We start from the raw sequence: 54,239 nt of genomic DNA on the forward strand, positions 1-54,239 counted from the left end.
GACGATCTCGGCGTAAAGCTCCAGACCGCCGAGATTTGCCAGCCGGATCGCCTCCCCCACGGACCCGCCCGACAAGGCTGCAAGGGCGGCGGCGTCTTTGCCGGGCGCCGTGCCCGCCTGTTCCAGCGCCAGCGCCATGGCGTCGGGGGGCAGCGCAGGCAGGCGCAATTCCCGACAGCGGGAGCGGATGGTCGGCAGCAACCGTGCGGGCTGGTGGCTGATCAAAAGCAAGGTGGCCTTGGCCGGGGGCTCCTCCAGCAGCTTCAGCAATGCGTTGGCGGCGTTTGGGTTCATCTCGTCGACGCAGTCCACAAGAACCACGCGCGGCCCGCCATCGGTGGCCGCAAGGGCGAAGAATTCTTTCAGTTTGCGCACCTCGTCCACGGTGATGACAGCCTTGAGACGCTGCGGGCGGGCCTTCTCATCCCAGGTCCGGCGCAAAAGGAACAGGCCGGGCTCCGACAGGGCGGCCACGCGGCGCGCCACGGGGTGGTCCGGGGGCAGGGCGAGTGTCTGCGGAATACCTTCGGGTTGTGCCAGAAGAAACCGTGCGATTCGCCATGCCAGCGTTGCCTTGCCCACGCCGCGCGGGCCGGTCAGCAGCCAGGCATGATGTATCCGGCCGGTGGTGAAGGCGTCGAGAAAGGCGGCTTCCGCCGTGTCCTGGCCAAACAGGCGTGCGGTTTCGCGCGGATGGGGGGCCCCTTCGATACGGTCCGGTTCTTCGATCCGGTCGGTCATGGCAGTGCCCGGCGGACAAGGCGAAAAATGTCGGCCGCGATGATGTCGGGGGCGCGGTTCGCATCGATCACACGGCAGCGATGGGGCAGGGTCTGCGCAAGTTCCAGGAACCCGGTGCGCATCCTTTCCTGCATCCCGAGTCCGAAATCCTCGAAACGTTCCTCCCCGTTGTTGCGGGCCCGTGCGCGGGCCAGCCCCTTGTCCGGCGGCATGTCGAGCACGAAGGTCAGGTCGGGGTCCCGCCCGATCATAAGGTCGTGCAAGGCATCGACCTTGCCGCGAAGATCCCCCCGCGTGATGCCCTGATAGACGCGGGTGGAATCGGCGAAGCGGTCACATACCACAATCCGGCCGGCTTCAAGCGCGGGTTGGATGGTTTTTTCCATGTGGTCGCGCCGGGCAGCGGTGAAAAGCAAGATCTCCGTTTCCGCGGACCATCGGTCGGGGGGGCCTTCCAGCAGCAGGCGCCGGATTTCCTCCGCGCCCGTGCTGCCGCCGGGCTCGCGGGTCAGGAGAACCTCGCGCCCCATCTCGCGCAGGGCCCGAGCCAGTGCCATGGATTGCGTGGATTTGCCGGTGCCGTCGATGCCTTCGAGCGTGACGAACAGCCCCCGTTCCGCCCCCCTCACAGGCCTTGCACCGCCATGGCGGCCCGCCCAAGAAGAGCTTCGGCCGCTGTGCGCAGATGCGGGATGACCCCCCCCCGCGGCACGTCTTTCGCGGCGATCAGCGGTACGGATTTTTCCGCGATTCCCGGAAGGTCGAAGACCAGCGCGCCCAATTCATCGCCTGCCTTGATCGGGGCGCGCAGCGGGGTCTGAAAGACGGCCTCGGCGGCGATTTCCCCGCGCAGCAGGGCAGGAACGAGAATTTCCACATCCTCCGCCACGGTCAGGCCGACCCGGCGGGATGCACCCATCCAGACCTTGGCCTCGGCAAGCTGTGTCCCTTTCAGGGCAACGGTTTTCCGCGCAAACTGACGGAAGGCCCAGTTGACGATACGTTCGGCTTCCTCCGCGCGCTCGGTCGGGCTGCTGAGGCCGGTCAGCACGAAAACGATCCGCCGGTTGCCCTGTATGGCGGAGCCGACCAGCCCGTAGCCGGCCTCCTGAGTATGGCCGGTTTTCAGGCCATCCGCGCCGATGTCAAGGGACAGAAGCGGGTTGCGGTTAAAGCGATTCTGAGGCGCGCGCCCGTCGTAGCCGAATTCTTTCAGGGCAAAATAGTCATAATATTCCGGGAACTCGGTTATCAGCCTGCTGGCCAGAGTCGCGAGATCCTTCATGCTCATGCGGTGGTTCGGATCCGGCCAGCCCGAGGCATTGGCGAAGGTGGAGTTCGTCATCCCCAGGGCCGCGGCGCGTTCATTCATCAACCGGGAGAAGGCATCTTCGGTCCCGGCCAGCCCTTCGGCCACGGCAACGCAGGCGTCATTGCCCGATTGCACGATAATACCCTTGATGAGGTCCTCCACCGTGGGGCGATCGGCTTCGGTGAGAAACATGGTCGAACCGCCCATTGCTTTTGCGCGCGACGACACCGAGAACCGGGTATCGAGCCGCACGCGTCCGTCGCGAAGGGCTTCGAACAACATGTTGAGGGTCATCAGTTTCGACATCGATGCCGGTGGCAAAGGTGTGTCTGCGTTCTTGACCAGGAGAGTGCTGTCAGTTGTCAGGTCCAGCACGTAGGCGGCACCGGCACGGGTTTCGAAAGCCGCGCGGGCGGGCGGGGCCGCAATGAGGCAGGCCATCAGCCCGGCCAGCAGGAAGGAGAAAAATCGGGAAGGGGCTATGAAGGTCATGGTTTTCCTTTTGCGGTGTGCGTGCCGCTCTGCTCGCCTGATTTTCGGGGATGATACCCTCACGATCAGGGCAAGAAAAGCAGGCCGGTTCCGATCGGCCCAAAATCGGCCGGAGGGCGCTTTCCGAATCGCGCCCGCTATCGTAACTCTTCCCGCTATCCGGAGGAGTGGCAGAGTGGTCGATTGCACCGGTCTTGAAAACCGGCGTGCGTGAAAGCGTACCGTGGGTTCGAATCCCACCTCCTCCGCCACTTGCCCTCGCGAAAGCTTTCTCTCGATCCGGCTGCGGCCGGGTTTTTCCGTTGTTTTCTAGGGTTATGCGGGTGAGGCTGAGCACTGGCGTCCTCAGCACAGCAGCCGGACACATTCTCTTGAGCCCGATATTCTCCGGACCTCTCGACTGCGCGCATTCGGTGTAGAGCCCGTAACCAGTTGAAAGCATAGGGACAGTTCCTCCCAACACCTGAACACTTCGATGCCAGAGGCGTTCGACGGGAAGGAACCGGGGGCGAACTACTGGTCGGGACTTGCAGATCGCAAGGGTCTCCTCGCTCAATGGATATTGCTAAGGCCTCAGGAAGCAAGCGGAGCCCACGCTCCTTGACGCAGGAATAGAACAGCATCACGGTGAAAACCGAAGTGAAGCGATCAACCAGAACATGAGCCGTATTCCTATGCCGAACGAAGAACTGCACATTGATGCGATGCCGACAAAGGCATTCTTTGTCGACATGCTGGTTCGGGATATCCCCTTGGAGCGTGCCGTACTTGACTTGGTCGACAATTGTATTGATGGCGCGAAACGCATGCGCCCCGGAGAAGAGCCCGATTTTCACGGGCTTAACGTTTCGGTCCACTTGGACGGGGACGGGTTTGAGATTGCAGACAATTGTGGCGGCTTCGATGTGGAAACCGCTCGGAATTATGCCTTCCGGTTCGGCAGGCCCGAAAAAGCAGCGTCCACCGACTATTCGATAGGCCAATTCGGCGTTGGAATGAAGCGCGCCCTGTTCAAATTCGGACGCTATTTCGAAGTGCATTCCACCACCACCAAACAAAGATGGTCGATGCATGTCGATGTAGACACCTGGGAACGGGACGAGGGAAACTGGTATTTTGACTTCGCGAATGTTGAAGAGGGTCAATTTGCAGACGCCGAAGTAGGGACAAGAATCATAGTTAAGCGCCTGCGGCCGGAGGTCTCGCGTCAGTTTGCATCTGAGCACTTCAAGCGCCAGCTCTCCGAGATGATCCGCTCACACCAGCGGCAGTTTCTGGCTTTTGGCCTGGCAATAGATTTCGGCGGTTTGCACTTGACTAACACGGACCTTCGCATTCGGTCAGGCGGTCAGTTTAATCCAGCAATCGAGGAGTTTGCCGTCGATGATGACACCGATGCACCCGTAAACGTCCGTATCGTCGCAGGTATCTCGGAGTCCTCTCCTACAGCCGCTGGCTGGTATGTAATCTGCAATGGCCGGGTGATCCTTTCAGCGGATAGATCCGAGTCAACCGGATGGAACTCCGTTGCCGAACAGAAGGACGGAATACCCAAATACCACAACCAATACGCCCGATTTCGTGGTGCTGTTTTCTTCAGTTGCCGCGATTCAAAAAAGCTCCCATGGAACACGACCAAAACCGGTCTCGATGCGTCCACTACGGTTTGGCAACTGACCTTCCCCAAGATGCTGGATCACACTCGAACGGTCATCAATTTCTTGAACGCTCTTGACAACAGCATTGAGGAATATGGCGCGAAAGCGTCGCCCTTGTTGGTCGCGCTCAACAAGGAGACGTTAGCGAAGGAAGTCGAGAAGTTTCGGGGCCCGGCGACGTTCTCTTGGAACCGAACTCCCCAAGTGCCTGGGCCCAAGACGATCAAAATACAGTACTCGAGAGAGGAGACAAAGATTCAGAGCCTTATGACCGCGTTGGGCGTCACTTCGGCGAAAGCGGTTGGAGAAAAGACTTTCGATATCATTTTCGAAGAGCAGGGTGGTGAAGATCAATGACCGCCAGCTATAGGATTATTGACTATTCGCTACGGCCAGCGAAATTCGCCGAGAGAAAAATGCTCAGCGAAATATTCTCAAGATTAAAAGTCTTCGCTTCACTTGAAAGCTATCGCTACATCGGTTTTGGCTCAATTTGGTTTTCGGATTGCATTCTATTCCACAAAGCCCTTGGCGTCGAAGATGTCATTTCCATCGAAAAAGAGCAGGCACATAAGGCCCGATTTGAATTCAACAAGCCGTATAAAGGCATTCGACTCATGATGGGGTCTGCGGCAGATGTCTTGCCAGGACTGGATTGGGCGCATCGTTCCATAGTGTGGCTCGACTACGATGACCCGCTCAACCCAGGGATTCTGGACGACGTCAGAACAGTTGCGACGCGTGCAACCAGCGGGACGGTTCTGGCCGTCTCTGTGCAGGCTGAAGGCCTTGTGGACAAGCGACCTCATTTGGAGGAACCGCTGGAGATTACATCCGCTCAGGGATTTCGCGATTGTTTCGGCGATGCTCGCACACCACAAGACCTTGAACCAGCGGGTCTGCGCGGATGGTCGCTTTCCAAAACATCTCGACGGATAATTCGCGACGAGATCGACGCAGGGCTTCATTCCGTTAACGCAGGGCGCAATCCCGGGCAAGTCCTGCGCTTTAATCAAATCAGCGCTTTCGAATACGCCGATGGTGCAAAGATGACGACTATTGTCGGGGTGTTTGTCGACCATGGCCAAAACGGTCATTTCGAGGCTGCTGGCTTTCGTACCCTACCTTTCTTTCGCGATGGTGACGAAGCCTTGCGGGTTAAGGTTCCGATGCTCACGCCCCGAGAAATGCGCCACCTGGACCGCAGCCTTCCCTGTCACGATTCTGGGCAACTGGACTTGGGCCCAATCCCAGAGGCGGACGGAAAACACTACGCGAAGCTCTACCGATACCTGCCGAATTTTGCCTCGTTCGAGCAGTAGCGGTTGGACAAGCAGCTCGGATCGAAGACTTCAGTGGAAGATCTAGCAGGGAATCGAAGTGCTTCGCAGTTTTCTTCTACGGATTGGGATTGATTGGATGCTTACGCTTGGGCGATAAGTGCTTGAGTTCCAAGTGGGAAGAGGTCGATTGGCACGCTCGCAGAAAACAAAGGTCGTGGAGCACCTGTTTGGCAAGTACTGGAACGCTTCGACGGGCGCTCTGGACAAGAGCCTTATGAGCTTGGACGACGTCGCGCAGGCCATTCGCGAGTGCAACGATCTTTACGGCTCGACGCTCAGCGACCGAAATCCTGCGAATTTCATGAAAGATCTGCTGCGCGGCGCAAATGCCTCCAGCAACTGGCCGACCTCGGTCGCGGCCAAACGCTTCGCCGCGGTCCAGCGGACCGGCGACGGAGAGTGCTTCGAGTTCATACCCTACCGACCAGGACAGACCGAGCCGTTCCCCGATGCGTTCGGAGTTCGCGAAGATGCGCCGCGGTATCCAGTCCAGTCGATTAGTATTCCGCTCGTTACCAAGTCGCTGGGGCGTTCCGACGAAACCTGGTTGGTTCAAACTGCGATCAACCTGCGTGTTGTGGAGACCCATTTCGCGGTGGCAGCCGCGTTTCCATTGCTCGAACTTGCCCATCTTCAAATGGGGATCAAGCTGCGCTCGACTGAAATCGACGCCCTCTTTCTTGGCAAGACCGGCGATCCGCAACGCCCGGAATCCGTTCTGGTCACCTGCGAAGCGAAGCAGGCCAAGGACCCGCTTATTCAGAGTCAGATTATCAACCAAGTCCGTGCCGCCTTCGCGGAAGCGGAGGTGGACACGGTCGTTCCCATCGGTTTGCGGACGATCAAAGGCGTCGGGTTCTACCTGACCGAGTTCACTGCCGTGAAGCGGTCGGAAGTGTCGGCGCTGGAGGAATTGACCCTAGCCAGCGACGCCATCTACGAGTTGCGCCCCCCTGTGAAGGGCATATGAAGCCTCGATCTCTTCCTGTTTCCGCTTTCGCGCACCGCTCTTCTTGTCGCGGCGTCCGATAGGGTTCTGGATATCGAAATACGCAGCGGCCTCGGTGTTCCCCATACTCAGGAGCTTTTCGTCGCCGAGATCCACAGCCTCGGTCGGTCGCGTGGGGCGGACCCCCAGCGCAGCGATAACGACGCTGGCTACCGCACGCGCCAGCGGGGGTGGCACTGAGTTTCCGATCTGGCGAGCACCATGCCATTTGGTAACGTTGAAGCGAAACCAGTCTGGAAAGCCGTGGAGGCGCGCCATTTCGCGCACAGTTACGCACCGGTCGAACGCGTAGTGAATCGGTCTCGGGCTAGTGAACGCGCCACGAGCAGAATCCGTCCCCGCTCTCAGCGTATTCGAAACGCCGTCGGCCGGCAGCTTGAACAAACGCGAGATCGGTTCCACGCGACCCTGTTCCGTTTCGCGAAAGCGCCGACGGGAAATCTCGGTGTGTTCAGTACGAGCGCTGGAGGTCAGTTTCTTCGGATCCCAATTCCGAGGGTGACCATACGCCCATGCGTCGTTGCCAAGGCCCCGCAGCGGCTCGGCGTAGGTGCTGGGCTTTCCGAAGGCCGCTGTCTTGATGGAGTCGGAATTTCGAAGGCGCTCGAACTCCTCTGCGTTTGGAAGATCGGCAAGAGCGTCCTGACAGGTCGGGCGTTCTGCGATTGCCTTGGGGTAGTCCGGAAGAGAGCGGCCCTTCTTTGCTCCCATCAAGATCAAGCGCTGACGATCCTGCGGCACGCCATAGTCAGCCGCGTTCAGAACCCGCCAGTCGCGTTGAACAGAGTAGCCGATTTCTTCGAATTCCTCGATCAGTTCGAAAAGAAACTTACGGTGCTTGCCTACAGTTAGCCCCTTCACGTTCTCGAAAACGAAGTAGTTCGAATCCAGTTCGCGAACCAAACGTACGAAATCCTTCACCAGCGCGTTTCGCGGGTCGTCGAGAGCGCGCTGCCCGATCAATGAGAACCCCTGACATGGAGCTCCGCCGAACACGACATCGACCGTCCGATCGCCAATCCCGGCCTCGGCGCGGATATCCTCGCCGGAGACGTCCGTCACCGATCGAGGGATGACCGCGCAGTCCGGGAAATTGAACTTGTGGACCGCAGCATGAACGGGATCGATCTCGACAGCTGCAACGACATCGAAACCGGCCTGCTCGAAGCCAAGGCTCATACCGCCCGCGCCTGCGAACAAATCGATTCCAATAGGTCTTGCCATGCCGCCGCCTCCAACGTTTTCGCCCAACATATCGGTGTGCCGCTCGCTTGACCAGCGAAACCTAGCTTCTCAGGAAGGCTTCCACACGGCCGACGGCTCCTTCGAGGTCCCTCAGTTCGCACTGCCAGACAACGAGCGGCTCCCATCCAGCTTCCCGCAACTCAGTTAAGGCTCTCTTATCACGTTCTCTGTTTGTTTCAATCTTCGGCTTCCAGTACTCCGGCCTAGACTTCGGCAGTTGGCCCCACTTGCAGCCATGGCCATGCCAGAAGCAGCCATGCACGAACACGACCTTCTTCCGCGACGGGAACACGATGTCGGGGCTGCCCGGAAGATCGCGACGATGGAGCCTGAAGCGATATCCGAGCCGGTGAAGGGCGCGGCGCAGGGCGAGTTCAGGCTTTGTGTCCTTCTGGCGGACCATCGACATTATGTACGAGCGGCGGTCCGCAGTTACGTGGTCAGCCATCACGATGGACGCATGGGAATTGCCTGGAACGGATCGCCGGGTCTCTTCGGAACCGCGCGGATCCCACGGAAGCTCCCCCGTTGCGTCCGCGTTTCCACGACGACGTCGCCATTGTCGACATACGCCCGCCGGATGGGCGCCTTGGTCAGGGCGATCCCCAGCGGCCGGCCATCTTCCGTGAAGACGCGAACGCCCTTGCCTTCGACCAGGAGGACCATGCCTCCGCTGACGAGCAGATCGCATTTTGGCGAACAATCATGCAACGCGATCAGGCGGTCGCCGTCGAGCACATAGAGACGCGTCGTGGTCATCACATAGAGGAAGGATTCGGTCTCAACGATGCGGACAGGCACGGAGCCCACGTCGTAGATCGTGGTCGGCGAGCCGCTGCGGTCCACCCGCACCACCCGCCCGGCATAGGTGCCGAGCAGAGCGGTTTCTCCCGTCCCGGAGAAGGCTGCGGCATAGATCCAGTCAGCCTCGGCCGCGGGGCCAAAGCTGATCACGATTTCAAAACCGGCTTCACCTCCTCCACTTCCGTCCAGCTGCTCAGGATCGAGGCCGGTTAGCCGCTCAGATGCGACATTCACGGCCTTCATCCTCTCTTCGTTTCCGGGACTCACGTCAGGGTGCAGTTCACGCACGAGCTGCCGGTACCGCTTCCGGATCTCGTCGGGCGTGACCGGCATCTGAAGACCCATGACCTGTAGGGCTTGATCGATTTCCGCCGCGGTCCCGAAGCTGGAGCCGCCCACCCTGATGCGGGTCGGCTCTTTCGCCGGCATCCTGAGCCCCCATAGGCGCTCTCCTTCCCGGTTAAAGCACCACGCTTCGTCGACGTGAGTGAAGAGGTAGCGGTTTCGATCCGGTGTCAGTGCTATACAGCGCAGGGCGCGATGTGCCTCGCTTTCTGCTAAGCCGAGGCGTTCGCGGTTGGCGGCGACTTCTGGGGCGGCCTCTAGATCTGTCTCGAAATCGATGGCGAGGTCGCCACGATAGACGGTCATCACACCGCTCTTCGAGCGCAGCGCGAAGCCCTCGCCCTCTGGATGAACGGAGATGTGGTAGGCATCGCGGTGTAGGGGCACCGGTGTCCCAGGTCGTCCGCTCGCGTCGCTGAACATCACCGCTCCAGGAGCGCCCAGGCTGGCTTCTGACTTCGCAAGATCGTCGAACGACAGTGCGCCGCCACGCGTGCTGTAGTGCTTGCGAAAGGCCGGATCCGGTCGATCCGATTTTTCAATTGTCTTGACGACAATTTCGCTCCAGCCCCCCTGAGGGTCTGCAAAAGCTTCCTCGGTGGCAGGCAGCTCGACGGGTCGCTCCCACGCATTCGGCGAAGGCGGAAGCGGCACGATGTTCACACGCTTTGGGTCGAGTTCGTGCGGACGCCCGGCGCTTCGGTCGCGTCGGTGCGATCCCGGCCTTGCTGGTTCATTGTAGATCGTCGCGGCAGAGGCCTTGGGCATCTCGGCATCGGCGAGGTAGAGCTCATAGGTCTTTCCGCTCTTCGCGCGACGGACTTCTCCCGACTTCTCGAGGTAGGAGATGAGCCGACTGGCGCGGCGCCCGTCATCGACGCCCAGCACGGTTTTGATCCGGCTTTGCAGGATGCCCGGACTTGCGCGGATCGCTTCCCGGAGCCGGTCGAAAAGGTCGAGGTCGACGAAGTGTTCCTCCGCCTCGGTTCGGTAAGCTTGCAGATGGTCGAAACTCTGCACCAGGTCCCGCAACTCGCAGAGTCCGTCCCGATCTCCGACGATGGCCATCGTCGTTCCGCCGTGCGACAGGGCCGGAATCCGAATGTCGAGCCGCTTCCCGTCGCCTTGAGGATCTTTCAGCCAGTCGCGCAGCAGCGGTAGACTTGCGCGCGCGGCTGCGGCCGCGGTCACATAGTCCTTTGCGGAAACCGAGGAGGTGAAACGTTCGAGCTGCGCGAAATAGAGCTGCCCGGGCAGAGAAGGGTCCGCCATCCGGAGGATCTCAGGCTGCGGCTCGGCAGCGGCCCTACTGCAAGGCTCATCTCGCGCAGTATCCAGTGCCTTGGACTCGCGGGCAGAAGATCCGCCAAATAACCATCTGAAAATGCCCGACATGATACGCCCCAATATCCCCAATTTGTCTCAGGGTCATCTGAAACCCAAGCTGACGCAATCCCCGTATCGAGGGGAATTTCATTTGGCGGGCACTCAGGAAAGCAGCGCCATCTGTGATCGCCACTCCAACGGAAATGGCTCCATGAACCACTTCAACGTGACGTCCGAGCTCTGTTTCCCTTCGAGGATAGCTTCGACGATGTCGGGCGCAAGCAGCGTAAGGCGCAAGACACGGGCCATGTAGGTGAAGGCAATCGCCTCGCGCTCGGCCAATTCCGCGATGGTGGCGTATTCGCCCGACTCGAGCATCCGCTTCCATCGGAACGCACGGGCCAGCGCCTTGACCAGCGTGTTGTCAGTCCGCTGCGAGTGCGTGGCGCATTCGGGCATCTGCATCTCTTTCTTCCCGCCGCGTTTCACGATGCGGAACGGGACATGGAGCGTCACAGTCTCCGAGATCGGCGTGCTGCGGGTCATGCGGCCTCGATGCCGGCGGCCAGCATCTCGCGGGCCAGGCTGCCGAGCCCATCGACGCGGAGCCGGACGCTCAGCCCGTCCGTGCCTATCTCCACCCGTTCAACCAGCAGCGCCACGATGCGCGCCTGTTCGGCGGGGAATAGTTCATCCCAAAGTGGGTCGAGCTGCTGCAGGGCCGCGCGGGCGTCAGATTCGGTGATGTCTTCGTCGTGTGCTCGCGCCGCCTTCCACGTCCCAGCCACGATCTCGGGTTGGCGGAACACGGCGCGGAGTTGGCCGATGGCTGCGGCCTCGATATCGCCTGCGGGTACGCGACCGATGGGACACGCCCCCGCGCCGTGCTTGAGTACCGTCTGGCTGACGTAGTAGCGGTAGAGTTTGCCGCCCTTGCGGGTGTGTGTCGGCGAGAACGCGGCTCCATCGGGACCGAACAGCAGCCCCTTCAGCAGCGCGGGCGTCTCGGCACGGGTCCGAGCCGCCCGTTTGCGCGGACTCTCTTGCAAGATCAAATGGACCCGTTCCCATGTCTCACCGTCGATGATCGCATCGTGCTCGCCGGGGTAGCTGTCGCCCCTGTGGACCGCCTCGCCGATGTACGTACGGTTTGAGAGCATCCGGTAGAGATACTTCTTGTCGATCCGGTTGCCGCGTGGCGTGCGGATGCCGCATGTGCCGACCTCCCGCGCCAGTTCCGTGCAGGATCCGATCTCGATGAATCTGGCGAAGATCCAGCGCACATGCGCGGCGGTGTCCTCGTCGACGAGCAGCTTCCGGTTTTCCACCCGATAGCCGAAAGGCGGTACCCCGCCCATCCACATCCCCTTCTTGCGGCTGGCGGCGACCTTGTCGCGGATGCGCTCGGCCGTCACCTCGCGCTCGAACTGCGCGAAGGAGAGCAGGATGTTCAGCGTCAGTCGGCCCATGGAAGTCGTCGTGTTGAAGGACTGCGTGACCGAGACGAAGGTCACGCCGTTCCGGTCAAACACCTCGACCAGCTTGGCGAAATCCGCCAGCGACCGGCTGAGGCGGTCGATCTTGTAGACCACCACCACATCGACCAGCCCGTCCTCGATGTCGGCCATCAGTCGCTTCAGGCCGGGGCGTTCCAGCGTGCCGCCCGATATGCCGCCGTCGTCATACTGATCGCGGACCAGCACCCAGCCCTCGGAACGCTGGCTGGCGATGTACGCCTCGCAGGCTTCGCGTTGGGCATGAAGGCTGTTGAATTCCTGCTCCAGCCCTTCCTCGGAGGATTTACGGGTGTAGACGGCGCACCGCAGCTTGCGGACGACCTTCGATTTTTCGGGCGGCTTCGTCATGTCCGCCCCCTGTGGTTCTTGAGGCCGAAAAAGACCCAGCCGTTCCAGCGCGTGCCGGTGATCGCGCGGGCGATGGCGGACAGCGACTTGTAGGAGCGTCCCTGCCATTCGAAGCCATCGGCGGTGACCGTGACGACATACTCGACGCCCTGCCATTCACGCAGGAGGCGCGTGCCGGTGATGGGGCGGTCGCGGTCGAGGCGCAGTCCGCGCTTCTTCTTGTCGCCACCGTCAAGTTCCTCACCCAGCCGCTCCAAACGCCGGATGGTCTCCGGCTTCAGCCCGCCATAGGCGAGTTCCTGGATGCGGTAGGCCAGGCGGGATTCGAGGTAGCGTCGGTTGAACGGCGGCGGCTCGCTGTCGAACAACTCGCGCCACTGCTTCTTCAGGTCAGGCGTCGGGGTGGTCTTCAACGCGGCAAGGCGCGCGGGGATGGGGTCGTGAGTCGTCATGTTTTCTCCGTTGAGTTCGGGGTTGCATGACGGCACTGGTCGGCCTGATAGTGTAGGCGAATTTCTCCAGTATCGTCAGAAGGTTCGCCCCGATTTCGCCGCATCAGGCGGACCAGGCCGAGGGCGAGCAGGCCACACAGCTCAGTGCGGCGTTCGGCGGGCGTCATCTGAGCGGGCGGGAGCGGATTGGGGCGTTTCATGCGGGGATCGGCCGTGTTCGGTAGAGTTGCTACCGATCAAAAGCCATCCGGCTGATCGAGACGGGACATCACGGCGTCACGACATTCCTGGATGCGAACAGGTTGAGAACATCTGGGCTTGCAGGGCGAAGTTTTGTCCACGATTATCGGAAGTTGAATCAATCAAGAGAATGTATTCGTTGAGGTGGTTTCATGGCGCGAAAGGCATCCCCGGTTGGCCCGCACATCCATAGCCTGATCGAGGATGCCCGCATTGACCTCGTCCGGGCCGTCCTCGCGGTGCGAGAGGGCGACAACGAGCCCGATTTCGGCCTGCCCACAGATATTCCAGATCCCTCGGACGAGGAATTGGCTCACGGGTTTCGGCAGAGCCTGTTGCAGATCTTATCGAAATTCGATGCAGACGAATTGCGGCCCGCCGAGCAGAGATCACGCCGCGTCCTGGCGCTCTCCGAAGGCAAGGGTATCGATTCGCTCACGGCAATCACCGAACAACAACTCGACGATGAGCAAACGCTCGAGTTCGATCGGCAACCCGATCCGCTCTGCAAGAGCATCTGGGCATTTCTGAATGCCCGCCAGACATTCGAAGATGCCGAGAGTTTCCACTTCGCTCGAAAATTCAGGGACTATGGCAAGCTTTACGATGCCTTTGAGGTGGAACTGGAAAAGGCGGTCAACCTCAATTCAGGGTCGATCGACGAGAAAGCTCTGGCCGCGAAGATTACGGCGGTGCTGCAACTCAAGACCGCCTGCACGGTGAAAGCGCTGGATTTGCCCGCCACTGCCGCGCACCCAGCCTCGATCATGCTGATCGTTCGCCATGGCGGGCCGCTGTCGAGCGTCCATGACCATCGTGACGACGGACGCCGGGGCACGATCTATTATCGCCCGCCGAACGAGGCCACTCTCATCTACACGCCCGCCATCCGACAGATCGAGGTCTGCGCGGACAGCCCGGTGGTGCGGCAGGGCGTTGCAGGGTCATTCGCTGAGGAGGCCTTGGGGCACGACGTTTCACAGAAACCGCTGACCTGGAAGCGCTACAACCTTTCGCGATTCCGCAGTTCGCTGCGGCTCGATCTGCCGCGTATCTCTGGCTACGAGATCACGGACGCTCGTGTCCTCGAGGCTGAAATCCGCCTTGGCTCATGGAGCCGGAAGCTTCTTCTCAAAGTGGCGGCCGACGACGACATCGAGGAGGTCGCCGACCGCTATCTGAAGCCCAACAACATCTTCCGCCGCGCCGATGGCTTCAGCCGCGTGGGGATCGCCGTCAGCTACAATCGCATCGGTGACGACAAGGTGCGCACGCTCAACATTACCATTTCCGGCTCGAAGAGCTGCAACCTTCAGAGCAACAAGGATCCCGATGAACGCAATCTCGGGTTCGCGCTTCTCGACGCCTGGGGCATTCTCAGCGCCTTCAAGCAGATCGAGCCCACCGACCTTCGCGGGATCTTCCCGCAACTGGTCATGCTTCACGACCGGATCGAGGACGTTGTCAGCGGAGAGCATTTGCGCGAAATCGGTCTCGATCCGGATCGCATGATTCAGGGTGGTCTTCTCGACCGCCGGGGGCGCCAAGACATCGTGCTCATCGACGATGACGACATGGGCGGCGAAGCCGAGGTCAAGCCATCCGGCCTCGAGGGCATGTCGCGCGTCGTCGGAGCCTTCGGAAAGGATGGGGGCCTGAGGCCGACATCGGATCTCGAGATGTACGAGATCAACCGCGAGTGGTTGCACGAAACCGTGGTTGGGCTTTTGAAGCCGTTGCTGAACAAGCTCGCGGCGCAGGTGCTGGATCCGGACCTGTCGCTGCTCGGCTCCATGCGGATCGACGGTGCCGATGTTCCGATCTACTTCGCCCGCCGCCTTCACGACCTCAAGACGATTTCGCGCCTAGACCAGCTGATGCGCGCGCGCAACGCGGCAGGCGTCGGAATCGTGCTGTCGGCCAGCACTGAAGGTCCCGGATACCTGGGGCCGAACCTCGTCGTCCCCGTTTCTGGTTGCATCTCAACCGGCACAGACGATCTTCTTCTCTCCCGAGATGCGCTCGAACTCGCCTACCGAACCAATCGTTCTCTGGCGCGGGGTGGTGCGACACCGCAGGTCCTTCGATCGGGCACGCAATCGGCGACGTTGCACATTCCTGGCAAGACATCGCTCGCGCTGACGGGTGCGGATCAGATCACGATCTTCGAACGACTGGTCGCGGCCGAGAAGGCTGGCAGCCCCGATGTCCAGGTCAAGCAGCTGATGGAAGGACTTGGGTCGCGCAGTCCGCAGCAGGCCTTCCGGAAGGAAACCTGGGACAGCATCCGCGACGTCTACATCGGCGCGGGCGCGAAACGGGGATACTGGCGCCTTCTCGTTGAAGCACAGCCAGCCGAAGACGTAGCCGAAGCCCCGGTCGAGGAACCCGTCTAACAACGGTCTAACATGCGACGGAGGACGGTCTAACAAACCGCTGATTATTGGAAGGGCTCCACATAGAGGAGCTTTTTCATGCCGACTCCCTTCCCCCCGCGCCAGGCAGCCCCGACGAGCTGGTCCGGCGCCGCGAACACCAAGCCCACCACCCTCAACTCGGAATGGCGCTGCACGCGCTGTGACAAGCTGCTCGGCGTCTGCCGGGACGGCCGCATGCACCTGCGCTTCGCGCGGGGGCACGAGTATCTCGTGGGCTTTCCGGTTCAGGCCACCTGCCGCGGCTGCGGCACGCTGAACCACGCGACCGCGACCGCGCGCTGACGCGCGCATTCACCCAACCCCCTGAAATCGCAGAGACGCGCGACGTCCTGACCTGGCCACGAGAAGGCGCCGGACGCCTGGCCGCAAGGCAGGCGTCCGATGTCCTTCGCGTGGCACGAGATCCGTGATCACCTTATGCAATCTTCCTCCAACCTTCACTTCCAGCGCAGTTTCGACGCCGTCCGGCGTGAACAGGCCGCCCTTGCGGCGTTCCGGGATCCGGCGGCCCTGCTGGACGGGCTGCACCGCAGGACCGGCGATCCGGCCCGGAAGAACGTGATCCTCTCCTCGCTGGTCGGGGCGGCGCAGGGCGACGGGCCCGCGTCCGACTGCGCCCTGACGCTGCTGTTGCTGGCGCTCTGGCCCGGTCTCGACGCCATCCGCCGCCGGTCGATCTGGCGCAGGATCGGCACCGCAGACGAGGTCGCGTCCGATGTTCTGGCACGCACCACCGAGGCTCTCCGCGGCCTCGACCTCGGGCGCGTCAACTGGATCGCGGCCACGGTGCTGCGGAATGTCGAGCGCGACATGATCCGCGTGCGCCAGCGCGACCAGGCGCGCGAACATCTCGCCAGCGGCGCCGATCCCGACGAGGTGGCGGACAGCGGCGACAGCGGGATCGGCGCGACTGGATACGCACGACTGAACGGCGCCGTGCGGAAGCTGCTCGGCGATGACGCGCTGCTGGTGATCCGCGTGGCGATCGAGGGTTTCTCGCAAGCCGAGGTCGCCGTCGAACTGGGGCTGACCGAGGCCGCCGCCCGCAAGCGGTACCAGCGCGCCATGCGCCGGCTGCACGACGCCCTCCAGGAAATCCCCTGAACCGATGTCCCGATCCGGTCCCGCCGGTGGCTTTTTCCATTCGAGCGCCCCGAGCGCCTTCCCTCCAACCGAAAGCAGACACGTATGAACCGCACTGCCGATCTGTCGCTCGAGGATTTCAGGCGTCTTCCGGGGCTCTATCGCCGCTGGGAGCTGACCGAGGTCTGCGAGCCCAACCGCAACTATCAGATCGAGGACGCCGGCGCCCATGCCGACGGGACGCCGCTGCTGGCGATCTACGTCGCCGAGCCCGCGCCCAACGTCCGCGAGGCCGCGTGATGCGCCTCCTCGATCACCTCATCTCACGGAGAACCGCCATGCCGGACCAGCCGGACGACATCACCCGTCTTCGCAAGGCGAGCTACGCGCTCGAAGACCTCCCCGAAACCATCGCCCTCCCGCAGCGCGCCGGTGACGAGCCGCGGGAGCCGCTGCCGGTCGTCGAGGCGACCGTCGACGAGATCGCCTTCGCGATCGTGGAGGCGGAGCGCGAGAGCTCGGCCGCCTACCGCCGCGCCGATGCGCTGAAGCGGCTCTACAAGCTCGCCCGCGAGGCGGGGTGCATCGGCGCCGATCGCGCCGCCGCTGCAGTGATGAAAAAGGAGGGCCGGTGATGGCCCTTCTCATCATCGGCGCCGACGAACGGCTCGCGCAGCGCAAGGGGATCAAGGGCGTCATCTTTGGCCGGTCCGGCATCGGCAAGACCAGCCTGCTCTGGACGCTGAACGCCTCGACCACGCTCTTCCTCGACCTCGAGGCTGGCGACCTGGCGGTCGAGGGGCTGGAGATCGACACGCTCCGGCCCCGCACCTGGAAGGAATGCCGCGACTTCGCGGTGTTCATCGGCGGGCCGAACCCGGCGCTGCGCGAGGACCAGCCCTACAGCCAGGCGCATTTCGATGAGGTCTGCGGGCGCTACGGCGATCCCACGGTGATCGGGAAATACGAGACCGTCTTCATCGACTCGATCACCGTGGCCGGGCGGCTCTGCTTCCAGTGGTGCCGCGGGCAGCCCGAGGCGTTCTCGGAGAAGACCGGCAAGCCAGATATCCGCGGCGCCTACGGGCTGCACGGCCGCGAGATGATCGGCTGGCTGACCCACCTGCAACACACGCGCGGCAAGCATGTCTGGTTCGTCGGGATCCTCGACGAGCGGCTCGACGACTTCAATCGCAAGGTCTTCCAGCCGCAGATCGACGGCTCGAAGACCGGGCTCGAGCTGCCCGGCATCGTCGACCAGGTCATCACCATGGCCGACATCCCGGACCCCGGCGGCCAGCCGCAGCGCACTTTCGTCTGCCAGACACTGAACCCCTGGGGCTATCCGGCCAAGGATCGCTCCGGTCGCCTCGACAGGGTCGAGGCCCCGCATCTCGGACGGCTGATGGAGAAGATCCAGCGCCCCGCGGCGCCTGCCTCCGAACGTCTGACCTGGCCGCCGGTGACCCCGGCCGATCCCGCGCCCGCGCAGGAGCCCGACCATGGCTGAGCGCATCTCGCCATCCCCGATGTCCCGATCCGGGCGCCGGGGTGGCTTTTCCCTATCGACGCCGCTGCGCGTCCCATCCTCCAACTGAAAGGAGCCGCGCAATGTCCGGACCCTGGAACGACTTCAACTCCGCGCAATCCAACACCAACGTCATCCCGAAGGGCACGCTCGCCAAGGTGCGCCTGACGCTCCGCCCCGGCGGCTTCGACGACCCCTCGCAGGGCTGGACCGGCGGCTGGGCGCGCCGCGCCGCCACCGGCGCCGTCTATCTCGACGCCGAATACACGGTGCTCGAGGGTCCCTATGCCCGCCGCAAGGTCTGGTCGCTGATCGGCCTCTACAGCCCGAAGGGCCCTGACTGGGCCAACATGGGGCGCGGCCTGATCCGCGGCATCCTCAACTCGGCGCGCGGCGTGTCCGACAAGGACAATTCGCCCGAGGCGCAGGCCCGCCGCCGGATCAACGGCTTCGGCGATCTCGACGGCGTCGAATTCGTCGCCCGCATCGACATCGGCACCGACACCAACGGCGAGGACAAGAACGAGATCCGCGCCGCGGTCACGCCCGACCATCGCGACTACGCCGCGCTCATGGGCGCGGTCGCGCCGCAGGTGTCCGCCGCCCCGGCGCAGGGCCACGCCCCGCAGCAACCCACCACGGCCACCCAGCCCAGCCAGCCCGCGTCCGCCCCCGGCGCCGCCGGTCGGCCGAGCTGGGCGCAGTAAGGGGGAGACCGGCCATGCGCCTGCGCCCCCGCCAGAAGACCTTCGTCGAGCGCAGCGTGGCTGCGCTCGCCTCCCGCGGCAACACGCTGGGCGTGGCGCCCACCGGTGCGGGCAAGACCATCATGCTCTCGGCGGTCACAGGCGAGATGATCGCAGACGGCGCGAAGGCCTGCGTGCTGGCGCATCGCGACGAGCTGACCGCGCAGAACCGCTCCAAGTTCCAGCGCGTGGTGCCGGGCGTCGCCACATCGGTGATCGACGCCACGGAGAAGTCTTGGGGCGGCCAGGTCGCCTTCGCCATGGTGCCGACGTTGGCGCGGGCCTCGAACCTCGCCGACATGCCGCGCCTCGACCTGCTGGTTGTCGACGAGGCGCACCATGCCGTCGCCGACAGCTATCGCCGCATCATCGACCGGGTGCGCGAGGCCAATCCCGACGCCCGCATTTTCGGGGTCACGGCGACGCCGAACCGGGGCGACAGGAAGGGCCTGCGCGAGGTTTTCGATAATGTCGCCGACCAGGTGCGGCTGGGCGAGTTGATCGCCTCGGGCCACCTCGTGCCGCCGCGCACCTTCGTCATCGACGTGGGCGTGCAGGACGAGCTGCGTTCGGTCCGCAAGACCATGGCGGATTTCGACATGGCGGAGGTGGCGGGCATCTTGGACCGCGCCCCCGTCACCGACGAGGTGATCCGCCACTGGAAGGAAAAGGCGGGCGACAGGCAGACCGTGGTGTTCTGCTCCACCGTCGCGCACGCCGAACACGTCACCGAGGCGTTCAGGGCGGCGGGCGTGTCCGCCGCGCTGATCCACGGCGATCTGGCGGCAGAAACCCGCAAGGCGATCCTCGCAGACTACGCGGCGGGGGACATCCGCGTCGTGGTCAACGTGGCGGTGCTGACCGAGGGCTGGGACCATCCGCCCACCTCCTGCGTCGTGCTGCTGCGGCCCAGCTCCTACAAGTCCACCATGATCCAGATGGTCGGGCGCGGCCTGCGCACCGTCGACCCCGAGGAACATCCCGGCGTCGTCAAGACCGACTGCGTCGTGCTGGATTTCGGGACGTCGAGCCTGATCCACGGCACGCTGGAACAGGACGTCGATCTCGACGGCAAGACCGAGGCTGGTGACGCCCCGACGAAGACCTGTCCGGCCTGCGAGGCAGAGATCCCCCTGGCCGCCACCGAATGCCCGCTCTGCGGCGAGGTTTTCCGGCGGGAGGACGAAGAGGCCGGTGAAGGCGGAGGTGCCGCATCGCTCTCGGGTTTCATGATGACCGAGATCGACCTGCTGAAGCGGTCCAGCTTCGCGTGGGTCGACCTCTACGGCACGGACGACGCGCTGATGGCCACGGGCTTCGCGGCCTGGGGCGGCATCTTCTGGCTGGACGGGGTCTGGTACGCCATCGGCGGCGCGAAGGGCGAACGCCCGCATCTGCTGGGCGTGGGCGAGCGGACCGTCTGCCTCGCGCAGGCCGATGACTGGCTGAACACCCACGAGACCGACGAGAGCGCCTTCAAGACCCGCTCCTGGCTGCGCCAGCCGCCGACCGAGAAGCAGCTGCAGTACCTGCCGCCCGAGTGCCGCCATGACTTCGGCCTGACGCGCTACCGCGCCTCGGCGCTGATGACCTTCGGCTTCAACAAGCGCGCCATCCGCCAGCTGATCGACACGGCCGCCCGGCCCGAACGGAGGGCGGCATGACCGATGTCCACATCTACCCCCATCACGGCCGAGGACCGGCGGCGGCTCTGGCATCCGCGTGGAACGCTCTGTGCTGTCTGCCGGCAACCCACCCGTGGGTTTGGCTGGTTCGATCCGGTCCGGTCGAAGCGGCGCCGGCCCTCTGTCTGGTTCTGCTCGATGCCCTGCCAGTCCTTCTGGACGCGCTTGGCCAGGGAGCGTTTCGCCATGGTTGACCTGACCGAGGAAGAGCGCGCCGCGATCACCGCCACCATGAAGCGCGTGGCGCTGCTGATGGACGAGATCGGCTGGGCCACCCCGCTTGCGGATCTGACCGAGGCGCAGGTGCGCGCGCTGATCGAGGAAGCCGTCGAGGGCTTCCGCGAGGCCATGTCCGACATCGCCCGGGCGCAGACGCCGGAGGTGCCGTTTTGACCCTCGACTACAATCGCCGCCCCAGCTTCGCCGACCGGGTCAACGCCGCCGTCGATCGGGCGCTGACCGCCGATCAGGCGACGCGGCCGCCCCGCGACTACCTCGGCGGCTCGCGCCTCGGCCATGCCTGCGAGCGCGCCCTGCAATTCGAGTTCACGGCGACGTCGAAGGACGAAGGCCAGGACTTCAGCGGCCAGTTGCTGCGCATCTTCGCCATCGGCCACGCGCTCGAGGATCTGGCCGTCGCCTGGCTGCGTGGCGCGGGCTTCGACCTCTACACCCGCAAGGGCAACCGGCCCGATGGCGGCCAGTTCGGGTTCTCCGTCGCGGGCGGGCGCATCCGCGGTCATGTCGACGGCATCATCGCTGCTGGGCCGGAGGGGTTCGGTCTCGCCGTTCCCGCCCTCTGGGAATGCAAGACGATGAACGCGAAGAACTGGCGCGCCTGCGTCAAGGACGGCGTGACCAAGTCGAAGCCGGTCTACGCCGCCCAGATCGCAGTCTATCAGGCCTACATGGAAGCGACGGTCCCCGGCATCTCGACCGCGCCCGCGCTCTTCACCGCGATCAACAAGGACACGGCCGAGCTGCACCACGAGCAGGTCGCCTTCGATGCCGATCTCGCGCAGCGCATGTCCGACCGGGGCGTGCGGATCCTGCAGGCGACCGATGCGGGCGAGCTTCTGCCACGCGTCGCCACCACGCCCGACTTCTTCGAATGCCGCTTCTGCCCGTGGTCCGCGCGCTGCTGGGGGCTTCCCGCATGAGTGACGACGGCATCCTGCATTTCAACCCGTGGATGGACTTCAACGACGGGCCACCGTCCGAGAACCCCTTCGGCTGCGACCCCGACCCCGAGCAGATCGCCGTGTTCCTCGACACCGTGTTCAGCTGGTGCGAGGGGCTGATCCCGCTGCGCGGCTTCGTCGACAAGGGTCAGGGCCGGGACGGCAAGCCGCACAACATCTGGATCCCCGCCGACGACACCGCGCCGGGGAAACTCACGACCTTTGCCGCATGGGCGAACCGCGAGGGCGCGGCCGTTTATGTCATCCCCGGCACGGTCGAGCAACAGGGCCAGGCCCGCGCCGCCGACGTGCTGCAGATGCAGGCCATCGTGGTCGATCTCGACGCGGGCGACATCCCGGCGAAGCTGGGCCATGTCACCCGCCACCTCGGCGCGCCGACGCTCATCATCGAAAGCGGCGGGAGGACGCCCGAGGGCGCGGCGAAGCTGCACGTCTGGTGGAAACTGACCGAACCGGCCGAGGGTGAGGACCTGGTCACCCTCTGCCGCCTGCGCGGCGAGATCGCCGTGAAGGTCGGCGGCGACACGCATTTCCGCTCGGCGCACCAGCCGATCCGGGTGCCCGGCACGGTCTATCACAAGCACGGTCATCAACGCCTCGTGCAGATCCGCGAACATCGAGACGTCGAGGTGGACCTGGCGGATTTCGCCGAGAAGGTCGCCGAAATGCCGCCGCTGCCAGGCGTAGGCTTCGCCAGCGACGTTGCCGCGCCGACCACGAAGCCCGGCATCGATGCGGTGCTCACCACGCCGGTGCGCGAAGGCGCGGTCGACGACTGGTCGCGGTTCCAGGGGGCCAGCGCCGCCATCGGCCATTACGTACGCCTCGTCCACGAGGGCCGCCTCGATCCCTTCGCGGGCTGGGAGGCGATCTGCGGCTACAACGCCGCCATGCTGCGCCCATCCTGGCCGCTCGATCGGCTGATGGCCGAGTCAGAACGGCTCTGGGCGTTGCATGTGAAGCGCAACGGCCCGCCGCTCCTGCGTGCGGCCCATGTCGATGCCCCGGCCAGCCCGCTGCCGACCTTCAGCCTCGGCGCGCTGCTCGACGACACCAGTCCGATGCCCGAGGACATCATCGGGCCGCGCGTACTGACGCCGGGTGGGCTCCTGGTGCTGGGCGGCGCGCCGAAGGTCGGCAAGAGCGACTTCCTGATCTCCTGGCTCGTCCACATGGCGGCGGGCGTGCCGTTCCTCGGCTTCACCCCGCCCCGGCCGCTGCGCGTGTTCTACCTGCAGGCCGAGATCCAGTATCACTATCTGCGCGAGCGCATGCAGCAGATCGCGCTGCCCACCGCCGTCATTGCCGCCGCGCGCGACACCTTCATTGCCACGCCGAAGCTGAAGCTGCTGCTCGATGCCGAGGGCGTCGCTTGCGTGGCCGAGGCGATCCGGGCCGCATTCGCCGACGCGCCGCCCGACATCATCGTCATCGACCCGATCCGCAACCTCTTCGACGGCGGACCCGAGGGGGGCGGCGAGAACGACAACACCGCCATGATGTTCTTCCTGAAGGACCGGGTGGAGCTCTTGCGCGAGGCGGTCAATCCGGACGCGGGCGTCATCCTCGCCCACCACACCCGCAAGGTCACCAAGCACCAGGTCAAGGAAGATCCCTTCCTCGCGCTCTCCGGCGCCAGCGCGCTGCGTGGCTTCTACACCTCGGGGCTGCTCATGCACCGGCCCGACGAGGACAGCAGCGTTCGCAAACTGGAGATCGAACTGCGGAACGGTCCCGCGCTGCCCGGCAAGCTGATCGACAAGGTGAAGGGCGAGTGGGTCGAACTGAACCCGATGAACGAGCGCTTGGTGCGCAAGGAGGTCGGCGCCAAGCTCGACGCCGAGCGGCTGCGCAAGCACGATGTCATCCTCGGCATGCTGCTGGATGAGGCGGCGAGCGAGCGCCTCTACACCGCCATGCAGTTCGCCGAGACCTTCGAGAACCGGGGCGGTCTGGGCAGCAAGCACACGATCCGCGAGCGCCTCAGCGTGCTGGCGACCAAGGGCTTCGTGAAGTTCCTGCGCGACCCCTCGGGGTTCGGCTTCCCCGTCACCCGGTCGCGGTTCGGCTATCTCTGCGTCGAGGGCATGCAGTTCGGCGCACCCGCCGAGGAGGTCGATCCGGCCACCGGCGAGGTCACCACGGAGGTCCGTCCGGTCCTGCCCAGCCACTTCAAGTGCCCCCAATCCGGGCTCTGCCTGCAGGTCGAAAACCCCGCCGTCTGGGTCTACCCGGAGGGGCTGGAGGACGACCTAACTCATATGAGTGAGGCCTGACTCATATGACAGCGCCAACTGTGCACTCAATGAAATCAACGGGTTACGGGCAAATAAGAGTTAGGTCCCTGACTCATGCCCGAAGACTTCATGAAGTCTTATTCCGTAATGATTTCAGCCGCTTGCCTGCTCCGGAACAGTTAGGTGTCAAACACCCATACTACGTATGGGAGGGCCACCCCACAGGGTTGGCCACTCCTCCCATACGTCCGGGCCAGCCGCGCGCGCCGCCGTGACGGTCTGTTGTGCTTCCCGATCCGACGACGGCGGCCCCGTACCGCCAAGCACCAGACCGCCGTCGTCTTCCACCACCACAGGCCACCGGCAAAGGAGACCCATCATGGCTCAGCCGACTCTGATCCCGAATTGCGACGGCGCAAGGTTTGAATCGCTGCCGCTCGACACGCCCCGCAACCGCTGCATCCTCGCGCTCGACCTCGGCACCTCGACCGGCTGGGCGATCCGCGGACATGACGGCCTGATCACCAGCGGCACCGTCTCGCTGCGCCCCGGCCGCTTCGACGGCGGCGGCATGCGCTACCTGCGCTTCACCAACTGGCTGACCGAGATCGACCGCCTGTCCGGGCCCGTCGCCGCCATCTGGTTCGAGGAAGTCCGCCGCCACGCTGGCACCGACGCGAGCCACATCTACGGCGGGCTCATGGCCACGCTGACCGCATGGGCCGAACTGCGCGGCGTGCCCTACGAGGGCGTTCCGGTCGGCACGATCAAGCGCCACGCCGCTGGCAAGGGCAACGCCGACAAGGCCGCCATGGTCGCCGCCGTCTGCGCCCGCGGCTTCAACCCCGCCGATGACAACGAGGCCGATGCCATCGCCATCCTGCTCTGGGCGATCGAGACGAAGGGAGGTGTCGCATGAGATGGCATCCCCAAGGCTACGGCGGCCGACGCCGGGATCCCGAGCAGGTCAAGCGCGAGGGCTGGCAGGAACAGGGCGTCCTCGCGGTCTCCGCCGATGACGACCGCCTCACCTGGCCCGAGCGTGAACTGGTCCGCCAGCTCGGCGAAAAGCTCTACGGCCCGCGTCCCTCCGACAGGGAGGTGCGCCATGGCTGATCGCGAATGGACCGCCGACTGCGTCGCCGATCATTTCGAGGAGGCGTTCCGCACCCTGCGCAAGCTGCCGCCGGTGAAGGCGCAAGGCTACTTCAACACCTGGCCGGACATCGTGCGCACCAGCCGCGAGATCGCCGCGATGGAGCCGCAGCCGATGCGGGTCTGGCCCTCGGCCGCCGCGATCACCCGACTGGAGCAGACCTTCGACTGGGTGCTCTGGATCGAGGAAGGAGAGCGCAAGCTCGTGTGGTCGCGCGCGGCCCGCGTGCCGTGGAAGCAGATCAGCGGGGAGATGGGCTGCGACCGCACCACCGCGTGGCGTCGCTGGCAACTGGCGCTGACCAAGATCGCCGCGCGCCTGAATGCGCAGTGACTCCAATGTGTTGCAACACTTTTTCCTTCGACATCTGCAACAGATCCATGCTATTCCGAAGGCAAGATGGGGAGAGTGCGCTGGAAGGCTCGCTCTCCCTTTTGCGTTGACGGGGGCCTTCTGGACCCCGGTATCCAGCGAGGGTCCGGCCGGGGTCCAGCCCACGGCAGTTTCCGGTTCCTTCCTGGCGATATTCGTATGCTGGCGGGCTTGGCTCGGCATTTCGCTAGCGACAGGGCCGGATTTTTGGGAAGCCACCGGAGACCAGCGTCCAACCGCGACGCCTGAAACCCTCGCAAAATCAAATATCTGACGGGCCGCGCGGGGTGGATACCCCGCGGATACCGGAGTCCAGCCGGAAGCCGGTGGACCCCGCCGTGCCGGAGTCCACCCGGCGGATGCCGATCGACCATCGACAGGAACCTGCATGACCCTCGCCTTCGCCCCCGAGCGGATCGAGATGTGGCCGCTGTCGCGCCTCCAGCCCTACGCAAGGAACGCGAAGGTACATGGCGCGGACCAGGTCGCGAAGATCGCCGCCAGCATGGCCGAGTTCGGCTGGACCGTGCCCTGCCTCGTCGGCGAGGACGGCGAGTTGATCGCGGGGCATGGCCGGGTGCTGGCGGCAACGCAACTCGGTCTGACCGAAGCGCCGGTGATCGTACTCGGGCATCTGACCGAGGCGCAGCGCCGGGCATATCGCATTGCGGACAACAAGCTGACCGAACTCGGCAGCTGGGACGAGGCGCTGCTGTCGGCCGAACTGAACGATCTGCTGGCCGAAGATTTCGACCTGTCACTGGTCGGCTTTTCCGACGGCGAGTTGGACAAGCTGCTGGCCTTCGTGCCGGAGGGGGACGGAGAAGAAGATGGCACCGGGGGCTCCGTGCCGCCGGTGACCATCCCCGAACCGCCGCGCAATCCGGCGTCGCGCACCGGCGATCTGTGGATCCTCGGCGATCACCGGCTCCTTTGCGGTGACAGCACCAGCGCGGCCGATGTGCGCCGCCTGATGAATGGCGAACGGGCGATCCTGTTCGCGACCGATCCGCCGTATCTGGTGGATTATGACGGTTCCAACCATCCGACCCGCAACAAGGACTGGTCGGCGTCCTACGGCACGACCTGGGATGACAGTTCGCAGGGCGCGGAACTCTATGACGGGTTCATCGCTGCAGCCGTGGCGGAAGCCATCACCGAGGATGCCGCCTGGTACTGCTGGCACGCCTCGCGCCGCCAGGCGATGCTTGAGGCCTGCTGGGAGAAAGCGGGCGCCTTCGTCCATCAGCAGATCATTTGGGTGAAGGATCGCGGTGTCCTGACCCGGTCGCACTACCTCTGGAAGCACGAACCCTGCTTCATGGGCTGGCGCCGCCCGAACCGCCCGCCGAAGGTGGCCGAGGAAACGCTGCCATCGACATGGGCGCTGCCGAGTTTCGCCAAGGACGACCGGCCCGACCATCCGACGCCGAAACCGCTCGACGCCTTCGGAATTCCGATGCGCCAGCATGTGGCGCGGGGTGGTCTCTGCTATGAGCCGTTCTCAGGTTCGGGCTCGCAGATCATGGCAGGTGAAGCCAATGGCCGCCGCGTCTTTGCGATGGAAATCAGCCCGGCCTATGTCGACGTCGCCGTGGAACGCTGGCAGGCCGAAACCGGCCGCGACGCGATCCTTGATGGCGACGGCCGGACCTTCGCGCAGGTGAGGACGGAGCGGCTGGGCGCAACCCTGGCCGCACCCGCACCACATCCTGAACCCGCCGCGTGACATGCATGACCTGGCTTTACCTTCCTCCGGACGCGCTTCCGGAACCGGAGACGCATGCATGTTCGGCCTCTCTCTCTGCTCCGGCGCAGGCGGCCTTGACCTCGGGCTCACCATCGCCATCCCCGGATATCGTGCTGTGGGCCATGTCGAACGGGAAACCTACGCCGCAGCCACTCTCGTGGCGCGGATGGAAGACGCGTCCCTGGATCAGGCTGTTGTCTGGGACGACGTTGGAACCTTCGACGGCCGCCCGTGGCGCGGCGCGGTGGACATCGTCACTGCGGGCTATCCGTGCCAGCCGTTCTCCGTCGCGGGCAAGCGCCGGGGCGCGGACGACCCGCGCCACCTCTGGCCGCATGTCGCCCGCATCATCTGCGAGGTCGAACCGCCCTTCGTCTTCCTCGAGAATGTCGCCCATCATCTCCGCCTCGGCTTCCCCGAAGTCGCCAGCGGACTGGTCGGCATGGGGTACCGCCTTGCGGCGGGCCTCTTCACGGCGGCGGAAGTCGGTGCGCCGCATCGGCGCGAGCGGCTCTTCATCCTCGCCCACCGCGAGCGCGACCACCTGGCCGACCCCGCGCGCCTGCTCGGGGACGCGCTCGAGCGGCGGGAACCGGACGGAGATGATGCGGCTCTGGCCGACGCCACTCGCCGGCGACAGCAAGGGCACGCGGAACCGGACGAGCAATCGCAGCGAGACGGCGCGCCCGCGCAACGACGGGTCCACGCTCTGCGATGCGACGCGGATGTGGATGACGCCGACGGCGCGGGATCACAAGGACGGGGCGACGAGCCTCGCGAACACGCCGGTGAACGGGCTGCTTGGCCGCCAGGTCCTGGTGACGCCGACGGCTGGCGGGCGTTCCTGCGACACGCCCCGGACGTTGAACCCGCTGTTCGTCGAGGCGCTGATGGGCTGGCCCACCGGGTGGACCGGCTTCGGCTCTGTGGCAACGGAGTGGTCCCGCTGGTCGCGGCGCATGCGCTGCGAACTCTCGCGGCTGAACTGCTGGCCGATGGATGAGGCCGCGGCATGAAGCAGTCCCGCCTCATGTCGCTGGTGGAGGCTGTCGCCAACGTGTCGTTGGGCTACGGCGTCGCGGTGGTGACGCAGATCCTGATCTTCCCGGTCTTCGGGCTGCACACGACGCTGGCGCAGAACCTCAAGATGGGCGCGGTGTTCACGGTGGTGAGCATCGCGCGCTCCTTCGCCCTGCGGCGACTGTTCGAAACGATCCGGGTCAAGACGACAGGGGCGCCGCTCGATGCGAGCGGCAGCCCAGTTCGTCGTCGGTTGCCATATCGGCGCGATTTCGGTCCAGTCATAAAGCGAGGTCAGGCTTCCAAACGATAGACCCGTCCGCGCCGCTCGACCTTCTCGGAGATGATCGTCAGGGCGCGTTTCTTCTTCAACGAGCCGGGCATGGCGCCGGGAATGGCGCGCGGGGCACGATCAAAACGACCTGAAACCTAGATCAGGAGTGCTTGCGATGCCGATGCGTCCTCCGTTAATCGTTGCCTCCGGCAGGAACAACGAGTTGCGGAGGAAACGTGTATTTCGAGTATCCCGAAACGCTCGAAGGTTTGGAGCAGGCAAAGAAGCACCTCGAACGACTGGAGGAGCGAGATAGTATGGATACGTCCGGGAACCCGGATAAATACCATACCAGGATCAATAGCGCTCGAATGGAAGTCAGGCGGATAACGGAGAGCCTGAAAGCCCAAGGCTTGCTTCCCTACACGGAGCAAGAGCTTCTGAACCACCGTTTGGACGAAGCCTTCCCAAAGGCCAAGTCTAGGGAAATCGTCGAGTTCGAAGGTGCAAGGTACCAAAAGCGATTCAGCCCAGCGACCAAGAGTCGGTCGGGAAAGACGGTCACTTCTTGGAATCAATGGTGGCAAAAGCTGCCTGATGTAGACTGATGCCGCTGTAGGCGAATGCGCCGTCGGCGCGTCCCTGAAGTCTGAGGCGCGTCTCTGGCCGTCTTCGTTTGTCAGTCGCGCGGCAGGTTGTAGACCCTCCCGCGACCCTCGACCTTCTCCGAGGTGACTTCGAGCCCGAGCTTCTTCTTGAGCGCGCCAGCGAATGCCCCGCGCACGGTGTGAGCTTGCCAGCCCGTCGCTTCGACGATCTCGTCGATGGTCGCGCCTCCCGGCGCGCGGAGCATCGCGATCAGCGCGGCCTGCTTGGTTCCCGTGCGCGGCGTACGCGCCTTGGGCGCTGGGTCGGCCTCGGCGGAAGCTTCCTCTTCCACGGATGGCGCAGCGTCGGCGCCCGTGGACGCACTGGCGCCGCCTACCGGCTCGATGCCGATGGCGGCGAGGCCCGCGTCGGTGATGTGCAGGAGGATGGCGCGCCCGTCCTCGTCGTTGCGCCACATGCGGTTGAGCGCGGTGTCGGCCTTGGCCCGGCTGTCGGTCGCGGTCTCGACGATCAGCCCGCGGGAGAGGAGCGCACCGACCACCTTGGTGGCGGCTCCGCCGCGGAGCGAGCCGGGGAGCGGCAGGACGCTGCGATCCTCGCGCTGCGCGGCGGCGCTGAGGATCACGAGTTTTGCATCGGAAAGCTTGGTCATACGGGGTCTCCGTGTTCGAGGCCCGCGTCATGCGGCGCCTTCTACGACCCCGAGCCGCGCAGGGTGCGCGGCGGGAGTTCCGGCGGTGCCGGAGATCAGCGGGCGTGCTCGCCCTCACCGAAGGCGCTGTCGGTAATGCGCTTCAGGAGGCTGGCGTAGTGTTCGAGGGTGCCGACCATGGCCCAGCCCACCTCGTCGGGGTGGCAGTTGAAATGGTCGTCGCTGAGCGACTGCAGGCGGGCGAGCATCTCGTCAATCTCGGCTTTCTTGCCGATGAAGGCGTTCAGGGCTGCTTCCTTGTTCCGGCGCGCCTTCTCGGCGCGGAGTACGTGACGCGGGGTTGTGATCGGGTTCAGGCGGGTTGTCATCGTGGTGGCTCCGGGTGAGTTGCATCGTCCTTGTGGGATCTAAGTTCGCTCTGCCCGCGAGGCTTATCAACTCGATAAGCAACTGACTTTGAATGATAATCGGGGCTGGCGATGCAGGGCATGAGCGAGCGCCAGTACGCCGCCCATGTCGGGTTGTCGCGCGGCGCGATCCAGAAGGCGAAGGCCGCCGGCCGGCTCGTTCTGCACGAGGATGGCAGCATCGACGCCGCCGCTTCAGACGAGCGGCGGGCCGAGACGACGGACCCGTCGAAGACCCGCAAGCCGCCTGCGCCGAAGCTGAAGCCCGTGCCCGAGGCCGCCGTCGCCGCCGTCGGCGATACGCTACGGGAACAGGGGCTTTCAGCCCCGGCCCTCGGCGGCGGCACGACGTTCCTTCAGGCCAAGACCGCGAACGAGGTGCTGAAGGCGCAGGAGCGACGCATCCGGCTCCAGAAGCTGAAGGGGGAGCTGGTCGACCGTGCGCGGGCGGAGACGTTGATGTTTCGGCTCGCGCGCGACGAGCGCGACGCGTGGGTGACCTGGCCGGCGCGGGTTGCCGCGCTCATGGCCTCTGAACTCACCGCGGCGCTTGGGGACGGGTGCGAGGTGGAGGCGGCGCTGATGCAGAAAGTTCTGGAGGCCCATGTCCGCGCCCAGTTCGACAGCCTCGCAGAGATCCGACCCGGGCTTGGATGACGACCTCTTCGGGTTCGACGGCGCCGCCGCGCTGATCCGCGCCTGGTCGCGGGGTCTGCGTCCTGATCCTGACCTGACCGTCTCGAGCTGGGCCGACCGCCACCGGAAACTCGCCTCGCGGGCCTCGGCCGAGCCGGGGCAGTACCGGACCGCGCGCACGCCCTACATGCGCGAGATCATGGACCGGCTCTCGCCCGGCGATCCGACCCAGCGCATCGTGTTCATGAAGGCCGCGCAGGTTGGCGCGACCGAGGCCGGCAACAACTGGATCGGCTTCGTGATCCACCAGGCGCCGGGGCCGATGCTCGCGGTCCAGCCGACCGTGGAACTGGCCAAGCGCAACTCGCGCCAGCGGATCGACCCGCTGATCGACGAGAGCCCGGACCTGCGGGAGCGGGTGAAGCCCGCCCGCTCGCGGGATGCGGGCAACACGATGCTGTCGAAGGAGTTTGCCGGCGGCATCTTGATCATGACGGGCGCGAACTCGGCGGTCGGACTGCGGTCGACTCCGGCTCGGTACATCTTCCTCGACGAGGTCGACGCCTATCCGGCCTCGGCCGACGAGGAGGGCGATCCGGTCACGCTGGCCGAGGCGCGTTCTCTGACCTTCGCCCATCGGCGCAAGGTCTTCCTGGTCTCGACGCCTACGATCCGGGGGCTCTCCCGGATCGAGCGGGAGTTCGAGGCCTCCGACCAGCGCCGGTTCTTTGTGCCGTGCCCGCATTGCGCCGCGATGCAATGGCTGCGCTTCGAGCGGCTGCGCTGGGAGAAGGGGCGGCCCGAGACGGCCGAGTATCACTGCGAGGGCTGCGAACGGCCCATCGCCGAGCATCACAAGACCAGGATGCTCGAGCGCGGCGAGTGGCGTGCGACCGCCACGGCCGCCGATCCGGCGACGGTCGGCTACCACTTGTCGGCGCTCTACTCGCCGGTGGGTTGGCTCAGCTGGCAGCGGATCGCGCGGGCGCACGAGGCGGCACGGGGCAGCGACGAGGCGATGCGGGCGTTCCGGAACACCATCCTCGGCGAGACCTGGATGGAGACCGGCGAGGCCCCCGACTGGCAGCGGCTGGCGGACCGGCGCGAGGCATGGGCGCCGGGCACGGTGCCTGAGCGCGGCCTGTTCCTGACGGCCGGAGCGGACGTGCAGAAGGACCGGATCGAGGTCGATGTCTGGGCCTGGGGCCGTGGGCTGGAAAGCTGGCTGGTCGATCACCTCGTGTTCGAGGGCGGGCCCGGCGATCCGGGCTGCTGGCAGCAGTTGACCGACCTGCTGGGTCGGACATGGGCGCATGCCTCGGGCCAGACGATGACACTCGCGCGGCTCGCCATCGACACGGGGTATGAGACCAGCGCGGTCTATGCCTGGTCACGCCAGGTGGGTTTCGCGCAGGTGGCGCCGGTGAAGGGCGTCGAGGGGTTCACGCGAACGAGTCCGGTGACCGGGCCGACCTATGTCGACGCCACCGTCGCGGGCAAGCGACTGCGGCGCGGGGCCCGGCTCTGGACGGTGGCGACCTCGACCTTCAAGGCCGAGACCTATCGCTTCCTGCGGCAGGACCGGCCGACCAGAGAGGAACAGGCCGCCGGCGCGCTGTGCCCGCCCGGCACGATCCATCTGCCGGACTGGGCGGATGGCGAATGGCTCAAGCAGCTGACCGCCGAGCAGCTGGTGACGGTGAAGGGCAAGCGTGGCTTCGCGCGGCTCGAATGGCAGAAGCTGCGCGAGCGGAACGAGGCGCTGGACACACGCGTCTACGCCCGCTCGGCGGCGTGGATCGCGGGCGCTGATCGCTGGCCCGAAGCACGCTGGGCTGATCTGGAAGCTCAACTCGGTTTGGTGAAACAGGACGGGCCGGAGGCCGGTCCAGCGACGGCGCCGTCCGTCCTGACAAGAACGACCCCGCGCCGGCGCACGGTGCGGTCAAGCTACATGGGGTGAGTAGGAAGGGATCAGTTGAGCCGCGTGGCCCGGCTGCGCTGGAAGGCCTCGTAGGCGGTCTTGCGCCGCGCGGCGATCTTCCGGACGCGCTTAACGATCTCGGCCTCGCCGAAATCGGTCGGAAGAAACGGCCCGCCATCCCAGTGCAGCATCTCCTTGTGTCGTGGATGCTGGCGGTTAGAGACCGCCTCAAGGAAGTCCATGAAGCCGGGCAGGCCGCCGACGTCTTCGGGCGGGCAGCGGCGCTCGCCGCCGAGGAACACCGGGTAATCGACACCGGGGGCGGCTGGCTCCACCGCCTCGATCACGACGCGGTGCCGCCAGTCGTCCCCGAAATCATACGTATAGAGCAGCTCCGTGACGCCACTGTTGACCAGGGTCGAGAGGCGCAAGCCCTTGGCCTGGTAGACCTTGTGGCCCCAGTGCGCATCGTCGGGATCGGGCTCGCCGTAGACCCGGTCGCCCAGGGCAAACTGATAGAGGTGACAGTCCTCCCAGGGCATGACTGCCTGGATGAGCTCGTGGAGCGCGCGCAGGTTGGTCGAGAGGCTGACCTCGACGCGGCGCCATATGCGCGGTTCGAGACCTTCGAGGTCGATGCGGATCCGGGCGATCTGGTCGGTCATTGGTGCCTTTTGCCGAATGGGGCTGGCCTGACGATAGAAGGTGGACGGAATGGCGACAATCACAGATCTCCGCAGCCGCCGTGAGGCGCTGTCCGCGCAGCGGTCGTCGGGCGTGGCGCGGGTCAGCTACGACGGCAAGACCGTGGACTATCGCAGCGTGGCCGAAATCGATCGCGCCCTCGAGGCGCTTGACCGCGAGATCGCCGCGGCCGAGGGACGGCAGATCGTCCGTCAGGTCCGCGTGACGACGGCGAAGGGGCTCTGATCCCATGGGTCTCTTCGACCGCTTTCGCCGTCGGTCCGCTGGCGGCCCCGCTGCCGTGCGCGCCCGTCTCGAAGGCGCCATGGCGAAGCGTCGGCTGCGGGGCTGGAACCCGCCCTTGGAGAACATCAACGCGCTGGTCGCCTCGGGCGGTCCGCGTCTGCTGGCGCGGTCGCGCGAGCTGGTGGTCACGAACGGCTATGCCGCCAATGCCTGCGAGGCCTTCGCCGCGAACCTCGTCGGCGACGGGATCAAGCCCTCCTCGCTGATCGGTGACGCCGACCTCCGCGACCGAGTCCAGCGGCTCTGGCTCGCCTGGACCGACGAGGCCGATGCGGATGGGCTGACCGACTTCTACGGCCTGCAGGCCATGGTCGCGCGGGAGATGTTCGTTGCCGGCGAATGCTTCGTCCGGCTGCGCCCGCGCCGGGCCGAGGACGGACTGCAGGTCCCGATCCAGCTGCAGCTTCTCCAGTCGGAAATGCTGCCCTTCGAGAAGACCGAGACCGCGGCCAATGGCAACCGCATCCGCTGCGGAATCGAGTTCGATGCGATCGGGCGACGCGTGGCCTATCACTTCCGCCGTCGCCATCCGGGCGACAGCACCGATCAGGGCGCGGTGATGCCGGAGACGGTGCGCGTGCCGGCGGGGGATGTGCTGCACATCTACCGCCCGATTGACGCGGGCCAGATCCGGGGCCTGCCGCATATCGCGCCCGCGATGGTGCGGCTGTTCCTGCTCGACCAGTACGACGACGCTGAACTCGACCGGAAGAAGACCGCGGCGATGTTCGCGGGCTTCATCACCAAGACGGCGCCGGAAGAGCCCATGATGGGCGAGGCGGAGGCGGATCTCGACGGGGCTGCCATCGCGAGCCTCGAGCCCGGCACGATGCAGGTGCTGCTGCCAGGCGAAGACGTGAAGTTCTCGTCTCCGGCCGATGTCGGCGGCGGCTACGAGGCCTTCCAGTACCGAACGCTGCTGGCGGTCGCGGCCTCTCTCGGGCTGCCCTATCACCTCGTGACCGGCGACGTTCGGCAGGCCAACTACTCGAGCCTCCGCGCCGAGCTCGTCGAGTTCCGCCGTCGCATCGGCCAGCTGCAGCATGGTGTCATCGTCCACCAGCTCTGCCGCCCGGTCTGGCTGCGCTGGCTGGAGATGGCGGTACTGTCGGGCGCGGTCGACGCCGATCCGGCGGAGGTTCGGCCGGTGCAGTGGATCCCGCCACGTTGGGATTGGGTCGATCCGCTGAAGGACATCCAGGCGCAGGTGCTGGCGATGGAGGCCGGCATCACGTCGCGGCGCAAGGTGGTCGAGGCCACCGGTTACGACATCGAGGAAGTCGACCGCGAGAACGCCGCGGACGCCGCGCGCGCGACGGCACTCGGCCTGCGCTACCGCACGAGCCCCGGCGAGACGCAAGGGGCAAGAGCGACACCGGCAACAAGGTCCGAGGCCGGTGAGGGCGCCGGCAACGACACGGATGACGGCGCGGCGGCGACCGATCCGACCACCGAACAGGAGTGACGACATGGCAAGCTGGTATGCGATCCGCGCCCGGGGGACCGGTGCGGAAGTGGCGATCTATGACGAGATCGGCGCCTACGGGGTCTCGGCGAAGGGCTTTCTGGCCGAACTGGGTGCGCTGCCCGAGGGCACGCCCGTCGATCTGCGGCTGAACAGCCCCGGCGGATCGGTCTTCGACGCGGTCGCGATCCACAACGCGCTGAAGCGCCACGAGGGCACGGTCACCGTCTGGATCGACGGCATCGCCGCCTCGGCCGCCTCCTACATCGCGATGGCGGGCGACGAGATCGTCATGCCCGAGAACGCCTTCCTGATGATCCACGACCCCGCCGGCCTCGTGATGGGCACGGCTGAGGACATGCGCGCGATGGCCGAGGCGCTCGACAAGGTGAAAGGCAGCCTGGTCTCCGGCTACGCCGCGAAATCCGGCCGGACGCCGGAGGAGGTCTCCGCGCTCATGGCCGCCGAGACATGGTTCGACGCTGGCGATGCCGTGGCGCAGGGCTTTGCCGACCGCCTGATCGAGCCCGTCCGGATCGCTGCGCGCTTTGACATCGGGCGCTTCCGCAATGCGCCGCCGGTGTTGGTGGAGCAGGTCGAAGCCGAACCGGAGCCCGGCGACGATGCTGACGGCACAAACACCGAGGCCACCGACGACGTCGCCGACGGCGATGAGGTCGAGGACGACGAGGACGACGAGGTCGCCGCTCCCGACACCCCGGAGCCGTCCGCCCAAACCCCGCCGCCGAGCGTCGCACCGCCGGATCCCGCCGCGATCCGCGCGGAAGTCATCGAGCATGCTCGGGCCGTCATCGATCTCTGTCGTCTTGCCGGCCAGCCGCAGATGGCCGGCCGCTTCCTCGAGCAGGATGCCAGTCTCGACGATGTGCGCGCCGCGCTCCTCGCCGCCAAGGCAGAAGCCGAGCCCGAGATCGCGCCCCATCACCCGCAGCCCGGCCGCTCCTCGGCCGCGCGCCCCTGGGGCGAGATCGTCGCCCGCACCTTCAAGCTGAAAGGATGACACCATGACCACGCTGGTCGAAGGGAAACACCCCGGCGGCTTCCTCGTCTGGGAAGCCTTCCGCGACTACACCCGCGAAACGATCACCGTCGCGGCGGGCACGCTCGAACCCGGCACCGTGCTCGGCAAGATCACCGCGTCCGGAAAGTACGCCGCGCACGATCCGGCGGCGGTCGACGGCACCGAGACCGCCGTCGCCGTGCTCTGGGGCAAGGCGGATGCGTCCGGTGGCGATGCGCCGGCCGTAGCCGTGGTCCGCGGTCCCGCCATCGTAAACCGCCACGATCTCGTCTTCGCCGGCACGCCCAGCGAGGGCGAGATCGCGGCCGCCCACACGGCGCTTCTCGCCGCGGGCATCCTCGTCCGCTGATCCAATCCCGACAGGAGGCATCCTCATGGCCACCATGGACATCTTCGAAGGCGATGCCTTCACCATCGTCGAACTTACTCGTGCGCTCGAGAACATCCCCTACAAGCCGGCACTGCTCTCGGGCTCGGCCCTCTTCAGCCCGCGCGGTGTCCGGTCCCGCACGGTCGTGATCGAGAGCCGCGACGGCACACTGTCGTTGATTCCGTTCTCCGAGCGTGGTTCGGCCTACGAGCAGCAGGTGCCCGACCGGCGCGAGATGCGTGCCTTCGTCTGCCGTCAGTTCAAGAAGCAGGACGTACTCTGGGCCTCGGAGATCCAGTCCGTTCGCGACTTCGGCTCGGAAAGCGCCACCCAGCAGGTGCAGACCGAGGTGGCGTACCGCCTGCGCAAGCTCCGCCAGGACGCCGAGACGACCTTCGAATACCACCTCCTGAACGGCATCCAGGGGCTGGTGAAGGACCCGAAGGACCACGCCACGGTCGTGAACTACTTCACCGAGTTCGGCATCTCGCCGGCGGCCGAGATCGACTTCGACCTCGACAATGCGAGCCCGGCCTCCGGCGCGCTGCGCAAGCGCTGCCAGACGCTCATCGAGAGCGTCGAGGACTCGATGGGCGGGCTCTCGGCCGGCGCCGTGCAGGTCCGCGCGGAATGCGGCTCGGCCTTCTTCGCCGATCTCGTCGCCCACAAGGAAGTGCGCGAGACCTACCTCAACACCGCCGCCGCAGCCGACCTGCGCGGCCGCGTCGCCGACGAGGTCAGCTTCGGCGGCATCACCTTCCGCCGTTATCGGGGCGGGGTGGGTTTCACCGTGCCGACCGACAAGGCCTTCTTCTATCCCGAAGGCATCGAGGGGCTCTTCGAGATCTACTACGCCCCCGCCGACACCTTCGAGACGGTGAACACCCTCGGCCAGCCGCTCTATGCCCGCACGATCCCCGACCGGGATCGCGACGAGTGGGTGCGGCTCGAGATCGAGAGCAACCCGCTCCCGATCTGCACCCGGCCGCAGGTGCTGCGATCGGCGCGGCGGACCTGATGACCGCCTTCGCTGCCGTCCTCGACGCGCTCTTCGCGGACGCGCATCTTGCGCGGGACGTGGTCTACACCGCCGAGGGCGGCGCGCCGTCGCTGGTCCGCGCGATCCTGCGGCGGCCCGACGACGTCACCGGCTTCGGCGAGGCGCGCATCTGGTCGGAAACCTCCCGGCTGGACCTGCGCCTCGCCGAGGTTACAAACCCACGCCCCGGCGACCGGATCGAGATCGACGGAGAGCCCTTCCTCATCCAGGGCGAGCCCGTCCGCGACCGCGAACGGCTCGTCTGGACCGTGGATCTGCGACCGGCCTGACAGCGATGAAGCTGAAACTCGACATCATGCCGGACCTCGTCGCTGCCATGGCGGCAGAGGTGAAGGCCGGCGAGAAGGCCGTCACGGCAGCCATGCGCGAAGCCGGGACCGGGCTCAAGACCGTCTGGCGTGGCCAGATCACCGGGGCGGGGCTCGGCCGACGGCTGGCGAACTCGATCCGGAGCCAGACATACCCGAAGTCCGGCGAGAGCCTTAACGCCGCGGCGCTGGTCTGGTCCAAGGCCCCGGTCATCGTCGGCGCCCACGACACCGGGCCTCTCATCCGCTCGAAGGACGGGTTCTGGCTGGCGATCCCGACCGAGGCCGCCGGCCGGGGCCTGCGCGGCGGCAAGATCACTCCCGGCGAATGGGAGCGCCGACGCGGCCTGCGGCTGCGCTTCATCTACCGCCGCACCGGCCCGAGCCTTCTGGTGGCGGAAGGGCGGCTGAACAGCCGTGGGCTCGGTGTCGCGTCGCGGTCGAAGACCGGCCGCGGACGCACGACGGTGCCGATCTTCCTCTTGGTCCCACAGGTCAAGCTGCCGAAGCGGCTCGACCTCGACCGTGACGCCGAGCGGGCGCTCGACAGCGTGCCGGGACTGATCGTGTTGAACTGGGTGGAGTAGCGGCTCTGATGTGCTTGGGCCTTCGAATTCTGCAAGTTCGCTGCACTGTTATTCCGAGGTACCCTGCATCTGCCTTGGGCTTCAAAGGATCGAGCATTCAAAATCGGAGGAAGCAACCGCGCGGCAGAGATATGTCCATTCGCATCCGAAACAAGCAGACCGGATATCCTCGGCTGCGAACGAACGGCGCAGCGCCATTTTCAGCGGCATGCCTAAGTTGATCCTCGCTCCCGCCTCAACGCCAATTCCAAGGCATCTGGAAATGTCCTGCGCGGCATTCTCGTCGCGGAGGCTTATCCGAGCTTCATGGCAGTGTGAGGCTTGCTCATTGAGCCGAGGGGAGCAAATGTCGTCCGGTCCCGATACGATCTCGAATTCTTCGCCTGATGCAATTCGACGGACAATTGCGGACATGTTGGCCGTGAAATCCCGACCATAGCCCTTCCCCACATAGGTCAGGATGCACAAGAGGTGGTGCGGGCGCAGCCGCACGGTCATTCCGAGATCGACCGCAGGCGCCGTGAAAGCAGCTTGAGGGAAACAGCGCCCAGCGCTGACTTCAGGACTGCGCCAGTGAGGAACGGAACCACGCCCGCCATGACTGCTTCTCTGCCGCCAATGAGAACTGCGAGCCAAGCCGCGCCGATCACGAGACAAATGATGTTGCTGATCAGCATGTTCACAAAGGCAAGGACGACCCGCTCACCGTTCCAGCCTTGTTCCGCCAGCCACCCCGCAGCCATGCCTGCAAGTGGAAATGCGAAAAGATAGCCAGCCGTCGGACCGATGAAATGATGTGCCCCGGCTGCGCCACCAGCAAGGACCGGCAGCCCCAAGGCGCCCTCGACTAGCCAGGTCGCGATGGTGATGCCGCCAAGGCGCCACCCGTAGACTGCGCCAACCAGCGCGACCGCAAATGTCTGCATCTTCATCGGTACAGGGATCATCGGCACTTCGACGTAGGAAGACAGAGCGAGGAACAAGGTCCCAACGAGTACGGCCACCATCTTCGAGGTCGGAGACTGCCCGTCCAACAACGACCGACGCTGCTTTCCTTGGGCACCGATTATCGAGTTCGACATGTCCTTTCTCCTTCGCCGATCTTTGAAATGCGTCCTCGCGGTTTACTGCACGGAAAGGTCCATGGCCGGGTCGTAAGTCCGACCGGCAACTTCCTTCGTGATGGCCTGAGCGCAGATCACGGCCTGCCGGGATGAGTCGAAGGTGACACTTGGCGAGCCATAAAGGCTCCACCCCAGGTGCAACGCTTCGGTGAGCCGATGGCAGAATGCAGCGTCGTCGACGCCGGTCAGTATGCGATAGACCAACATTTTCAATGGCTCCAGCAGTGGTGGTCTTCAGCATAGCGAGCGCGCCCGTTCTGGAAATTGAGACGTTCTCATGCTGTCGCCAGATTTTCTCCGTCGAGACTCAGCCCGTGACGACGGCTTCAACCCGTTGCAACAGAACAACAACAAGACTCAACGACGTTGGCCCCGTCGTGGAGCACAAGGTTCGTAATGCCCAACCAACGCGAAACCATCCTCACCGCGCTGCACGCGCGGCTTTCGGCGCTGCCCGGCAACGCCCTGCGCGGTGAGGTGCTGCCCGAGCGTATCCCGACCGAGGGGCTGCTGATCCTCCGGGACGGGGAGCCGGGGGAGCCGGAGGTCACGCTCTCGCCCCTGCGCTACCACTACCAGCACCGCGCCGAAATCGAGGCGGTCGTTCAGGGCGCCGCCCGTGACGCCGCCTTCGACACGCTGACCGCCAGCATCGGCGCGGCGCTCGCCGCCGACCGCACGTTGGGCGGCCTTTGCGACTGGGTGGAGGCGGAAGCGCCGCGGCCTGTCGATCTGCCGGTCGAGGGCGCGGCCAGCCTGAAGGCCGCCGTTATCCCGGTGGTGCTGCACTATTCCACAGCCGATCCGCTCGGCTGATCCCGACAACCTGAGGAGAAAACCATGGCACGAGCCCAGGGGGCGCGGGCGCAGATGGCGCTTGCGTTCGAGACTGTCTATGGCACGCCGCCCGTGGGCGGTTTCACGAAGATGCCGTTCGCCAGCACCACGCTCGGCGCCGAACAGCCGCTCTTGAACTCGGAGCTTCTCGGCTACGGCCGCGATCCGCTGGCGCCGATCAAGGACGCGGTGACGGCGGACGGCGATATCGTGGTGCCGCTCGATGCCGAAGCCTTTGGTTTCTGGCTGAAGGCGGCCTTCGGGGCGCCGACGACGACGGGCACCGGCCCCTGGACGCATGAGTTCCAGTCGGGCGCCTGGACGCTGCCGAGCCTCTCCATCGAGACCGGCATGCCGGAGGTGCCGCGCTATGCGATGTATTCCGGCTGCGTGCTCGACCAGATCACCTGGCAGATGCAGCGGTCCGGGCTTCTGACCGCCACGGCCCGTTTGGTGGCGCAGGGCGAGACGGTCGGCACGACCACCAGCGCCGGAACGCCCGCCGCACTGGAGCTGAAGCGCTTCGGGCATTTCAACGGGGCGATCACCCGCAATGGCACCGCCCTCGGCAACGTGGTCTCCGCCGAGATCACCTATGCCAACAACCTCGACCGGATCGAGACCATCCGCTCGGACGGCCGCATCGACGGTGCGGACCCGTCCATCGCGGCGCTGACCGGTCGGATCGAGGTGCGGTTCGCCGACCAGACGCTGGTGACGCAGGCGATCAACGGCGAAGCCTGCGAGATGGAATTTGCCTACGTCCTGCCCTCGGGCGAGAGCTTCACCTTCACCGTGCACGCCGTCTATCTGCCGCGCCCCCGGATCGAGATTTCCGGACCGCAGGGGGTGCAAGCCACCTTCGACTGGCAGGCGGCGCGCGACAGCGTCGTCGGCCGGATGTGCACCGCCACCCTCGTGAACGATTTGGAGACGTATTGATGCTGACGCTCGACCTGACCAGCACCCCGCGCTGGCATGAGCTTGCCCCCGGCGTCCGGGTGCAGCTGCGCCCGCTGACCACCGCGCAGATGGTGGCGACCCGCAGCGATCCGGCTGTCGAGGCGGTGCCCGAGGAGGCCTCCGACGAGGAACGCGCGGTGGCCTTCGCCAAGGCGCTCGCTCGCAGGGCGGTGCTCGCCTGGGAGGGCATCGGGGACGCGGACGGCAATCCCATCGATCCGAGCCCCGAGGCCATCGACGCGCTGCTCGACGTCTGGCCGATCTTCGAGGCCTTCCAACTGACCTACGTATCGAAAGGGCTGCTGCTGGAGCAGGAAAAAAACGCCTCCGCGCTCTCGCCGAATGGTCCTTCGGCGGGGGCGACCGATATTGCGACGCCTGCCAAACGACGTGCCCGGACTGCCCGGCGCGGCTAAACCGGCCGCTGACCCATGAGGGCTGGCAGGTCTGGGACCTGGTCGGCCGCCTCGGCGGCCAACTCCGGGTTCTGCCCGGCGCGGTGATCGGCTGGGACATGTCGGCGGCGCTGGCGCTCGGGGATGCGCTCGGCGTGCCGCCGCTCGCCATGGCCGAACTGCTGCCCGTCATCGAAGCGGTGATGGTCACCAAACTCAACGAACAGATGGAACGCCCCAATGGCTGAAAAACGCGTCAGCGTCCGCCTTGCCGCGGTCGGTGGTCGGCAGGTGCGCGCCGAACTGGAAGGCGTGGGCGAAGCCGGGGCGCGCGGCTTCGGAAGGCTCAGCCGCGAGATGGAGGCGGCGAACACCCGGCTGGCAGCTTTCTCGCGCCGGTTGCGTGTGGCCGCCGCAGCCGCTGTGGCAGCGGCCGCTGCCGCTGGCGTAGCGATGATCCGCTCGGGCCTCCAGACCGTCGATGCGCAGGCCAAGCTGGCGCAGTCCCTCGGCACCACCGTTGCTTCTATCCAGACGCTGGAGCGCGCGGGCGAGCTGGCGGGCGTGTCGATGTCCGGCATCGAGCAGGCGACGAAGGATCTGACGCGTCGTCTCAGCCAGGCCGCCGCTGGCACGGGCCCGGCCGCCGATGCGCTCGACCGGCTCGGGCTGTCCGCCAACGACCTGATCGCGCTGCCGCTGGACCAGCGTGTCGGCGCCATCAACGCCGCCATCGAGAGCTTCGTGCCCGCCGCCGAGCGCGCAGCTGTCGCCGGGCAGCTCTTCGGCGAGGAAGGCTCCATCGCAATGTCGCGGATCGACACCGCGACGCTGCGCCAGGCGACCGAAGACGTCCTCGCTTTTGGGGTAGTGGTCTCGGAGCAGGATGCCGACCAGATCGAGCGGACGAACGATGCCATCTCCCGGCTCGGGCTGATCTGGCGCGGGCTATCGAACCAGCTGGCTGCCGCCGCAGCGCCTGCGCTGGAAGCCGTCGCCAACGCCATGGCGGCAGTGGCCAGCCGCACCGGGCCGCTCGGCATCGCCATTCGTGGTCTCTTCGACAATATCGGCCGCCTGACCACCTATGCCGTGACCTTCGCGACCTTCCTCGCGGGCCGCTGGGTCGCCGGGCTGGCCGCTGCCGCGCTCTCGGTCCGTGGGTTCGCAACCGCGCTCGTCGTGCTGCGCGGGGCGCTGATCCGCACCGGCATCGGCGCCCTGATCGTCGGCGTCGGCGAACTCACCTATCAGCTGTCCCAATTCGTTGCCCGCGTGGGTGGGGTCGGCGAAGCCTTCCGGCTGCTTTCCGATCTGGCATCCGAGGTCTGGTCGCGGGTCGGGCTCGCGCTCGACGCCGCGCTGGCCCGTATGGCGGCCGGATGGGAGGGGTTGAAGGCCGCCGCGCTCTCGGCTCTTGACGGCACCGTCGCGGGGCTCAACGGGTTCGGAGACCGCACCGTCGCGATCTTCCAGGGAGCCTATGACGGCGCGGTGGCGATCTGGGGCAGCCTGCCCGGTGCCATCGGCGATTTTGCCTATCAGGCCGCCAACGGGCTGATAGGCGGGGTCGAGGCGATGCTGAACGGCGTCGTCACCCGCATCAACAGCTTCATCGAGACGCTGAACGCCGCGCTGGCCCTGCTGCCGGAATGGGCGACAGGCGAAGGTGGGGTGCGGATCGGCACGCTCGACGCTGTCGACCTGAGCCGGATCGACAACCCGTTCGAGGGGGCCGCGACGGCGGCGGGTACCGCAGCGGCCGATGCGTTTTCGGCGGCGCTTGCCCGAACCTATATCACCCCGCCCGATCTCGGTCTCGGCACCATGGCGGATGACGCGCGCGCCCGGGCCGATGCCTATCGCGAGGCCGCTGGCATGCTGACCGATGCCGCGACCCGGCCGCTTGCCGCCTGGCAGGCGCTGAAAGCTGCCGTGACCGGGTCCGGCACCGAGGCCGAAACCGCGCTGACGGATGCCGCGACCTCCGCCGATGCACTCGCGGCCGGGCTCGACGACACCGCAACTGCGGCCAACGGCGCCGGAAGTGCTGCCCGCGATGCCGGAACCGTCGCAGGCGAAGGGGCGGAGCGTGCGCGGACCGGATGGCAGGCCGTGACGGCAGCGCTCTCGGACTATGCCAGCCGGGCCCGAGAGATCGGCGGCGATATCGGCCAGAGCCTCGTCAGCGCGTTTCAGTCGGCCGAGGACGCGGTCGGTGAGTTCGTGAAGACCGGAAAGCTGAATTTCCGCGATCTGGTGACCTCGCTCATCGCGGACCTGGCGAAACTGGCGGCGCGGCGGTTCATCCTCGGCCCCATCGCCAACGCGCTCTCGGGCGCGCTCGGCGGCGCGGGCGTTCGTGGGGCTTACGCGGCCCCACTGGGGCCACGGTCCCCGCTCACCTTCGCCAACGTCCTGCACGCAGGTGGGATGGTCGGATCGGCCGGACCCTCGCGGATGGTCCCGGCCATGGCATTCGCCGCCGCGCCCCGGATGCATTCCGGCGGCATGGCCGGACTTCGCCACGATGAGGTGCCCGCGATCCTGCAGCGGGGCGAGCGCGTGCTGTCGCGGCGAGAGGCGCAGAGCTACGGCACAGGCGGCGGCGTCAACGTCACCATCATGGTGCGTGACGCCGAGAGCTTCCGTCAATCGCGGACGCAGGTCGCGGCGGATATCGCCCGCGCCGTGTCGCTCGGGCGGAGGGGGATGTGATGGCGTTTCACGAGGTCCGGTTTCCCGACAACATCAGTCGCGGCGCGCGCGGCGGGCCGGTACGGCGCACCCAGATCGTCGAGCTTGCCTCGGGTGACGAGGAGCGCAACGCCAGCTGGGCCAACTCGCGCCGCCGCTACGACGTCGCCTATGGCATCCGCCGCGCGGACGATCTGGCGTCGGTGGTCGCCTTCTTCGAGGCGCGAAACGGCCGCCTGCATGGCTTCCGTTTCAAGGACTGGGGCGATTTCAAATCGTGCCTGCCGTCCCAGACGCCATTGCCCACCGACCAGGCGATCGGCACCGGGGATGGCACGACCACCGCTGTCCAGCTGGTGAAGCACTACACCTCCGGTGCGCAATCCTGGTCGCGCGCCATCGCCAAGCCGGTGGCGGGAAGCGTGCGCATCGCGCTGTCGGGTGTCGAGCAGCCCTCCGGCTGGTCGGTCGACACCGCCACTGGCGTCGTTACCTTCGGCGCCGCGCCGAGCGTTGGCGTCGCCATCACCGCGGGCTTCGAGTTCGACGTGCCAGTCCGCTTCGACACCGACGCGCTCGACGTGACGCTCGATCTCGAGCGGCTCGGCTCGATCACCTCCATTCCGCTTCTGGAGATCCGGCGATGAATGACACTGGCAGCTTTGTGGCCGCCGTTCTGCGCGAGCTCGCGGCCTCGACGGCCGTGATCCTCGCTGCCTGGGGCGCACTCGGCGGTGCGACGAACGCGCTGACCACCAAGATGCGGCTGCGCGATGCACTCCGGCATATTCTTCTCGGCGGCCTGATCGCCGCTGGAATGGGTAGCCTGTCGATGGCGGTCATCACAGCGTGGATGGGGCTCCAGCCTGAGGCCATTCCGGCTGGCGGCGCTGCCGGGTCGGCCGCCTATCTCGTCGGCGTCTTCGGTCCGGCCTTCATCGAGATGCTGCTCGCCCGCCTGCGCCGCGCCAACGAAGGCCGCGGCGATGAATGACCTTCTCCGTCTCGCGCGCTCCCTCCGCTGCGAACCCGCCGATCCCCGACAGGCTTTCGCGCATCGCCTGCGCGTCGGCCTCGCCGTTGCCGCGCTGATCCTCGTCCTCTCGCTTATCCGGTAATCCCATGCACATGACCGACCGCGGCCTTCTGGCCCTCGTCCGGCACGAAGGACTCGTGCCCGGACCCTATCTCGATGTGAAACAGCTCTGGACCTTCGGCATCGGCCACACCGCCGCCGCCGGGCCGCCCGATCCGGCCACCATGCCGCGCGGCATGCCCGCCGATCTCGATGCCGGGATCCGCGAGGCGTTCCGGGTCTTTCAAGCCGACCTGACTGCTTACGAGGACGCCGTCCTGCGCGCCTTAAAGGGGCCGCTGGCGCCCCACGAGTTCGATGCGCTGGTCAGCTTCCACTACAACACCGGCGGCATTGCGAAGGCTGCACTGACCCGACATCTCAATGCCGGCAATCGCGTTGCAGCCGCCGACGCTTTTCTGAACTGGCGGCGACCGGCGGCGATCATTCCGCGGCGGGAAGCCGAGCGCGACCTGTTCCGCCACGCCCGCTATCCCGGCGGCACGATCCCGGTCTGGTCCGTGGACCGCGCGGGCCGCGTGGACTTCTCGCGGCCGATCCGTCGCCTGACCGAAGACCAGGCGCTGGCGTTGCTGCGGCCGTCGCCGCTGCCGAGGCCGCCGGTCATCGATCCCGCTCCGGACGCGCCGACCAGCTGGCTCGCCCGGCTGGCCGCCTTCTTCTCCACCCTGATCCGGAGGGCCTGATCCCAATGCGATACGTCCGACCCAATTCCATGACCTGGTGGGCAGGACTGCTGGCCATGCTCACCGGCATCGCCTCCCTCGCGCTGCCCGCCACCGGGCCGCTCGGGGAACTGTCCCGGCTCATCGCGCTGCTCGCCGGTTCTGGCGATGCCTCGCCAGCGGGGCTGATGTTCCTCGGGCTGGGCCTGATTGGCCTGCGCGACCGGATCGAGCGCGGGTTCCGCGGCAATGCTTGAGTTCCTCGCCGGTCTGGTCGTGGGCGGCTGCCTCGGGGTCTTCTTCGTCGCCCACTGCGTCGCCGCCGCGCACGGGGATCGGGACGGTGGCTGAGTTCCTGATCTGGCTGGTCGCGGCTCTGGGTGCGGTCGGAGGCGTCGTCCTCGGCCGAGTCTGGGGGCGTGCGGAAGGGGAACGCGCGGGCAGACGGGAGGCGGAACGCGATGCTATCGAAGACAAGAACAAGCGCGTCGAGCGCGGGCGCGACGCGGTTCGCGATGGCCGCGGCACCGGCGATCCTGCTGAGCGGCTGCGCCGCAACGATGGGCGCTGGTGATGCGGGCTGCGCTTCCTACGCCGAGGCTAGGCTCGCCCGACCGCCTACCGAGACGGTCGCCACCGTTCCGCCGGACTGGGCCGACTGGATCGCCGATCTCGACGACCGCATGACGGGAACCTGCCGATGAAATCCCTCTCGCCCGCGCTGCAGGCCCATCTCGACGAGGGCACGACCACGCTCGCCTGGTGCTGGCGGATCACCCGCGCCGACGGCGTCACCTTCGGCTTCACGGATCACGACCGGACGCTCAGCTTCGACGGGACCGACTTCGAGCCCGAGAGCGGGCTCACGGCCTCCGAGGTGCGATCGGGCTCGGACCTGTCCGTCGATGCGCAGGACGCCGAAGGCGTGCTGACCTCGGACCGGATCACCGAGACAGACATCCTCGACGGCCGCTGGGACAACGCCGAGGTCGAGGTCTGGCGGGTGAACTGGGCCTCGACCTCCCAGCGCGTGCTGATGCGGCGGGGCGCTATCGGTCAGATCCGGCGCGGGCGGCTCGCCTTCGTCGCCGAGGTTCGCTCGCTCGCCCATGAGCTGGGCCAGACGGTCGGGCGGACGTTCCAGGCGACCTGCGATGCCGCGCTCGGCGATGGGCGTTGCGGCGTCGACCTGGAGGCCCCCGCCTTCATGGGCACCGGTGCGGTGATCGACCTTCTGCGCGACCGAGCCTTCACGGCCTCGGGCCTCGGCGCCTTCGACGCCGGGTGGTTCACCTTCGGCACCATCGAATGGACCAGCGGCGCGAACGCGGGACGGCGGACGGAGGTGCTGGGCCATGACGTCACGGATGGCATCGCCGTGCTGACCCTCCTCGAGGCGCCGGTGCGCGCGATCGCCGAGGGCGACGGTTTCACGATCCGTGCGGGTTGCGACAAGCGCATGGAGACCTGCGGGGCGAAGTTCGCAAACACCGCCAATTTCAGGGGCTTCCCGCATATCCCCGGCCAGGACACGATCCTGCGCTACGCCAGCCGGGACGGCGGCCACGAGGGAGGCGTACTGTGACGCAACCTCTCGCATCGGCCGACCCGGCGCGCGTCATCGCCATCGCGCGGTCCTGGCTCGGCACGCCGTACCACGACCAGGCCAGCCTGCGCGGCGTGGGCTGCGATTGCCTCGGGCTCGCCCGGGGCGTCTGGCGCGAGGCCGTCGGCCCCGAGCCGTTCCCGATCCCGCCCTACAGCCGGGACTGGGGCGAGACCGGCCCGCGCGAGGTTCTGGCCGAGGGCGCGGGTGCCATGATGATCGAAGTGGAGCCCGCGGCAGCCGGTCCAGGAACGCTGGTGCTGTTCCGCATGAAGCCCCGCGCCATCGCCAAGCATGTCGGGATCCTCACCGCGCCCGACAGCTTCCTGCACGCCTACGAGCGGCTCGGCGTGATCGAGGAACCGCTCACCCAATCCTGGCGGCGGCGCATCGCCTTCGCCTTCCTGTTCCCGCATCGCTGAGACCCCCGACATGGCCACCCTCGTTCTCGGTGCCGCTGGCGCAGCCATTGGCGGTTCGATCGGCGGCGCGATCCTCGGCGTCAGCGCCGCCACCATCGGCGGGTTCATCGGCTCCACCATCGGCTCGGTCGTCGACAGCTGGATCATCTCGTCGCTGGCGCCCACGCAGCGCATCGAGGGCGCGCGGCTCGACACGCTGCGCATCACCTCGGCCACCGAGGGCGCGGTGATCCCGCGGCTCTACGGCCGCATGCGCATGGGCGGCAACATCATCTGGGCAACGGATTTCCGCGAGGAGACGAAGACCACCACGCAGGGCGGCGGCAAGGGCGGCGGAGGCGGCAAGGTCAAAACGACCGAGTATCTCTACTATGCCAGCTTCGCGGTCGCACTGTGCGAGGGGCCGATCACCGGCATCGACCGCATCTGGGCGGACGGGAAGCCGATGGACCTCTCCGGCGTCACCTGGCGCTGGTATCCCGGCGACGAGGTGCAGACGGCCGACCCGTTCATCGCCGCGAGGATGGGCACGGCCAGCACTCCCGCCTACCGCGGCACCGCGTATGTCGTCTTCGAGGAGCTGGCGCTCTCGACCTATGGCAACCGCCTGCCGCAGCTGTCCTTCGAGGTCTTCCGCCCGCTCGCCGATCCCGACACCGCCGAGGGGCTGACCCGCGCCGTCACCATGATCCCGGCCTCGGGCGAGTTCACCTACGCGACGACCGGCATCCGCAAAGGCAGCGGCGGAGCGCAGGTGCCGGAGAACCTGAACGCGCTCTCGGACACCGCCGACATGGTGGTGGCGCTGGACCGGCTGCAGGCGATGGCGCCGAAGGTGGAGAGCATCAGCCTCGTGGTGGCCTGGTTCGGGAACGACCTGCGCGCGGGTGACTGCACGATCCGGCCGGGCGTGGAGGTCTCGGAAAAGACCACGAGCCCGCAGACGTGGAGCGTGAACGGCGTGAGCCGGTCCGCAGCCCATCTCGTCAGTCGCGACGACCAGGACCGGCCGGTCTATGGCGGCACGCCGGCCGACTTCGCGGTGATGCAGGCGATCAAGGAGAAGAAGGCCCGCGGGTTCCGCGTGACCTTCTATCCGTTCATCCTGATGGACGTGCCGCCCGGCAACACGCTGCCGAACCCGTACAGCGACAACGCCGCCGAGGCTGGTCAGCCGACGTTCCCATGGCGCGGCCGGATCACGTGCTCGCCCGCGGCGGGCTATGCCGGCAGCGTGGACACGACCGCCACCGCGGCTAGCCAGGTCGCGGCCTTCTTCGGCAACGCCAGCCCATCGGACTTCGGGGTCTCGGGCGAAACCGTCGCCTGGACGGGGAGCGCGGACGACTGGGGCCTGCGCCGCATGGTGCTGCACTACGCCCATCTTTGCGCGGCAGCCGGCGGGGTCGATGCCTTCCTGATCGGGACGGAGATGCGCGGGCTGACGACGATCCGTTCGGGCGCGTCGAGCTATCCGGCGGTGCAGGCCTTCCGCGATCTGGCGACCGACGTCCGCTCGATCCTCGGCGCGGGCACAGCGATCAGCTACGCGGCCGACTGGTCGGAGTATTTCGGACACCAGCCGGGCGACGGCAGCGGCGATGTGTTCTTCCATCTCGATCCGCTCTGGGCCGATCCGGAAATCGATTTCGTCGGGATCGACAACTACATGCCACTCTCGGACTGGCGGGATGGCTTCGAGCATGTCGATGCGCAGGACGGCTGGCCCGCGATCCACGACCGTGCCTATCTGCAGGGGAACATCGCGGGCGGCGAAGGCTTCGACTGGTTCTATGCCTCTGCCGCCGACCGATGGGCGCAGGTGCGCACCCCGATCACCGACGGTGCCGCCAGCAAGCCATGGGTCTTCCGCTACAAGGATCTGCGCGCCTGGTGGTCGAACCCGCATTACGACCGCCTGGGCGGGGTGGAGAGCGGCACGCCGACGGCGTGGGCGCCGCAGTCCAAGCCGATCTGGTTCACCGAGCTAGGCTGCCCGGCCATCGACCGGGGCACCAACCAGCCGAACGTCTTCTTCGACCCGAAATCATCCGAAAGCTTCGTGCCGTACTTCTCCCGCGGCTGGCGGGACGACGCGATCCAGCGCGCCTATCTCGAGGCGACGTATCTCTGGTGGGGCGAAGCCGCGAACAACCCGATCTCCAGCGTCTACGGCGGCCGGATGGTGCATGTGCCGGAATGTGCCGCCTGGACCTGGGACGCGCGGCCCTATCCGTTCTTTCCGGCGCTGACCGACGTCTGGACGGACGGGGCGAACTGGCGGCTCGGCCACTGGCTGACCGGGCGCCTCGGCGCGGTGTCGCTCGCGGCGCTGGTCCGGCACCTCTGCCTGCGCGCAGGTCTGCCCGAGCCCCGGATTGATGTCACCGGGCTCTGGGGCGCGGTGGAGGGCTATGTGATCGGCGCGCTCGAGTCCCCGCGTGCGTCCATTACCACGCTCGCGCGGCATTTCGGGTTCGACGCGGTGGAGACGGAGGGTGTGATACGGTTCGTTATGCGCGGGCGCGCAGCTGTCGCAACCATCTCGCCAGACGGTCTTGTCGCGCCCCGCGAGGGCGACGTGCTCGAGCTCACCCGCGGCCAGGAGACCGAACTGCCGCAGGCCCTGAAATGGCAGGTCGCGCGGGCGGACGAGGATTACGATGCCGCTCTCGTCGAGGCGCGACGCATCACCGTGGACACGACGCGCATCGCGTCCGAGTCCTTCCCGATGGCGGTACCGCCCGAGGAAGCCGAGCGCCGCTGCCGCCGCGCGCTGATGGAGGCGTGGGTGGGGCGCGAGACGGCGGCGTTCCGTCTGCCGCCCTCGCGCCTCGCGCTCGATTCGGCCGACGCGATCCGGCTGGAGCATGACGGTCGGTTGGTCGATCTACGGCTCGTCTCCATCGCCGACGCGGAGGCGCGCGGCATCGAGGCGGTGCGACAGGATCGGACAACCTATGACCTCCCGCCCGGCGATCCGCGCGCGGCGTCGCTGATGCGCGCCGTGGTGTTCGGCGCGCCGGATGCGGTGCTGATGGACCTCCCGCAGCTGACCGAGGATCAGCCCGCACATCGGCCGCTGGTCGCGGCGCACGCGGTTCCCTGGCCGGGTGAGATGGCTGTGTTCCGCAGCCCCTCGACCGATGGCTTCGAGCTGCTGACGACGTTTGGCAGTCGCTCCCGGATCGGGGTGCTGGTGTCGGACTTCTTCGCGGGCCCCACCTCGCGCTTCGATCTCGGCAATGCTCTGGTGGTCGATCTGCTGACCGGCACTCTCGAAAGCGTCACCGACCTGACGCTGTTCGGCGGCGCCAATGCGCTCGCTATCGAGAGTGCGCCCGGCGTTTGGGAGATCGTGCAGGCGGGCGCGGCGGAGCTGCTGGCGCCCGGTCGGTATCGGCTAACCCGGCTCCTGCGTGGCCAGCGCGGCACCGAGGGCGCCATGGGCAACCCGGCGCTCGCTGGCGCCCACGTAGTCGTGCTGGACACCGCGCTCGCGTCACTGCCGATCGCCGAGGCCGATCTCGGCATCCCGTGGAACTGGCGCATCGGCCCGGCCAGCCGCCCGGTCAGCGACGAAACTTACGTCGCGCAGTCCTTCGCGCCCGAGGGCGTCGGGCTGCGACCCTTCTCCGTCGCGCGTGTCGAACAGCCGTGGCGCAAGCCGCGCAGTCCCGGCGATCTGACGATCCGCTGGACACGCCGGTCCCGAGTACTCGCGGCCGACAGTTGGGGCGGGCTCGAGGTGCCGCTGGCCGAGGAGCTCGAAGCCTACGAGGTCGAGATTCTCGACGGCGCCATCGTGAAACGGGTGCTGAGCACGACGACGACCAGCGCGGTCTACACCGCCGCCCAGCAGACTGCCGACTGGGGCGCACTGCTCGGTGCCGGCGATACCCTCGACATCCGCATCTTCCAGCTCTCCGCCCTCGTCGGGCGGGGCGCGCCCAAGACCGTCACGCTGACACTCTGAAGGCCATACCATGTCCGACGCCACGACCCATCTCCTGCTGCCCTACATCCTGGCGGCGCAGGCCCAGAAGCACGTCACCCACAACGAGGCGCTGCGGATCCTCGACGGGCTCGTCCAGCTCTCGGTCCTCGACCGCGACCTGACCGCGCCGCCTGGTTCGCCCGCCGATGGCGACCGCTACATCGTCGGGTCGGGCGCGACCGGCGACTGGGCGGGCTGGGACCTGAACGTGGCGCTCTGGACGGACGGCGCCTGGATGCGCCTTCCACCACGGACCGGCTGGCGAGCGTGGATCGAGGACGAGGGGCTGCTGCTGGTCTACGACGGCGCGGGCTGGGTCGGCACCACACCGGCGGCGCTGCAGAACATGGCGCTGCTCGGGGTCGGCACCACAGCGGATGCGTCGAACCCGTTCTCGGCCAAGCTGAACGCCGCGCTCTGGACCGCCAAGACGGTGGCCGAGGGCGGTACCGGCGATCTGTTCTACACCATGAACAAGGAGGCCGCGGGCGATGACCTCGGGCTGACGTTGCAGACCGGCTTTGTGACCAAGGCGCTTGTGGGACTGTTCGGCTCGGACCGCTTCCGCTTGGCGGTCTCGGCCGACGGGAGCACCTTCTTCGACGGGCTCAGCGTCGACAACGCCACCGGCATCGTCGACCAGCCCCGGCTGCCCCGGTTCAAGGCGTATACCAACTACGACAACTACGTCGGCGTCGGGACCTGGACGAAGATCGGCCTGAACAATACCGACTACAACGATCAGGGTGCCTTCGACGCCGCGAACAACCACTTCGTGGCCCCGGTCGACGGCACCTACCTCTTCGGCGCGACGCTGCTCTACAAGATCAACGCCAGCGCCACGGCGAGGATGCGCGGGCGGATCGTGCTGAACGGCACGACGGAGATCCGCGGCTCCCTCGGTGAAATCTCCGCCACCCACGTCTCGCTCGCCACCGCCATCTGGCTGCAGACAATGGTACCGCTCACTGCGGGCGATACCGTCGAGCTGCAGGGGTATTTCCGGGTCGCGGACGGGTATTTCGCCGCCGACCAGACGTCCTTCTGGGGCTGCAAGGTCGGTTGAGAGGCTGCCCGTCTTGCTTGGTCGCCCTATAGCTGAATAGGGCGGATCACCGATCATGGACACTTCAGCCGCGACCAACGCCATTATAATCGAGGCTCCGCATGATAAGAGTCGATTTAACATGCCGTTACCCCCCCCCCTTCAAGCTGAATTTTTGGCCGTCAAGGCAAAAAACAAGTTGATCGAATCGCCTCTTGATTGTAACGATAAGCACTGTGCTGAGGTGAGTGCCAGAAGGGCTTTCAGGGTAGCAGCATGAGAGATTTGTATTCTGACTATTTGAATTTACATGATTTGGATCGGACGCTTCTCCTCGATATCTTGGCCGCTTATCGGGCCGGTTCGTTGGGACGCAGCCCGGCGCAAATGATCGCTTCCGCGCCTGACAAGGTCAGGTCTTCTTCATCTCTCTTGACTCAAAATGAGTGCTTGACAAGTCTCGTTCTTCCTGCGTTTGAGGCGGCTCTCAAACAGCCTGACCTGTGGAACAGAACCTGCATTGAAATCGAGTTCTCGATTCTCGCTCCTCAAGGCGACCGCCTGCCGCACACGATGGATCGTGGCCCTGATCGCCCCGTCTTGATCGCGCTGAACTGGGGGGGGCGCTCCTGACGACGTGATTTGCCTCGCGCATGAATTCGCTCATGCCCTGCAAATCCTCTTCTCCGACCACAAGCAAATGCCGCCCTTGGCGCGGGAGGTTTGTGCATTTCTTGGAGAATTGGTTGTCATAATGCATGCGCGGACGGCAGCGCCGGAACTATATCCCGCCCTGTGCGATGTCTGGCATCGCGAAAACGATGCCTATCTTGGGTTGGACATGGACCTGCTCGCTGCGGCGTTGGCCGACCCGCAGGCGCAGTATCACTATCGCCAGAACTATCCGGCTGCACGGCTGGCCGCTGTTGAGCTGTTCAATCGTGGCTACGGAGAGTGTCTTCGCCAGTTCTTTGCGTCAGGCCGCGATGGAATGCGCCATGTCCCAATTGAAGAATTGG

General features: G+C 66.1%; 62 protein-coding genes, 1 tRNA gene and 1 pseudogene (2 of these 64 cut by a window edge). 49 read left to right on the top strand and 15 right to left on the bottom strand.

Annotated features, from left to right (window positions below; translation table 11 throughout):
• The 3 genes in view from C8N32_RS01385 to C8N32_RS01395 are tightly spaced (each overlapping or abutting the next) and all read right to left on the bottom strand, a layout consistent with a single transcriptional unit that may run on beyond the window.
• Positions 1-741, bottom strand: the 5' portion of a protein-coding gene (locus tag C8N32_RS01385; RefSeq protein ID WP_107890674.1) for a DNA polymerase III subunit delta'. It extends 360 nt beyond the left edge of the window; 741 of the gene's 1,101 nt are visible here — the first part of the coding sequence; the start codon lies at positions 739-741; the stop codon falls past the left edge of the window.
• On the bottom strand, positions 738-1,370 hold the full coding sequence (gene tmk, locus C8N32_RS01390; protein WP_280523223.1) for a dTMP kinase: 633 nt from the start codon (positions 1,368-1,370) through the stop codon (positions 738-740). Before tmk ends, C8N32_RS01385 begins: the two co-directional genes overlap by 4 nt.
• Positions 1,367-2,545: a D-alanyl-D-alanine carboxypeptidase family protein gene (locus C8N32_RS01395; RefSeq protein ID WP_107890675.1), complete on the bottom strand. Its 1,179-nt coding sequence runs from the start codon at positions 2,543-2,545 to the stop codon at positions 1,367-1,369. Before C8N32_RS01395 ends, tmk begins: the two co-directional genes overlap by 4 nt.
• 161 nt (positions 2,546-2,706) lie before the next feature.
• On the opposite strand from C8N32_RS01395, the gene C8N32_RS01400 reads away from it, so the two are divergent.
• The 4 genes from C8N32_RS01400 to C8N32_RS01415 all read left to right on the top strand — a co-directional run bounded on the left by C8N32_RS01400 (position 2,707) and on the right by C8N32_RS01415 (position 6,516).
• Positions 2,707-2,796 (top strand) — tRNA-Ser (locus tag C8N32_RS01400).
• A gap of 408 nt (positions 2,797-3,204) precedes the next feature.
• Positions 3,205-4,560: an ATP-binding protein gene (locus C8N32_RS01405; protein ID WP_107890676.1), complete on the top strand. Its 1,356-nt coding sequence runs from the start codon at positions 3,205-3,207 to the stop codon at positions 4,558-4,560.
• A complete protein-coding gene (locus tag C8N32_RS01410) occupies positions 4,557-5,525 on the top strand; it encodes an O-methyltransferase (RefSeq protein ID WP_107890677.1) in 969 nt (322 codons plus the stop codon). The genes C8N32_RS01405 and C8N32_RS01410 overlap by 4 nt, the downstream gene beginning before the upstream one ends.
• A 148-nt stretch (positions 5,526-5,673) precedes the next feature.
• Positions 5,674-6,516 carry a hypothetical protein gene (locus C8N32_RS01415; protein WP_242509480.1) on the top strand — a complete coding sequence of 281 codons (843 nt, stop codon included), beginning with the start codon at positions 5,674-5,676 and terminating at the stop codon, positions 6,514-6,516.
• On the opposite strand, the gene C8N32_RS01420 is transcribed toward C8N32_RS01415, so the two are convergent.
• The 6 genes from C8N32_RS01420 to C8N32_RS01445 form a co-directional block, all read right to left on the bottom strand.
• A complete protein-coding gene (locus C8N32_RS01420) occupies positions 6,466-7,779 on the bottom strand; it encodes a DNA cytosine methyltransferase (protein WP_170106704.1) in 1,314 nt (437 codons plus the stop codon). The genes C8N32_RS01415 and C8N32_RS01420 overlap by 51 nt on opposite strands.
• Before the next feature lie 61 nt (positions 7,780-7,840).
• Positions 7,841-8,248: a very short patch repair endonuclease gene (locus C8N32_RS01425; protein WP_107890678.1), complete on the bottom strand. Its 408-nt coding sequence runs from the start codon at positions 8,246-8,248 to the stop codon at positions 7,841-7,843.
• A complete protein-coding gene (locus C8N32_RS01430; protein WP_242509481.1) occupies positions 8,248-10,221 on the bottom strand; it encodes a J domain-containing protein in 1,974 nt (657 codons plus the stop codon). Before C8N32_RS01430 ends, C8N32_RS01425 begins: the two co-directional genes overlap by 1 nt.
• A 216-nt stretch (positions 10,222-10,437) precedes the next feature.
• Complete coding sequence (locus C8N32_RS01435) at positions 10,438-10,821, bottom strand: hypothetical protein (protein ID WP_107890680.1); 384 nt, start codon at positions 10,819-10,821, stop codon at positions 10,438-10,440.
• A complete protein-coding gene (locus tag C8N32_RS01440; protein ID WP_107890681.1) occupies positions 10,818-12,140 on the bottom strand; it encodes a recombinase family protein in 1,323 nt (440 codons plus the stop codon). Before C8N32_RS01440 ends, C8N32_RS01435 begins: the two co-directional genes overlap by 4 nt.
• A complete protein-coding gene (locus C8N32_RS01445) occupies positions 12,137-12,592 on the bottom strand; it encodes a DUF2924 domain-containing protein (RefSeq protein WP_107890682.1) in 456 nt (151 codons plus the stop codon). Before C8N32_RS01445 ends, C8N32_RS01440 begins: the two co-directional genes overlap by 4 nt.
• Before the next feature lie 392 nt (positions 12,593-12,984).
• Between C8N32_RS01445 and C8N32_RS01455 the strand changes: the two genes are divergently transcribed.
• From C8N32_RS01455 to C8N32_RS01535, 19 genes and pseudogenes are all read left to right on the top strand, one after another.
• Positions 12,985-15,228 carry a hypothetical protein gene (locus C8N32_RS01455; RefSeq protein WP_107890684.1) on the top strand — a complete coding sequence of 748 codons (2,244 nt, stop codon included), beginning with the start codon at positions 12,985-12,987 and terminating at the stop codon, positions 15,226-15,228.
• Between the two features lie 78 nt (positions 15,229-15,306).
• Entirely contained in the window at positions 15,307-15,552 is a 246-nt protein-coding gene (locus C8N32_RS14830) for a hypothetical protein (RefSeq protein ID WP_146159666.1), read from the top strand.
• 99 nt (positions 15,553-15,651) lie between these two features.
• On the top strand, positions 15,652-16,374 hold the full coding sequence (locus C8N32_RS01460; RefSeq protein ID WP_107890685.1) for an RNA polymerase sigma factor: 723 nt from the start codon (positions 15,652-15,654) through the stop codon (positions 16,372-16,374).
• Positions 16,375-16,458: 84 nt separating this feature from the next.
• Positions 16,459-16,653 carry a hypothetical protein gene (locus C8N32_RS01465; RefSeq protein WP_107890686.1) on the top strand — a complete coding sequence of 65 codons (195 nt, stop codon included), beginning with the start codon at positions 16,459-16,461 and terminating at the stop codon, positions 16,651-16,653.
• 38 nt (positions 16,654-16,691) lie between these two features.
• A complete protein-coding gene (locus C8N32_RS01470) occupies positions 16,692-16,988 on the top strand; it encodes a hypothetical protein (protein WP_107890687.1) in 297 nt (98 codons plus the stop codon).
• Positions 16,988-17,863: an ATP-binding protein gene (locus C8N32_RS01475; protein ID WP_107890688.1), complete on the top strand. Its 876-nt coding sequence runs from the start codon at positions 16,988-16,990 to the stop codon at positions 17,861-17,863. The genes C8N32_RS01470 and C8N32_RS01475 overlap by 1 nt, the downstream gene beginning before the upstream one ends.
• A gap of 101 nt (positions 17,864-17,964) precedes the next feature.
• Positions 17,965-18,588 (top strand): hypothetical protein, encoded by a 624-nt coding sequence (locus C8N32_RS01480; RefSeq protein WP_107890689.1) that lies wholly within the window; start codon positions 17,965-17,967, stop codon positions 18,586-18,588.
• A 14-nt stretch (positions 18,589-18,602) separates the two neighbouring features.
• Positions 18,603-20,291, top strand: coding sequence for a DEAD/DEAH box helicase (locus C8N32_RS01485; RefSeq protein WP_107890690.1), 1,689 nt, complete (start codon positions 18,603-18,605; stop codon positions 20,289-20,291).
• A gap of 3 nt (positions 20,292-20,294) precedes the next feature.
• Complete coding sequence (locus tag C8N32_RS15200; protein WP_242509482.1) at positions 20,295-20,705, top strand: DUF6511 domain-containing protein; 411 nt, start codon at positions 20,295-20,297, stop codon at positions 20,703-20,705.
• On the top strand, positions 20,702-21,472 hold the full coding sequence (locus C8N32_RS01495) for a PD-(D/E)XK nuclease family protein (RefSeq protein ID WP_107890691.1): 771 nt from the start codon (positions 20,702-20,704) through the stop codon (positions 21,470-21,472). Before C8N32_RS15200 ends, C8N32_RS01495 begins: the two co-directional genes overlap by 4 nt.
• Positions 21,424-23,790 (top strand): AAA family ATPase, encoded by a 2,367-nt coding sequence (locus C8N32_RS01500; protein ID WP_107890692.1) that lies wholly within the window; start codon positions 21,424-21,426, stop codon positions 23,788-23,790. Before C8N32_RS01495 ends, C8N32_RS01500 begins: the two co-directional genes overlap by 49 nt.
• Before the next feature lie 340 nt (positions 23,791-24,130).
• Complete coding sequence (locus C8N32_RS01505) at positions 24,131-24,670, top strand: crossover junction endodeoxyribonuclease RuvC (protein WP_242509483.1); 540 nt, start codon at positions 24,131-24,133, stop codon at positions 24,668-24,670.
• Positions 24,667-24,867 carry a hypothetical protein gene (locus C8N32_RS01510; RefSeq protein ID WP_107890693.1) on the top strand — a complete coding sequence of 67 codons (201 nt, stop codon included), beginning with the start codon at positions 24,667-24,669 and terminating at the stop codon, positions 24,865-24,867. Before C8N32_RS01505 ends, C8N32_RS01510 begins: the two co-directional genes overlap by 4 nt.
• Positions 24,860-25,240 (top strand): DUF6362 family protein, encoded by a 381-nt coding sequence (locus C8N32_RS01515; RefSeq protein WP_107890694.1) that lies wholly within the window; start codon positions 24,860-24,862, stop codon positions 25,238-25,240. Before C8N32_RS01510 ends, C8N32_RS01515 begins: the two co-directional genes overlap by 8 nt.
• Before the next feature lie 427 nt (positions 25,241-25,667).
• Entirely contained in the window at positions 25,668-27,008 is a 1,341-nt protein-coding gene (locus C8N32_RS01520) for a site-specific DNA-methyltransferase (RefSeq protein ID WP_107890695.1), read from the top strand.
• A 58-nt stretch (positions 27,009-27,066) separates the two neighbouring features.
• A pseudogene (locus C8N32_RS15205) lies at positions 27,067-27,516 on the top strand (DNA cytosine methyltransferase); the annotation flags it as partial.
• Between the two features lie 238 nt (positions 27,517-27,754).
• A complete protein-coding gene (locus C8N32_RS15210) occupies positions 27,755-28,045 on the top strand; it encodes a hypothetical protein (RefSeq protein ID WP_242509493.1) in 291 nt (96 codons plus the stop codon).
• The gene (locus C8N32_RS01530; protein WP_420853799.1) at positions 28,042-28,362 is read left to right on the top strand and encodes a DUF7220 family protein; all 321 of its coding nucleotides are present in this window, start codon (positions 28,042-28,044) and stop codon (positions 28,360-28,362) included. The genes C8N32_RS15210 and C8N32_RS01530 overlap by 4 nt, the downstream gene beginning before the upstream one ends.
• A 197-nt stretch (positions 28,363-28,559) precedes the next feature.
• On the top strand, positions 28,560-28,931 hold the full coding sequence (locus tag C8N32_RS01535) for a hypothetical protein (protein ID WP_107890697.1): 372 nt from the start codon (positions 28,560-28,562) through the stop codon (positions 28,929-28,931).
• Between the two features lie 71 nt (positions 28,932-29,002).
• Here the strand turns inward: C8N32_RS01535 and C8N32_RS01540 are convergent, their stop codons facing one another.
• Positions 29,003-29,584 (bottom strand): DUF3489 domain-containing protein, encoded by a 582-nt coding sequence (locus C8N32_RS01540; RefSeq protein ID WP_107890698.1) that lies wholly within the window; start codon positions 29,582-29,584, stop codon positions 29,003-29,005.
• A gap of 95 nt (positions 29,585-29,679) precedes the next feature.
• Positions 29,680-29,952, bottom strand: a complete 273-nt coding sequence (locus tag C8N32_RS01545) for a hypothetical protein (RefSeq protein WP_107890699.1) — start codon at positions 29,950-29,952, stop codon at positions 29,680-29,682.
• Between the two features lie 111 nt (positions 29,953-30,063).
• On the opposite strand from C8N32_RS01545, the gene C8N32_RS01550 reads away from it, so the two are divergent.
• Together C8N32_RS01550 and C8N32_RS01555 are read left to right on the top strand one after the other, a co-directional pair.
• Complete coding sequence (locus tag C8N32_RS01550) at positions 30,064-30,648, top strand: hypothetical protein (RefSeq protein WP_107890700.1); 585 nt, start codon at positions 30,064-30,066, stop codon at positions 30,646-30,648.
• On the top strand, positions 30,596-32,590 hold the full coding sequence (locus C8N32_RS01555) for a phage terminase large subunit family protein (protein WP_201132350.1): 1,995 nt from the start codon (positions 30,596-30,598) through the stop codon (positions 32,588-32,590). The genes C8N32_RS01550 and C8N32_RS01555 overlap by 53 nt, the downstream gene beginning before the upstream one ends.
• 11 nt (positions 32,591-32,601) lie before the next feature.
• Here the strand turns inward: C8N32_RS01555 and C8N32_RS01560 are convergent, their stop codons facing one another.
• On the bottom strand, positions 32,602-33,216 hold the full coding sequence (locus C8N32_RS01560) for a plasmid pRiA4b ORF-3 family protein (protein ID WP_107890702.1): 615 nt from the start codon (positions 33,214-33,216) through the stop codon (positions 32,602-32,604).
• Between the two features lie 49 nt (positions 33,217-33,265).
• On the opposite strand from C8N32_RS01560, the gene C8N32_RS01565 reads away from it, so the two are divergent.
• Genes C8N32_RS01565 through C8N32_RS01595 form a run of 7 tightly spaced genes read left to right on the top strand, consistent with a single transcriptional unit; the run spans position 33,266 to position 38,373 of the window.
• Positions 33,266-33,481 (top strand): phage head-tail joining protein, encoded by a 216-nt coding sequence (locus C8N32_RS01565; RefSeq protein ID WP_107890703.1) that lies wholly within the window; start codon positions 33,266-33,268, stop codon positions 33,479-33,481.
• 4 nt (positions 33,482-33,485) lie between these two features.
• On the top strand, positions 33,486-35,006 hold the full coding sequence (locus tag C8N32_RS01570) for a phage portal protein (protein ID WP_242509484.1): 1,521 nt from the start codon (positions 33,486-33,488) through the stop codon (positions 35,004-35,006).
• A 4-nt stretch (positions 35,007-35,010) separates the two neighbouring features.
• Complete coding sequence (locus tag C8N32_RS01575; RefSeq protein ID WP_170106705.1) at positions 35,011-36,027, top strand: head maturation protease, ClpP-related; 1,017 nt, start codon at positions 35,011-35,013, stop codon at positions 36,025-36,027.
• A 4-nt stretch (positions 36,028-36,031) separates the two neighbouring features.
• Positions 36,032-36,397: a head decoration protein gene (locus C8N32_RS01580; protein ID WP_107890705.1), complete on the top strand. Its 366-nt coding sequence runs from the start codon at positions 36,032-36,034 to the stop codon at positions 36,395-36,397.
• 25 nt (positions 36,398-36,422) lie between these two features.
• Positions 36,423-37,436: a major capsid protein gene (locus tag C8N32_RS01585; RefSeq protein WP_107890706.1), complete on the top strand. Its 1,014-nt coding sequence runs from the start codon at positions 36,423-36,425 to the stop codon at positions 37,434-37,436.
• A complete protein-coding gene (locus C8N32_RS01590; protein ID WP_107890707.1) occupies positions 37,436-37,747 on the top strand; it encodes a head-tail joining protein in 312 nt (103 codons plus the stop codon). The genes C8N32_RS01585 and C8N32_RS01590 overlap by 1 nt, the downstream gene beginning before the upstream one ends.
• Positions 37,748-37,752: 5 nt before the next feature.
• A complete protein-coding gene (locus C8N32_RS01595; RefSeq protein WP_107890708.1) occupies positions 37,753-38,373 on the top strand; it encodes a DUF6441 family protein in 621 nt (206 codons plus the stop codon).
• Between the two features lie 81 nt (positions 38,374-38,454).
• Here the strand turns inward: C8N32_RS01595 and C8N32_RS01600 are convergent, their stop codons facing one another.
• Genes C8N32_RS01600 through C8N32_RS01610 form a run of 3 tightly spaced genes read right to left on the bottom strand, consistent with a single transcriptional unit; the run spans position 38,455 to position 39,704 of the window.
• Positions 38,455-38,871 carry a DUF1284 domain-containing protein gene (locus C8N32_RS01600; protein WP_107890709.1) on the bottom strand — a complete coding sequence of 139 codons (417 nt, stop codon included), beginning with the start codon at positions 38,869-38,871 and terminating at the stop codon, positions 38,455-38,457.
• On the bottom strand, positions 38,868-39,455 hold the full coding sequence (locus C8N32_RS01605) for a biotin transporter BioY (protein WP_107890710.1): 588 nt from the start codon (positions 39,453-39,455) through the stop codon (positions 38,868-38,870). Before C8N32_RS01605 ends, C8N32_RS01600 begins: the two co-directional genes overlap by 4 nt.
• Before the next feature lie 42 nt (positions 39,456-39,497).
• Positions 39,498-39,704: a DUF1737 domain-containing protein gene (locus tag C8N32_RS01610; RefSeq protein WP_107890711.1), complete on the bottom strand. Its 207-nt coding sequence runs from the start codon at positions 39,702-39,704 to the stop codon at positions 39,498-39,500.
• A 189-nt stretch (positions 39,705-39,893) separates the two neighbouring features.
• On the opposite strand from C8N32_RS01610, the gene C8N32_RS01615 reads away from it, so the two are divergent.
• The 17 genes from C8N32_RS01615 to C8N32_RS01690 all read left to right on the top strand — a co-directional run.
• The gene (locus C8N32_RS01615) at positions 39,894-40,313 is read left to right on the top strand and encodes an acyl-CoA transferase (protein WP_107890712.1); all 420 of its coding nucleotides are present in this window, start codon (positions 39,894-39,896) and stop codon (positions 40,311-40,313) included.
• Positions 40,314-40,337: 24 nt separating this feature from the next.
• Positions 40,338-41,276: a phage tail tube protein gene (locus C8N32_RS01620; RefSeq protein ID WP_107890713.1), complete on the top strand. Its 939-nt coding sequence runs from the start codon at positions 40,338-40,340 to the stop codon at positions 41,274-41,276.
• Positions 41,276-41,713, top strand: a complete 438-nt coding sequence (locus C8N32_RS01625; protein ID WP_107890714.1) for a hypothetical protein — start codon at positions 41,276-41,278, stop codon at positions 41,711-41,713. The genes C8N32_RS01620 and C8N32_RS01625 overlap by 1 nt, the downstream gene beginning before the upstream one ends.
• 83 nt (positions 41,714-41,796) lie before the next feature.
• Positions 41,797-41,940, top strand: coding sequence for a DUF7697 family protein (locus C8N32_RS01630; RefSeq protein ID WP_242509494.1), 144 nt, complete (start codon positions 41,797-41,799; stop codon positions 41,938-41,940).
• Positions 41,933-44,410 (top strand): phage tail tape measure C-terminal domain-containing protein, encoded by a 2,478-nt coding sequence (locus C8N32_RS01635; RefSeq protein WP_107890716.1) that lies wholly within the window; start codon positions 41,933-41,935, stop codon positions 44,408-44,410. Before C8N32_RS01630 ends, C8N32_RS01635 begins: the two co-directional genes overlap by 8 nt.
• Positions 44,410-45,036 (top strand): DUF2460 domain-containing protein, encoded by a 627-nt coding sequence (locus C8N32_RS01640; protein WP_107890717.1) that lies wholly within the window; start codon positions 44,410-44,412, stop codon positions 45,034-45,036. The genes C8N32_RS01635 and C8N32_RS01640 overlap by 1 nt, the downstream gene beginning before the upstream one ends.
• Positions 45,033-45,383 carry a hypothetical protein gene (locus tag C8N32_RS01645; RefSeq protein WP_107890718.1) on the top strand — a complete coding sequence of 117 codons (351 nt, stop codon included), beginning with the start codon at positions 45,033-45,035 and terminating at the stop codon, positions 45,381-45,383. Before C8N32_RS01640 ends, C8N32_RS01645 begins: the two co-directional genes overlap by 4 nt.
• Positions 45,376-45,507: a hypothetical protein gene (locus C8N32_RS15440; protein WP_274610736.1), complete on the top strand. Its 132-nt coding sequence runs from the start codon at positions 45,376-45,378 to the stop codon at positions 45,505-45,507. Before C8N32_RS01645 ends, C8N32_RS15440 begins: the two co-directional genes overlap by 8 nt.
• Before the next feature lie 10 nt (positions 45,508-45,517).
• Positions 45,518-46,171, top strand: a complete 654-nt coding sequence (locus C8N32_RS01650) for a lysozyme (protein WP_242509485.1) — start codon at positions 45,518-45,520, stop codon at positions 46,169-46,171.
• 29 nt (positions 46,172-46,200) lie between these two features.
• A complete protein-coding gene (locus C8N32_RS01655) occupies positions 46,201-46,407 on the top strand; it encodes a hypothetical protein (protein WP_107890720.1) in 207 nt (68 codons plus the stop codon).
• A gap of 86 nt (positions 46,408-46,493) precedes the next feature.
• A complete protein-coding gene (locus tag C8N32_RS01660; RefSeq protein WP_107890721.1) occupies positions 46,494-46,724 on the top strand; it encodes a hypothetical protein in 231 nt (76 codons plus the stop codon).
• A 126-nt stretch (positions 46,725-46,850) separates the two neighbouring features.
• The gene (locus C8N32_RS01665) at positions 46,851-47,735 is read left to right on the top strand and encodes a DUF2163 domain-containing protein (RefSeq protein ID WP_107890722.1); all 885 of its coding nucleotides are present in this window, start codon (positions 46,851-46,853) and stop codon (positions 47,733-47,735) included.
• Positions 47,732-48,178, top strand: a complete 447-nt coding sequence (locus C8N32_RS01670; protein ID WP_107890723.1) for an NlpC/P60 family protein — start codon at positions 47,732-47,734, stop codon at positions 48,176-48,178. The genes C8N32_RS01665 and C8N32_RS01670 overlap by 4 nt, the downstream gene beginning before the upstream one ends.
• 10 nt (positions 48,179-48,188) lie before the next feature.
• Positions 48,189-52,154, top strand: a complete 3,966-nt coding sequence (locus C8N32_RS01675; protein ID WP_107890724.1) for a baseplate multidomain protein megatron — start codon at positions 48,189-48,191, stop codon at positions 52,152-52,154.
• A 10-nt stretch (positions 52,155-52,164) separates the two neighbouring features.
• Positions 52,165-53,241 carry a DUF2793 domain-containing protein gene (locus C8N32_RS01680; RefSeq protein WP_107890725.1) on the top strand — a complete coding sequence of 359 codons (1,077 nt, stop codon included), beginning with the start codon at positions 52,165-52,167 and terminating at the stop codon, positions 53,239-53,241.
• Between the two features lie 255 nt (positions 53,242-53,496).
• Positions 53,497-53,853 carry a hypothetical protein gene (locus C8N32_RS01685; RefSeq protein WP_107890726.1) on the top strand — a complete coding sequence of 119 codons (357 nt, stop codon included), beginning with the start codon at positions 53,497-53,499 and terminating at the stop codon, positions 53,851-53,853.
• 4 nt (positions 53,854-53,857) lie between these two features.
• Positions 53,858-54,239, top strand: partial view of a hypothetical protein gene (locus tag C8N32_RS01690; RefSeq protein ID WP_146159667.1) — the 5' end (the start) only. The gene runs 404 nt beyond the window's last position; the window shows 382 of its 786 coding nt (coding positions 1-382); the start codon lies at positions 53,858-53,860; its stop codon lies off the right edge, out of view.

This window comes from Rhodovulum imhoffii (assembly GCF_003046545.1).
In the GTDB taxonomy this organism is placed as follows: domain Bacteria; phylum Pseudomonadota; class Alphaproteobacteria; order Rhodobacterales; family Rhodobacteraceae; genus Rhodovulum; species Rhodovulum imhoffii.

Excerpts from the sequence above, each read along its gene's own strand:
- C8N32_RS01395 (WP_107890675.1), bottom strand. The coding sequence starts at position 2,545 with ATGACCTTCATAGCCCCTTCCCGATTTTTCTCCTTCCTGCTGGCCGGG.
- C8N32_RS01405 (WP_107890676.1), top strand. The coding sequence starts at position 3,205 with ATGAGCCGTATTCCTATGCCGAACGAAGAACTGCACATTGATGCGATG.
- C8N32_RS01410 (WP_107890677.1), top strand. The coding sequence starts at position 4,557 with ATGACCGCCAGCTATAGGATTATTGACTATTCGCTACGGCCAGCGAAA.
- C8N32_RS01420 (WP_170106704.1), bottom strand. The coding sequence starts at position 7,779 with ATGGCAAGACCTATTGGAATCGATTTGTTCGCAGGCGCGGGCGGTATG.
- C8N32_RS01425 (WP_107890678.1), bottom strand. The coding sequence starts at position 8,248 with ATGGCTGACCACGTAACTGCGGACCGCCGCTCGTACATAATGTCGATG.
- C8N32_RS01430 (WP_242509481.1), bottom strand. The coding sequence starts at position 10,221 with ATGGCGGACCCTTCTCTGCCCGGGCAGCTCTATTTCGCGCAGCTCGAA.
- C8N32_RS01435 (WP_107890680.1), bottom strand. The coding sequence starts at position 10,821 with ATGACCCGCAGCACGCCGATCTCGGAGACTGTGACGCTCCATGTCCCG.
- C8N32_RS01440 (WP_107890681.1), bottom strand. The coding sequence starts at position 12,140 with ATGACGAAGCCGCCCGAAAAATCGAAGGTCGTCCGCAAGCTGCGGTGC.
- C8N32_RS01445 (WP_107890682.1), bottom strand. The coding sequence starts at position 12,592 with ATGACGACTCACGACCCCATCCCCGCGCGCCTTGCCGCGTTGAAGACC.
- C8N32_RS01455 (WP_107890684.1), top strand. The coding sequence starts at position 12,985 with ATGGCGCGAAAGGCATCCCCGGTTGGCCCGCACATCCATAGCCTGATC.
- C8N32_RS14830 (WP_146159666.1), top strand. The coding sequence starts at position 15,307 with ATGCCGACTCCCTTCCCCCCGCGCCAGGCAGCCCCGACGAGCTGGTCC.
- C8N32_RS01460 (WP_107890685.1), top strand. The coding sequence starts at position 15,652 with ATGTCCTTCGCGTGGCACGAGATCCGTGATCACCTTATGCAATCTTCC.
- C8N32_RS01465 (WP_107890686.1), top strand. The coding sequence starts at position 16,459 with ATGAACCGCACTGCCGATCTGTCGCTCGAGGATTTCAGGCGTCTTCCG.
- C8N32_RS01470 (WP_107890687.1), top strand. The coding sequence starts at position 16,692 with ATGCCGGACCAGCCGGACGACATCACCCGTCTTCGCAAGGCGAGCTAC.
- C8N32_RS01475 (WP_107890688.1), top strand. The coding sequence starts at position 16,988 with ATGGCCCTTCTCATCATCGGCGCCGACGAACGGCTCGCGCAGCGCAAG.
- C8N32_RS01480 (WP_107890689.1), top strand. The coding sequence starts at position 17,965 with ATGTCCGGACCCTGGAACGACTTCAACTCCGCGCAATCCAACACCAAC.
- C8N32_RS01485 (WP_107890690.1), top strand. The coding sequence starts at position 18,603 with ATGCGCCTGCGCCCCCGCCAGAAGACCTTCGTCGAGCGCAGCGTGGCT.
- C8N32_RS15200 (WP_242509482.1), top strand. The coding sequence starts at position 20,295 with ATGTCCACATCTACCCCCATCACGGCCGAGGACCGGCGGCGGCTCTGG.
- C8N32_RS01500 (WP_107890692.1), top strand. The coding sequence starts at position 21,424 with ATGCCGCTTCTGCCCGTGGTCCGCGCGCTGCTGGGGGCTTCCCGCATG.
- C8N32_RS01505 (WP_242509483.1), top strand. The coding sequence starts at position 24,131 with ATGGCTCAGCCGACTCTGATCCCGAATTGCGACGGCGCAAGGTTTGAA.
- C8N32_RS01510 (WP_107890693.1), top strand. The coding sequence starts at position 24,667 with ATGAGATGGCATCCCCAAGGCTACGGCGGCCGACGCCGGGATCCCGAG.
- C8N32_RS01515 (WP_107890694.1), top strand. The coding sequence starts at position 24,860 with ATGGCTGATCGCGAATGGACCGCCGACTGCGTCGCCGATCATTTCGAG.
- C8N32_RS01520 (WP_107890695.1), top strand. The coding sequence starts at position 25,668 with ATGACCCTCGCCTTCGCCCCCGAGCGGATCGAGATGTGGCCGCTGTCG.
- C8N32_RS15210 (WP_242509493.1), top strand. The coding sequence starts at position 27,755 with ATGTGGATGACGCCGACGGCGCGGGATCACAAGGACGGGGCGACGAGC.
- C8N32_RS01530 (WP_420853799.1), top strand. The coding sequence starts at position 28,042 with ATGAAGCAGTCCCGCCTCATGTCGCTGGTGGAGGCTGTCGCCAACGTG.
- C8N32_RS01540 (WP_107890698.1), bottom strand. The coding sequence starts at position 29,584 with ATGACCAAGCTTTCCGATGCAAAACTCGTGATCCTCAGCGCCGCCGCG.
- C8N32_RS01545 (WP_107890699.1), bottom strand. The coding sequence starts at position 29,952 with ATGACAACCCGCCTGAACCCGATCACAACCCCGCGTCACGTACTCCGC.
- C8N32_RS01550 (WP_107890700.1), top strand. The coding sequence starts at position 30,064 with ATGCAGGGCATGAGCGAGCGCCAGTACGCCGCCCATGTCGGGTTGTCG.
- C8N32_RS01555 (WP_201132350.1), top strand. The coding sequence starts at position 30,596 with ATGTCCGCGCCCAGTTCGACAGCCTCGCAGAGATCCGACCCGGGCTTG.
- C8N32_RS01560 (WP_107890702.1), bottom strand. The coding sequence starts at position 33,216 with ATGACCGACCAGATCGCCCGGATCCGCATCGACCTCGAAGGTCTCGAA.
- C8N32_RS01565 (WP_107890703.1), top strand. The coding sequence starts at position 33,266 with ATGGCGACAATCACAGATCTCCGCAGCCGCCGTGAGGCGCTGTCCGCG.
- C8N32_RS01570 (WP_242509484.1), top strand. The coding sequence starts at position 33,486 with ATGGGTCTCTTCGACCGCTTTCGCCGTCGGTCCGCTGGCGGCCCCGCT.
- C8N32_RS01575 (WP_170106705.1), top strand. The coding sequence starts at position 35,011 with ATGGCAAGCTGGTATGCGATCCGCGCCCGGGGGACCGGTGCGGAAGTG.
- C8N32_RS01580 (WP_107890705.1), top strand. The coding sequence starts at position 36,032 with ATGACCACGCTGGTCGAAGGGAAACACCCCGGCGGCTTCCTCGTCTGG.
- C8N32_RS01585 (WP_107890706.1), top strand. The coding sequence starts at position 36,423 with ATGGCCACCATGGACATCTTCGAAGGCGATGCCTTCACCATCGTCGAA.
- C8N32_RS01590 (WP_107890707.1), top strand. The coding sequence starts at position 37,436 with ATGACCGCCTTCGCTGCCGTCCTCGACGCGCTCTTCGCGGACGCGCAT.
- C8N32_RS01595 (WP_107890708.1), top strand. The coding sequence starts at position 37,753 with ATGAAGCTGAAACTCGACATCATGCCGGACCTCGTCGCTGCCATGGCG.
- C8N32_RS01600 (WP_107890709.1), bottom strand. The coding sequence starts at position 38,871 with ATGACCGTGCGGCTGCGCCCGCACCACCTCTTGTGCATCCTGACCTAT.
- C8N32_RS01605 (WP_107890710.1), bottom strand. The coding sequence starts at position 39,455 with ATGTCGAACTCGATAATCGGTGCCCAAGGAAAGCAGCGTCGGTCGTTG.
- C8N32_RS01610 (WP_107890711.1), bottom strand. The coding sequence starts at position 39,704 with ATGTTGGTCTATCGCATACTGACCGGCGTCGACGACGCTGCATTCTGC.
- C8N32_RS01615 (WP_107890712.1), top strand. The coding sequence starts at position 39,894 with ATGCCCAACCAACGCGAAACCATCCTCACCGCGCTGCACGCGCGGCTT.
- C8N32_RS01620 (WP_107890713.1), top strand. The coding sequence starts at position 40,338 with ATGGCACGAGCCCAGGGGGCGCGGGCGCAGATGGCGCTTGCGTTCGAG.
- C8N32_RS01625 (WP_107890714.1), top strand. The coding sequence starts at position 41,276 with ATGCTGACGCTCGACCTGACCAGCACCCCGCGCTGGCATGAGCTTGCC.
- C8N32_RS01635 (WP_107890716.1), top strand. The coding sequence starts at position 41,933 with ATGGCTGAAAAACGCGTCAGCGTCCGCCTTGCCGCGGTCGGTGGTCGG.
- C8N32_RS01640 (WP_107890717.1), top strand. The coding sequence starts at position 44,410 with ATGGCGTTTCACGAGGTCCGGTTTCCCGACAACATCAGTCGCGGCGCG.
- C8N32_RS01645 (WP_107890718.1), top strand. The coding sequence starts at position 45,033 with ATGAATGACACTGGCAGCTTTGTGGCCGCCGTTCTGCGCGAGCTCGCG.
- C8N32_RS15440 (WP_274610736.1), top strand. The coding sequence starts at position 45,376 with ATGAATGACCTTCTCCGTCTCGCGCGCTCCCTCCGCTGCGAACCCGCC.
- C8N32_RS01650 (WP_242509485.1), top strand. The coding sequence starts at position 45,518 with ATGACCGACCGCGGCCTTCTGGCCCTCGTCCGGCACGAAGGACTCGTG.
- C8N32_RS01655 (WP_107890720.1), top strand. The coding sequence starts at position 46,201 with ATGACCTGGTGGGCAGGACTGCTGGCCATGCTCACCGGCATCGCCTCC.
- C8N32_RS01665 (WP_107890722.1), top strand. The coding sequence starts at position 46,851 with ATGAAATCCCTCTCGCCCGCGCTGCAGGCCCATCTCGACGAGGGCACG.
- C8N32_RS01675 (WP_107890724.1), top strand. The coding sequence starts at position 48,189 with ATGGCCACCCTCGTTCTCGGTGCCGCTGGCGCAGCCATTGGCGGTTCG.
- C8N32_RS01680 (WP_107890725.1), top strand. The coding sequence starts at position 52,165 with ATGTCCGACGCCACGACCCATCTCCTGCTGCCCTACATCCTGGCGGCG.
- C8N32_RS01685 (WP_107890726.1), top strand. The coding sequence starts at position 53,497 with ATGAGAGATTTGTATTCTGACTATTTGAATTTACATGATTTGGATCGG.